We start from the raw sequence: 56,871 nt of genomic DNA, 5'->3' as shown, positions 1-56,871 counted from the left end.
CTGCACCGCGGCGGGCGAGAACAGCATGCCATCGATCTTGTAGAAATCGCCGTCGTAGCGGCTGAAGATCTCTTTGAACGGCTTGCCGTAGTCCTCGGACGTGCTGCTCGGCAGCCGCTCCGCCAGCGCTCTGGCGGCATCGGCCGGGCCGGTGACATGCAGCGTCACACGGCCGCCATAGATCACCGCGTCGTTGGTCCGGCCCATGGCGGTCAAGAAATCCGGATGCGGCGGGGCCAGGGGGGCGGTGCCCATTCCCTCGACGATCTGGCTCATATCGAAATGCAGCTCATGGGCCTTATGCAGCGCGACCTCGACCACCCGGCCGACGATCTGCACGCTGCCGGCGAGCGACTGGGTCGGGGTGAAGATGATCGTCAGCTTCTCCGGTGCGATGTCGCAGTCGTCGGCGATGCGGCGGACCAGCGCTTCGGGTGGCGGACTGCCGGCTTCGAGCACCAGCGTCGCCGTATCGCTCTGATCGGCGTAGGTGATGTCCTTGAACAGGGCCTCCTTACCGGCGAGCGCCCGGGCCGGGCCCGAGCCCATCGAGAAATAGTCCGGCTCGCCCGGCTCGTTGGTGAGCTGCCAGCCGGCATATTGGCTGCCCATACAGGCGATCACCGGGTTCGAGCTGCGCACGGTCAGCGCAAACGGCCAGCGCGGCAGGCGCTCCGACGAGCCGATCACGACCGAACCGTAGCCGCCGAGACAGATCTCGGTGATGATCCGTCCGGCTTCGAGACTGCCAGGCACCGCGGCGCCGGCGTCGATCACGGTTTCGCCGGCAGCACCGGTCGAGATCGCGACCTTCAGCTCCCGGGCGCGCTGCTTGAGGTCGGCGACCAGAGACTGAACGCCGGCATTGACCGATAGGACCCTCGTTTGAATCATGCCGCAATGCTCCCAAGCATGTCGTTGATCTGTTGCGTTCTATCATGAAAAAGCCGCTCTGCTGCTTCGGCGCTCGAGGCTTCGGCGACGATGGTGCAGATCGGTTGGCCAGCGGCGAATGCGCCTGGCGGCGCGGTCCGGTCGCGCGTCCAGGTTGGCCAGGCAAAACCCGCCGGTAGATCCAGAGGCTGGCGTGCCCAGGCCAAACCCGTGGCGCGGATCGGACCTGACGGCCGCGCAAGCGTCTCCGGCAGGCTGCCGCGAAGGGCGGCGAGATGCAGCGCAACGAGTGGCCTGGCCGGATCCTCGAAGACGTCGAGCGTCGCGCCGCAGCGGGCATTCAGCTCCAAAAGGACGATGCCGTCGTCGCCAATGACGAAGTCGGCACTGCAAAGCCCTTTCAGCGGCAGCCGATGGAGCACGGCCGTCACCGCTTCGCGCATCGTCGCATCGTTTTGTGGATCGACCGGGATCGGGCCAACGGCGCCGCCATAGCGGAACGGCTCGTCGGGGCTGGCGTCGGCCCATTGCCGTGAATAGCCGATAACGGCAGAGCGCGTGCCGGCGGCAACGAAGGCCATCGAGATTCGCTCGCCCCGGACGAAGCGTTGATAATAGCGATCATCCGACGGCGGCGTGTCGCCGAGCCTGACATGGCTGCCGCCACAGCCGCCGACCTGCTTTGACAGCCAGTTGCCCGGATCGTTCGGCGCCGCGCGCTGGATGGCGGGATGCGCGGCGCCTGCCGCGCGGCAGATCTCGGCGACGATCTCCGGATCCTTCAACCGCCGCGCGGTCTCCGGATCGGTGCCGAGGATCGGCCAGCGCGTGCCGATCGCGGCGAGCAACTCCGGCCGATCCTCGAAGCCGGCGCCGTAGACGAAGCCGAGCGGCGTTTCGCCCTCGGCCAGCCGTTCCAGCGACTCGATCAAGGCCTCGCCGGAAAACCCGTCGGGATAGTGGCCGCGCAGGACAGTGCTCGCCTTGGCGTGGTCCTCAAGGTCGAGATCGCCGAAGAAATCGACCGCGAGTGTGTCGATCCCGGCCAGCTTGGCGCTCGCCGCGATCTGCCGTGCCGAAAAGGCGGCGGCCAGGATGGTCGGCCGGCCGGTCGTCCCGTCGGCCGCTCCCGGTTCGTTCACTGTGGTCATGACACGAGCGTGCGGGCGAGTTGAAAGGCGTCGCGAAAATCGAGGCTTTGCACCTCGTCCGCTTCGATCATCCGCTTGAGCAACCCATGCTCGGTGTTCGATTTGACGGGCCCCACCGCCAGCGCGCCGATGCCGAAAGCGTCGGTGCCGTCGATCGGCGCGCCATTCGCCATCACGTCGATGCCTTCGAGGCCGAGGGGCGGCACGGCATTGACGTCGGCCGCGACAAGCAGCTTCTTGGCCGTCTGAAGTTGGCCGAGCGAGAGCACCTGGACCCCGGCCCGGGCGGCCGAGAAGATGACCTCGACATCGGCGATCGCGGCCGCGTTTTTCTCGTCGCTCGATCCGTCGACCGGCTGGATCTCGACACCGAAACGCTCCTGCATTTCATCGGCGCGTTTTTTCACCCGGTCGAGGCCGCTATAGCCGACGATTTTGACCGTCGCGCCTTCCAGCGCGGCGATCACCGCCGAGCAGTAGCCGACCACGCCAGTCGCCCCGAAAACCGCGATCGAAACGTCGGCAAGGCTCTTGCCCGCCTTGTCCTTCAAGTTTTTCTCGACGCAGGCGACCATGGCCGCGGCGGTGGTGAAGGAGCCGGCGGGATCGGCCATGATGTTGCAGCCAAAGGGCGGCACCAGCGCGCTTTTGGCCGCGTCGATCATGTCGAGGGCAAGGACAGCGTCGTCGCCGCCGAAGAACACCGCCGAGTTGACGCCGCGATCCGGTGGCCGCGAAAAGATGATGTCCTGGACGATATCGGTGACCTCGTCGAGCGATACGTTTTCGTACGGGGTAACGGAATCATAGCCGGCGTCGAGGGCCATATTCACGTCGAAAGGGCTGACATGTTTGTGCGGCGTCAGCATGTGAAGAATGTTCTTGGCGGCCATCGGGTTTCCTCCCTCGATTGGTTGTGGTGCAGATTTTTCGGCCAACTGGGCCGGTGAATGAAGCAGAGGCCGGGCGGGCAGCCGTCAGCGGCCAAGGCTCGTGCCGACCCGGCGGCCCAGGGCGGCGGTGCTGCTGATCTCGACGCCGCGATTGCGGCCGCGCGCGACGCGAATTTCGAGCGCTTCGGCCAGGCCCTGGCTGCTCAGCTGTGCCACCAGAGCCTCAGCGGCGTCGTTTGATGGGGCGAAGGCAAATCCGGTCGGCCCCCAGGAGCTTTGTCCGATACCGCGCGCACCATTGGCGGCGAGCCAGGTGCAGGCGGCGGCGACCGTGTCGCTGCTGAACACACCGCCTTGCGCCGTGGCGAAATGGGCGCCAACCTTTTCCTGGATCTCGGCGATGGCCGCGCCGAAGGCGTCGAGGTCGTGCTCGCCGAGCCCCGGCAGCGCGCGCAGCAGTACCAGCTGGCAGATTCGCGCGGCGTCGCTTTCGGCAAAGGGCGGCAGCGCTGCGAAGGCATCGAGTTCGTCCTGCCCGTGCACGCCGGTTTGGCGCGGGTCCATGACGAGGATCACGCGCCAGTCGTCGGGGAAGGGCAGGCGGGCGATCAGCGGCGGCGGCAAGTCGCGGTCGCCACGCCCGCCATCGACGGCGACGCCGCCGCCGGTGATGAAGGCGGTGCCGAGACCGGAGCGGTTGCCGCGGCCCAGCAGCGCTGCATCCTGGTCCGGGGCGAGGTCGCAACCTTCCAGCCGCCGCAGCGCGCAGGCGATTGCAAGGGCAAGCTGGGTACCGGAGCCGAGGCCGGCATGGGCCGGCATGGCGGTGTCGATGGTGAGCGCATAAGCGCCGCGCAGACCGAGCGCGCGGCGCATGGTGTCGAGATGGCGTGCGGCGCGTTCGGCATGCGGGCCGGCAACCGAATCGCGGCTGGCGCGCTGGACGGCGATGGTGGTGCTCGGGGCGTCGAGCGCGAGACCGATGCCGCCGAAGCGCCGGCCGAGCGAACCGCCGGGGTCGAGAAACCCCAGATGCAGCCTGGCGGGCGCCGAGACGATGACGACGTCTTCGATCAAAAAAATATCCTGCCTTCCGCGTGCCCGTTCCCTTATTATTGGTGGGCGAGACATCGGGGCAAGGGAGAAATTCAATGGGTGCGAAGACCTATTCCGAGGCTGAGGTCGAGGATCGGCTGAAGGCTGAACTGCCGACCTGGCGGCTTGAGGACGGCTGGATCCGGCGAACCTACAAGACTCAAGGGTGGAAAGGCACGCTGATGGTGATCAACGCCGTCGGCCATCTTGCCGAGGCGGCCTTTCACCATCCGGACATCACCGCATCCTATGCCTGGGTAGAGGTCCGGCTGGTCAATCACGCGGCCAAGGGCATCACCGATTCGGATTTTGCCTTGGCGAGGATGATCGAACAGGTGGTGATGTGGCAGCCTGGCAAAGAAGACGGCCCGCTGCAGGGCACGCCGGACGACCCGCGCTTTGCCTATATCAAATACGACAAGTCGTGAGCCGGCTGGCGGACGATTGACCTTGCCGATCCAGGCTGTACCTTGAGTGCTGGGCACAGAAAGCGAGAGTTCGTGGACAGAGCGTGGATCGACGGGCAGCCGGCGACCAGCGACGAGGCACTCGATGCGGCGGCAAAGCTTCTGGCCGATGCGGTGCAGCCCTTCGTCGGCGGCTTGCGGACCGATGTGGCAGGGCTGCGCGCGGCGTTTGCGTTGGCCAAAGACCTCGGTGCGATCGTCGATCATGCCGATTCGGCGACCATTGAACCGTTTCTTTCCGCCTTGCGCGATGGCGGCGCTTTCCTCGCGGCGCCGGCCGAGATGCGGCGCCGGGCCGACCGGGTTCTGGTGCTGGGCGACGAGCCGGCGACGATCGGGGCGGATCTCTTGACGAGCCTGAGCACGAGCGAGCCAGATCTCGGTGTGCGCACGCGTGGATCCGGCCGGCAGATCATGGTGCTGGGCACGGTCGCAGGGCCGGTCGAGGGCCACGATGGCGTCACGCGGATCGACTGTGCGAGCGACGACCTCGTCGATGTTGTCGGCATGGTCCGTGCGAGGCTGGCCGGCCGGCCGATCGGTGAAGGGCCCCTCGGCGGAACGACAATCGCGACGATTGCAGAATTCGTCGCGGCGGCGGGCTTTGGCTGCATCGTCTTTTCTCCGGCCGAGGTCGGGGCCCTCGGATCCGAGCAGGTCTTTGGCCTGGCCGCCGACCTCAATGCCGAGACCCGCTGCAGCACATTACCTCTGCTGGGCAGTGATAACGCGATGGGGGCGGCTCTGCTGTCGACCTGGACGGCGGGCTTTCCCTTGCGCCTGTCCTTTGGGCGTCGTGAGGCCGAGCATGATGCCGCGCTTTATGCCAGCGACCGTCAGCTTTCCGGCGCGGGCGAGGCCGATTGCGCGGTGATCGTCGATGCGTTGGCCGATGGAGCAGCCGCCGCAGCACCCGCTGTCGCCCTTCCGGCTATCGTGCTCGCCGCCGATCCGGCCGCGGCGAAAGCGGCCCAGATCGGCTTTGCGGTCGCCTCTGCCGGGCGGGACCATGACAGCATTCTCTACGATTCGCGGTTCGGCAGCTTTGTCGGCCAGACCGCGCAAGAAAGCAGCGAGCTGCCGACAGCGGCCGCCATCCTCACTGCACTCGCCGAGCGTCTCGGCGGGCGGGTGGCGGATGCGGCGTGATCGATCGCAGCCGGGAGGAACATCTCTGACATGCTGAAACGGTTATCGGGCGGTCATGTCGTCGATCCGGCGACCGAACGCGATGGGGTCATCGACCTCTATGTCGAAGACGGCGTCATCGTCGATCCGCCCTCGGATGGGCGCAGCGCCGATGAGACCATCGACTGTACAGGTCTCGTGGTCATGGCCGGCGCGATCGACATCCACTCCCATATCGCCGGCGGCCACGTGAACACCGCACGGCTTCTCCTGCCGGAATGGCATCGGGCGTTTTCGTCCCGGCCGGGCGAGACCGCGCTGTCGCGGGTGGGCTGGACCACGGAAGAGACCGGTCTGCGCTACGCGCAAATGGGTTTCACCACGGTGGTGGAACCGGCCATGGCGCCATCGTCGGCGCTGCATGCCCATCTCGAACTCGCCGACACGCCGATCATCGACAAGGCGACGCTGGTCGTGCTCGGCAATGACGATTTGCTCTTATCGATGATCCGTGACGGCGAGAGCGAGAATGCGATCGCCGACTACGTCGCCTGGACGGTCGCCTCCAGCCGCGCGCTCGGTGTCAAATGCATCAATGCCGGCGGTTCGGCGGCTTTCAAGGAGAACGTCCGCAAGTTCGAATTCGACGACGTCGTGCCGGACTATGGCGTTTCCTCGCGGCAGATCGTCAAGACGCTGCAACGGGCGGTCACCAGCCTCGGCATCGCCCATCCGCTGCATGTTCATTGCAACAATCTAGGCGTGCCGGGCGCATCGTCCGATGCGATCGCGGCAACCATGCGCGCCGCCGAGGGCGACCCGCTGCACCTCGCCCATATCCAGTTCTACGGCTACGGCACCGAGGGCAAGCGGCGCTTTTCGTCGCGCGGCCGCGATCTCGCCGCGCTCGTCAACACGACGCCGGAAGTCACCGTCGATATCGGCCAGGTGATGTTCGGCCAGACGGTGACGATCTCCTCCGACGAACTGCGGCAGTTTGCCGGCCGGGCGCAGGCCAGCCCGAGAAAGTCGGTGATCTTCGACCACGAGGCGAATGGCGGCGGCGTGGTGCCCTTCGATTACCGGCGAAAGAGCTTCCACAACGCGCTGCAATGGGCGATCGGGATGGAGTTGTTCCTCTTGATCGAGGATCCTGCGCGGGTGTTCTTCACCACCGATCATCCGAATGGCGCGCCTTTCACCACCTATCCGGACATCTTCGCGCTGCTGATGGATCGCTCCGTTCGCCAGGCATGGCTGGAGGCCCTGCCGAAGGCGGTTCGGGAAATGACCTCGCTCGCCGAGATCGAGCGCGAATACACGCTGAACGAAATCGCCACCATGACTCGTGCCGCGCCGGCGCGGCTGCTCGGGACCGCCGATCGCGGCCATCTCGGCGCCGGCGCCGTGGCGGATATCGCGGTCTATCGGCCGGGCGCCGACAAGGCGGCGATGTTCGGCACGGCCGCGTTTGTGCTGAAGGACGGCGAGGTGGTGGTGCGAAACGGAGCCGTGGTGAAGCGGACCTTCGGCCGCGCCCTGACGCTCCGACCCGAGCCCGACAAGGCGATGAAGGCCCGGCTCGACCGCTATTTCGACGACAAATACGGGCTGTCCGCCCGCTGGTTCGAGGTGCCGGACGGCGCGCTCGGCCACAACGATCCGTTCAAGGTGGTGCCATGTCGGGCGTAGGCGAGACGATGGTGGTGAACGGCGTTGAGATCGACGACAGCTTTGCCGAGGCCTTTCCGATGGCCGGCACGGCGATTGAGATCACCGCGATCAACGAGAAATGGGCGCTGGAGGCGGCGCGCTCGATGACCGGGTTTGCGACCTCGGTCATCGCCTGCGGCTGCGAAGGCGGCATCGACCGGCTGCTCTCGCCGGACGAGACTCGCGACGGGCGACCGGGCGTGCGGGTGCTGTTTTTCTCCTTCGATGCCGGCGGGCTCGAAAAACAAGTGACGACACGGCTTGGCCAATGCATCTTGACCAGCCCGACATCGGCCTGCTTTGCCGATTTCGACGGCGAGGAGACGATCGATCTCGGCAATGCGATCCGCTATTTCGCCGATGGCTGGCAGATCTCGAAGAAATTCGAGGGCAAGCATTTCTGGCGCATGCCGGTGATGGAGGGCGAGTTTCTCTGTGAGGCGAAAACCGGCATCACCACGAATGGCGTCGGCGGCGGCAATCTCCTTTTGATGGCGCGCAGCACGCCCCAGGCGCTCGCGGCCTGCGAAATCGCGATCGAGGCCATGCGCAAGGTTCCGGGCGTGATTATGCCGTTTCCGGGCGGCATCGTCCGGTCCGGTTCCAAGGTCGGCGGCAAATATAAGGGGATGATGGCGTCGACCAACGACGCCTATTGTCCGACGCTGAAAGCCGTCACCCGGTCCGAACTCACGCCTGAAATCGGCTCGGTGCTCGAAATCGTCATCGACGGCCTCTCGGCCGAGGCTGTGGCCGATGCCATGCGGGTCGGCATCAAGGCGGTCACCGACCTCGGCCCGGTGGAGGGCGCAATCCGGATCGGGGCCGGCAATTACGGCGGCAATCTCGGGCCCCACCACTTTCATCTCAAGGATCTTTTGCCATGAGCGGGCTGACCTTTCGCAAGAAGGCGGAGCCGGAAGAGCGGCTGGATCTTTCGCCGCTCGTGCCGGCGCGCCTTGCCGGCCTCGCGGCCAAAGATATCGCTGCCTTGCCGATCGGGCTGACGCGCCGGGGTCTCGTCGTCGACGACGTCTTCACGATCGCAGGCGACGATCCCGCGGCGATTCGCTTTGAGGGCGGTTCTCATCGCTTCGACCGGATCGGTGAAGCGATGGCGGCCGGTGACATCACCGTCGATGGCGATGTCGGCGTGCGGCTCGGCCGCGCGATGGCGGGCGGAACGATCACCGTGAACGGTACGGCCGGCGACGATGCGGGCTCTGCGATGGCCGGCGGGGTGATCGCGATTTCCGGCGATGCCGGGGACCGCCTCGGCGGACCGTTTGCCGGCGAGATGACCGGCATGAAGGGCGGTACGATTACGGTTGGTGGCCATGCAGGTGCGCGGGCTGGCGATCGCATGCGCCGCGGTGTGATTGCGATCGCCGGCGACGCGGCCGGAGATCTCGGCAGCCGGATGATCGCCGGAACGATCGTCGTCGGCGGCACGACCGCCGCAACGCCCGGTCGGCTGATGAAGCGCGGCACGCTGTTTCTGTGCGGCGGGGTGGATCATCTCGCGCCGACCTTTCTCGACAACGGCCCCGCCGACCTCTTGATCCTGAAGGTGATGGCCGACGCGTTCGCCGAAGGGGCTGTTGGCCCCGTCCCCTTTGCCGGCAAGATGATGCGTCGGCTCGGCGGTGATACGGCCGTGCTCGGCCTCGGCGAGATCTTTTTGCCCATCTGACGGGAACCGGATTGCGCGATGGGCCGCGTCGCTGGCGGATTGCTGCGGTCCGTCTTACGCGCTCGCAGCCGGCAGGCAGCCCATGCTATGCATCCGTTTGCTGACCCGATGCGAAGCTAGGAGGACGTGACGACGCTGGCTGGGCACCGGCTTAACGCAAAGGATCCTCATTCGATGATCGATCTCGTTCTGACCGTTTGCATGATCGCGACGCCGCAGCATTGCGAGCAGCAGCGCCTGACCTTTCAGGCCCGTTCGACGCGGGCCCAGTGCATGATGCTCGCCACGCCTTATGTCGCAAAATGGGTTGGCGATCATCCGCGATGGAAGGTCACCGAATGGCATTGCGAATGGCCTGAGCAGCGCGCGAATCCGATCTGAGGCCAGACAGACGGAATCCGATTGTCTTCGAATGCGCATCCCGCGCGCGTCGCCGCAACCACCGCTTTCCTTGCCGCTGATCGGCGCCACATAATAGGGCTTGGCACCGGACGAGACAGGAAGCTGACACATGGCCGCTCATCCCCCCGTCTGCGATTTTGGCCGGCCGGCGCTGGATGCCGCGCTGCCCGGCGTCGATGGCCGGAGCCATCGCATTTTCGAGCATCGCGGCGCGAACGGCCTGCTTATCGCCTTCATCTGCAATCACTGCCCCTATGTGAAGGCCGTGATCGACCGGCTGGTGCGAGACGCCAACGACTTGGCGCCGCTTGGTATCGGCACCGTCGCAATCTGCTCGAACGACGCGGATGCCTATCCCGAGGATTCCTTCGACAAGATGCGGCGCTTTGCTGACGAGCATGGCTTTCCCTTCGTTTATCTTCAGGACGAGGATCAGAGCGTGGCCAGGCAATACGGCGCTGTATGCACGCCGGACTTCTTCGGCTTCAACAAGGATTTGAAGCTGCAATATCGCGGCCGCATCGATGCCTCGCGCAAGGAGCAGGCACCGCCGGGAACGGCCCGCGACCTGTTTGATGCCATGCGACACGTCGCCGAAACGGGGGAAGGGCCGCGCGAGCAGATCCCGTCCATCGGCTGTTCGATCAAATGGAAGGACGCGGCATGATGGCCGATATGGGTTGGCCGAAAGCCGTGTTGTTCGATCTCGACGGGACGCTGATCGATTCCGCTCCCGATCTGCATGCCGCCTTGAATCAGACGTTGGAAAGCTACGGCGAGCCGCCCTTCACGCTGGAAGCCGTCACCCGAATGATCGGTGCCGGCGTGCCGAAACTGATCGAACGCGCCTATACCGCGCTCGACAAGCATCTGGATCCGGCAACGCGCGATCGCGTCGTTGATCGCTTTTTGAAGATTTACGAGCCGCGCAGCACGGAGCTGACGACGCTCTATGCCGGGGTGAGCGAGGTGACTCGCAATCTGAAGGCCGAGGGCCGGCTGATCGGCGTCGTGACCAACAAGCCGGGACAGGCGGCCGAGGCGATCCTTCGGCATTTCGGCCTGTTCGAGCTGATGGACGTCGTGGTGGGTGGTGATGCCGGCCCGCCGAAAAAGCCAGAGCCCGGCCTGTTGCTCCATGCCTGCGAGATCCTCGATCTTTCGCCGCAAGACGTGCTGTTCGTCGGCGATAGCGAAAACGACGTTGAGGCCGCGAAAGCCGCGCGGATCAAGGTCGTCGCCGTCGCCGGCGGCTACACCGTGCTGTCGCCCGACGAGCTCGCGCCGGATCACATGGTGGCAAGTCTCGCGGAGCTGCCGACGATGTTCGCGGCGCTGCAGGACGGTTAGCGGTGTCGACGTGTCGCTGCCTCGCATGAGGCGGGATCGGGTCTTTGCGACAATTCGAATTGTGGCGAAAACTTGCCTTTCAATGCAATAAGCTATCTATACCTCTGATGCGGCCCGACGTTGCCGCCGTGCGCGGCTGAGGCAGAAGGGCCATTGATGACGACATACCGAGATGCCGAAGACATCATTCTTCTGGCGACGATCCTGTTTTGGCTGCTCGTGCTGGCCGGCGCGATGATTGTTCTCCGCTGACGGCGTGCGAAGCTTGCCGCCTGGCTTGATGCTTCGTCGAGCGTCCGCTCCGCCCGTCGGCGAAGTTTCGAGGCTGCTAACGAAATTTCAACGATAAGTGCGTCGTTGCGATGCAACGAATGCTTTCACCTCGGAGTTGCCTGATTTAAAGTTGGATCCGCATGAAGAGCTCCTGCCGATGGGCGGGCGGGGAGGAGAGATCGATGCCGAGAATTGACGAGGCGGCCGAGATCAGGGCTCTAGCGTATCAGATCTGGGAACAGGAAGGCCGACCCCACGGGTTCGACCACGTGCACTGGGCAAAGGCCAATCGCGTCTATGCCGAGCTGCATCCAACTCCCGACGCAGAGGCCAAGGGTGACGCTGCGACGCTGACCGATGGGGCTGGAACCGATGCCGGACCGTCGGAAGTCGAGCGCCTACGCGCCGCACTCTGGACGCCGGAGCCGTTTTCACCGGCTCTTTTCCCCAATGAGGTTGTGGAAACGCGGTCGGTCTGGCGACGCCATCGCGATGGGGTCGGGACCGCGGCGTCGAGCGCTGCGCGGCTGGCAGATGGTCAGACGGCATCGTCCTGGACGCGCTGACGCAAACGTTCGCTGATCTGAGAAGTGGAAGAGCGCGGCGATCTCAGCCGCGACGCTTCGTGTCGCTCTGGCGCAGCTTCGACCAGGTGTTTTGCTGGCTCAGCATCTTGCGCAAATAGGCGACATTCGCCTCGGCGTCGTCTGGGGAGAGTTCCGCGCTGGCGATTTTTTGCGCCTCGGCGAACCGGCCCTGCAAACCGACGACGAGAGCGAGATTTTGCCGGATGCGGCTGTCGCCGCCTGGCTGCTTCAACGCTTCCCGCAGATATTTTTCCGCCGACGGCAGGTCGTTGGTCAGAACGTAGGACATACCGAGATTGGACAGGACGGTCGGATCATTCGGCTGAATCTCGAGCGCCTTGCGATAGAGCGTGCGGGCGTCGTCGGACTTGCCCATCTGATCGAGAATCGCGCCCTCGGCCGAAAACAACCGCCAGTCGGGATTGTCGGGGGTTTGGGCGCGTTGGATCGTGGACAGCGCCTTCGGCAGATCGCCGGCGGCGGCAAGCGCTTTGCCATAAGCGGCCAGCACATCGCGATCCTTCGGATGAGCGATCGCCACCTGCTGCATCACCGCAAGCGACTGGTCGTTGCGTCCGGCCATCTGCAGCACGGCGGCATAGGAGAGGCCGGTGCCCTTGTCTTTCGGATTGTTCTGATAGGCCTCACCATAGGATCGCACGACGCCCTGCAACTGCGAGGCGGGCATTGCCGCGACCGTTCGGGCTGACGGGGCGGGGCTCCGACTGATCGAGCCGGTGATCTCGCGCGAAACCGAGGCACAGCCCTGAACCGCCAGCAGCGCCAGCGCGGCGGCCACGAGGGCGCCGTGCCTGAAATGCCGCATCGGGTGAGCGTCGCTAACGGCCATCGGTCGATCTCCATCCTGTTTTTGCAGGCCACCCGCTTATGACGGGCCATGCGAAGACGACAATATTTCGTTAACCCTAACGAGCGGTTAACTTGCGGCGCGCATGCTGCGGCGGCGTGCGGCGCGCGGCCACGCACCTCTTGATTCCGCCGCATCAGGCGAAGACAACCCCTCTTCGACCCTTTCGATCGTTTTCGCAGAATCACGGAGACCGCCATGTCGATTATGCTCAGACCTCGCTCCGGCGATGGTACCTTGCCGATCCGCGCGGTCTTCAGCGATGGGCTGGAGACGCTATCGCAGCGCGAGCGCGATTGGGCCAAGACCATGCGCTTTGCGGCCGATGCCGGTGCTGTGCTCGTCGTTCCGGGTGAGGGCGCTCGGCCGTCGTCCGCGCTGCTCGGCTTGGGGGCGCGCAAGAGCGATGCGATCATAAAGGCTGCCAAGCCGCTGCTCTTCGGCGCGTTGGCGGGCAAGCTGCCGGCCGGGCAGTGGCATGTCGAGGCGGGCGACGAGGCCGGCGATCCGACGCTGCGGGCGCTTGCCATGCTGCTCGGGGCCTATCGCTTTACCCGTTACAAGCCCGCGGCAGCAGACGCTGAGCCGACCGAAATCTTCCCCGGTGAGGGCGCCGACCTGAGCGAAGCGCGCCATCTGGCCGATGCCGTCTTTTTGGCCCGGGATCTCATCAACACTCCGACCAATGATCTCGGCCCGGCGGAGCTCGAAGCGGCGGCACGCAACCTTGCCAGCGAATTTGGCGCCGAAATTTCGGTGACGACCGGCGACGACCTTTTGGCCGCGAATTTTCCGATGATCCATGCGGTCGGCCGGGCCAGCGCCAGCGCGCCGCGCTTGATCGATTTTTCCTGGGGCGCGGGCGATGCTCCGAAGGTCACTTTGGTCGGCAAGGGCGTCTGCTTCGATACCGGTGGTCTCGACATCAAGCCCTCCTCATCGATGCTTCTGATGAAGAAGGACATGGGCGGCTCGGCCAATGTCCTGGCCCTGGCGCGGCTGATCATGGCCTTTGGGCTAGCGGTGCGGCTGCGGGTGCTGGTGCCGGCGGTGGAAAATTCGATCTCGGCCTCGGCGTTTAGGCCGAGCGACGTTCTGAAGAGCCGCAAGGGCAAGACCGTCGAGATCGGCAACACCGACGCCGAGGGGCGGCTGGTGCTGGCCGATGCCTTGGCGTTGGCCGATGACGACGAGCCGGAGATCCTCATCGATATGGCGACCTTGACCGGCGCTGCGCGGGTTGCGCTCGGACCTGACGTGCCGCCGTTCTTCACCGCCGACGAGAGCTTTGCAGCAGCGCTTGCCGAGAGCGCGGTGAGCGTCGCCGATCCGATCTGGCGCCTGCCGTTGTGGCAGCCCTATGCGGACAACCTCGCCTCGAAGGTCGCCGACGTGAACAACGTTACCAGCGACGGTTTCGCCGGCTCGATCACCGCCGCGCTGTTCCTCGAAGGCTTTGTCGAGAAGGCCAAGACCTGGGCGCATTTCGACGTCTATGGCTGGCGGCCGAAAGCCGCGTCGATCGGCGGTGTCGGCGGCGAAGCCCAAGCGATCCGAGCGATCTTCGCCGTTTTGAAGCAGCGCTTTCCGGCAGCGCAATGAGCCAAGCCACCCCCGATCCGCGCCTCAACGCTATGCGGGACGACCTTGCCGACGCGCGGCTGAAAGGTCGCGTCGAGGCTGCGCGCTTCGTTGAGGGCCGTCCTTTCCGTGTCACCGCGCCGCTTCTGCCCTTGCGGCGGCGGCCTCAGCACGATGCCGCGCTCGACACCGAGCTTCTCGGCGGCGAGAGCGTGCTGGTGTTCGACGAGACGGCGGATGGCTGGTGCTGGGTGCAGGCCGAAGCCGATTCCTATGTCGGCTATGTGCCGGCCGACGGGCTCGGCGCGGAGGATGCCGCGCCGCCGACGGCCCGGGTGACGGCGCCGCGCACGCTGGTTTTTCCCGCGCCCGACATCAAACGCCGACCGCTTGCTGCTTTGCCGATGGGCGCTGAAGTCGCGGTCGCCGGCGCGGCGCGCGATCACAATGCCGACTATGCCGAACTTGCCTCAGGCGGCTTCGTCGTGCGCCAGCATCTGGCCGGCCTCGACGAACGGGCGCCGGATTTCGTGGCGGTGGCCGAGCGCTTCGTCGGCGTTCCCTATCTTTGGGGCGGCAAGAGCGCGCTCGGGATCGATTGCTCCGGTCTCGTCCAGATCGCGCTGCAGATGGGCGGAGCGACGGTGCCGCGCGACACCGACATGCAGGAGCGGGCGCTGGGGACACGGCTCGCCGGAATCGAGGGGCTTCAGCGCGGCGATCTGATCTTCTGGAAGGGCCATGTCGGCATCATGATCGACGGGCACAGCCTTTTGCATGCCAACGCCCATCACATGATGACGGCGATCGAGCCTCTGGCGGAGGCGATCGGGCGGCTTGACGCGCGGGGCGCCGGCGTCACCAGCGTGCGGCGGATGCGCGCTGCGTGAGAAGACGCCGGTTGCATTGGTTCGCCGGCGGCGATCGGTTACACCGGGAATCGACGCGGCGCGATCCGATTGCGCCGAAGGGAGGAGAAAGACATGTCGAAGAAAATCGCGGTGGTCACGGGTGGGGGAACCGGCGTCGGCAAGGCGATCACCAAGGCGCTCGTCGACGATGGGTTTGAGGTCGTGATCACCGGCCGCCGCAAGGCTGTCCTCGACGATGCGGTGGCAGAGATCGACGCCTCTGCCATCCACGCCGTCGCCTGCGACGTCTCCGACCGTGCAGCCGTGGCGGCGCTGTTCAAGACGGTGGAAGACCAATTCGGCCGGCTCGATCTTCTGGTCAACAATGCCGGCGTCTTCAGCCCGTCCGTGCCGCTCGAAGAGCTGCCGGCGGATGAATGGAACAAGGCGGTCGGCGCCAATTTGTCCGGCACCTTCTTCTGCACCCAGGAGGCGTTTCGGATGATGAAGGCACAGCAACCGCGTGGCGGCCGCATCATCAACAACGGTTCGATCTCGGCCACGACGCCCCGGCCGAATTCGGCGCCCTATACCGCCACCAAACATGCCATCACCGGCCTGACGAAATCGGCCTCGCTCGACGGGCGCAAGTTCGATATCGCCGTTGGCCAGATCGACATCGGCAATGCGGCCAGCGACATGACGGCGAAGATGTCCGGTGGGGTGATGCAGGCGGATGGCGAATTGCGGCCTGAGCCGACGATCGATGCTGTGCACATCGCCCGCGCCGTCGCCTATATGGCCAGCCTGCCGCTCGACGCGAACGTGCTCACCATGACCGTGATGGCCAACCTGATGCCATTTGTCGGCCGCGGCTGATTGGGGCGCCGATGCTGACGAGGCGTCGGCGTTTGATATGGCCGCAGTTTCGGCTTTCTGAATCACCGATCAAGTGATCGGGTCGCTCTTTTGCTGCCGATTGCGTGACATGACCTGCCGGCCATGGCTCTCGTGGCTTTGGTTCAAACGCTATTCGGGCTTGCTGGCGAACCCTTAAAAGCGATGCTCTGCGATGGTCGCCGGTCTTAACAGCATCGGCCCGAAAATCGGAGTCGATTTCCAGGCCGATGCATCAATTCAAAGAGTTGGAGCGTCCATTCTGCGTTCGATCGGACGCAGGGCGGTCTAATCAAAGAAGTCAGAGCGTGAAGGCTCCGGGAACATCCGCCCCAGATTGAGGAAACAGATCATATCGCCCTGATGGGCGATGATGCCCTCGACATAACTCTTGTCGAAGCCGGACGTCATCTCCGGCACCGGTTGTACCAGTGACTGGTCGATTGTGAGGATATCGGAGACTCGATCGACCATCAGGCCGAAGACCGCTCCGCCGAGCTCGGCGACGACGATGGCGCTGCGCTCGGTCGGCTCCGACCACCCGTGGCCGAGCTTGCGGCCGGTGTTGATCACCGGGATGACGGCCCCGCGCAGATTCATCATGCCCATCACCTCTGGCGAGGCGTGGGGCAGCGGCGTCGACTTCGCCCATCCACGGATTTCCCGAATCGAGGTCGTGCGGACGCAGAATTGTTGCTCGCCGAGATAAAATGCGATGATTTCAATCGGATCGTTCGCCGCCTGGGTCTGGTTGGCGGCGGTTTCTAAGGCTGTCATCAAAATTCTTCCCATTGATCGGGCAGCGCCGACTGTCGCGAGAGTTCGGCGCCATGTCGCCCGAAAGTTGCCGGAGCGTTGCGGATGAAAGCGGTCGCGTTCGGCAACTTATCCGGTCTTCCTGTTGCTTGGCTGGACGCTAGGGCAATACAGGCGCTTCCTTGCGCCGCCGAGGCCCTTTGAGCCGCAGCGTTGCGCCGCTTGGCGCGCGCGGCATTGCTGGCTTCGTGCGGCGAGGAAAGCTGGAACGCCGCGAGCAGGTCGTCAAGCTGCTGGGTGTCGGTGGCCAGTCCATGGCAAGCGGCCGAGGACTCTTCCACCATGGCGGCGTTCTGTTGCGTGTCCCTGTCGATCGATCCGATCGCGTGGTTGAGTTCGTCAAGTCCGGTCGCCTGAGCACGCGCCGCCGCGACGATCGCCTGAACTTTTTCATCGATGGTTTCGAATTCCGTCAGAATGGCCTCCAAGGCCTCGCCGGTTTCGCCAACCCGCGCCACGCCATCGGCGACCTGCTGCGAAGACGCATTGATCAACGTCTTGATTTCCCTAGCGGCCTTCGCCGAGCGCTGGGCAAGTTCGCGGACCTCTTGCGCGACAACGGCAAACCCCTTGCCGGCCTCGCCAGCCCGGGCCGCCTCGACCCCGGCATTCAGCGCCAGAAGGTTGGTCTGAAAGGCGATTTCGTCGATCACCGTGATGATGCTGGTGATCTTGTTCGATGACTCTTCGATCCCGCTCATCGATGCGATCGCGTCACCGACGATCTGTCCCGATCGTTTCGCATCGGCTGTTGTCGCAGCGACGAGAATCCCGGCTTCCTCCGCCGCGGTGGCCGAGACGCGAATATTGGCGGAAAGCTCCGTTATCGCAGCGGCGGTCTCCTCGACTGACGTCGCCTGGGTTTCGGTGCGCTTGGCAAGATCGCTCGAGGCAATGCGGATTTCCTCGGTCGCGCCAGCAATCGACGAGGCGGTCTCTTCGACCCGCGCGAGCGCGGCTTCCAGCGTGTCGAGCGAACGGTTGAAATCGACGCGGATCGGATCGAGTGCCGGCAGGAAGTCGTGTTCAAGACGCTGGCTGAGGTCGCCATGCGCCAACCGTTCGAGGCCAAGGCCGATCGCCGCGACGGCCTCGACACGGTCGGTGACGTCGGTGGCAAATTTGACGATCTTCAGCGGCTTGCCGCGGGCATCAAGCACCGGGTTGTAGGATGCTTGCATATGGATCAGCCGGCCGCCTTTGCCCAGGCGCTGAAATTCGCCTGCGACAAACTCGCCCCGCCCGAGCTTGTCCCAGAAATCACGATATTCCTGACTGTTGGCATAGTCGGGCTCGACCAGCTCGCGATGATGCCGGCCGACCACCTCGGCGCTGTCGTAGCCCAAAAGACCAAGAGCGTTGGCATTGGCGGCAAGCACCATGCCGTCCGGTGAAAACTCCAGCACCGCCTGGAAGCGGGAGATCGCCGCGAGCTTACCGGCCATCTCCGCCACGATTTGCTTATCTTTGGAGATATCCCAGGCCAGCGCGATGATTTTATAGGGCTTTTTAGAGCGGCCACGCACCGGTTGATAAAGGGCCTTGAACCAGGCGCCGGAACCGGCTTTTGTCTGGTAATGCCACTCACAGCTCTGCGCTTCGCCTTCGAGGAGGCGGCGCCAGAACGATTGATCCGCCGCTGCGTCTTGGGCGTTTTCGCCGAGCAAGGCGGTGTGGGTCAGGCCGCCGAACTCGTTTGCGCCACGCTCGAAACAGGCATGGGCCCATTGGTTGCCCTGTAAGACCTGGCCGCCAAGATCGAACTCGACCACGATCATGGCCTCTTCGAGCGCGGCTAGAATATTGGTCGCGTCCGATCCGATGCCGAAGCGCAGGTAGCTCATGGGATCACCTCGAGGTCAAAGGCGTTCATTGAAAATAAGGAGGAAATCATCAGATTGACTGATTTTTTTGTAGCCGGCATTGCTTTTCGGCGCGGCTATTGCCGTTTCACCTTGCTAAGATTACAACTTCAGGACGTTAAAAAGAAGTTTATTTCGTTAGTTGATGATTAAAACCAAATAATACGTTCATATCTTCTGTAATTGCTCGCGCGCCGACAATTGTCTTTTGCGCACATTGGTTGTCGTCGGCTCGTGCCGATCGCGCGAAGCCCGCCGAATCACACTCCCGCGAGCGGTCCTTCTGCTAAAAAATCGACATCGCTTTTCGCGAAAAGCGGGTGCATAAGGGCGTGATCAAACCCAGCCGACATCCAGTTGCGGAATCTTCGCCCCCATGTGCGCCTCAAGCGCTCTGTCCCAACCTCGCTTGTCCTCCCCAGAACAGCCTGAGACATCAGTTTCCGTGAGGCGCGCAGTGCCGGGAGATCTTGATGCGATGGTTGCGTTGGAAGAGGCGGCGTTCGACGCCGACCGCATCACCCGGCGCTCGTTCCGCAATCTGATCGGCTCGTCGAGTGCTCTGATCCTCGTCGCCGAAGCGGGCGAGACGGGCGGCGCGATACTCGGCTATGCGGCGCTGTTGTTTCGCCGCGGCACCGGCCTTGCCCGACTTTATTCCCTGGCGGTGGCAAAGGCGTCGGCTGGCCGTGGCGTCGGTCGCCGGCTGCTGAAAGCGTGCGAGGCGGCGGCATTCGATCGCGACCGTATCCTGCTGCGCCTTGAAGTGCGCGAAGACAACGTGCGGGCGATCCAGCTCTATCGCTCGGAAGGTTATCGGCCGATCGGCCGCTATCTCGACTATTACGCCGACCACATGCCGGCGCTGCGCTTCGAGAAGACGTTGCGCGGCGACAAACCTTTCGACACCGGCGTGCCCTACTACGAGCAGACCACCGATTTTACCTGCGGCTCGTGCTGCCTGATGATGGCGATGGCCCGCGACGTGCCGGGCTTTCGGCTCGACCCGGTGATGGAGATCCGGCTGTGGCGCGAGGCGACGACGGTGTTCATGATGTCGGGGCCTGGCGGCTGCGATCCGCACGGCCTTGCCGTCACCGCCCACGAATTCGGCCTTGATGCCGAGATTCACGTCTCGCAGCCTGGTGATCTCTTCCTTGAAGGCGTGCGCAGCGCCGAAAAGCAGAAGGTGATGGCGCTCGCCCAGGAGGATTTCCGCCGGCGCGCCGCCGATTACGGCATTCCGATCGTCATCGAGCCGTTTTCGCTGGATCTGTTGCGGGCCCATATCGCGACGGGCGGCACCGCGATCGTGCTCGTCTCCGGCTACCACATGTTTTCCAAGAAGGTACCCCATTGGGTGCTCGTCCATGGCGACGACGGGCGGCACGTGATCCTGCACGATCCGTGGGTGGCCGATGAGCGCGGCGAGACGATCGCCGATGCGGCCCATCTGCCGCTGCCCTATGGCACCTTCGACAAGATGGCGCGTTTCGGCAAATCGGGCCTGCGCGCCGCGGTGTTTCTTTCCCCCCGACGGAGCTGATCGTTCTACATGTCTCAATGGGTCGTTCTCGTCGGCCGACTGTCCGATCTCGACAACAGCGCGACACCGCACAAGGTGATGACCAGCCGGGATTATCTCGCCCGTCCCGCGCTGTTTCGCGGCCAGCGGCCGAAGGTCATCAATCTCTCGCGCTCCTACGCCTATCAAAGCCGCGGCTATTATGCCTCGCTGCTGGCGGAGGCCCGCGGCCATCGGATCATCCCGTCGGTCGAGACGATGATCGATCTTTCGGAAAAGAAGCTCTACGAAAACGCCCTCCCGGAACTCGACGCGGCGCTGCGCAAGGCCTGCGAGAAGGGAACGGCGCCGGCTTCGCCGATCCGGCTCTATTTCGGCTATAGCGACGATTCTCGGCTGGAGCGGTTTGCCAAGCTGGTTTTCGACTGGTTCCGCGCTCCGGCGCTCGACATTCACCTCGAGGCCAACGCCGCCATGCCGACGATCCGGCGGATCGCCTTTTCGACCCTCGGCAAGCTCGACACCGCCGAGATGGGCCGGCTTTATGCCGCGATGGAGCGCTACACGGCGCGCGAATGGCGGGCGGCCAAGACCAAGACGCCGTCGAAATACGCCTTTGCGACCCTGTGCGATCCGCGCGAGGAGCTGCCGCCGTCCTCCGTCGACACCTTGAAGCATTGGGCGCGGGTCGCCGCGCGCCTCGGCGTCGATGTTGAGCCGATCACCCGCAAGGACCTGCCGCGGCTCGCTAATTTCGACGCGCTGTTCATCCGCGAGACGACATCGATTTCCAACCACACCTATCGCTTCGCAAGGCGTGCGGCGCAGGAGGGCATGCCGGTCATCGACGATCCGATCTCGATGATCCGCTGCACCAACAAGGTCTATCTCAACGAGCTGATGGCGGCGAATGGCGTTGCCTGTCCGCCGAGCGTGATGATCGCGGGGCGGGAGGATTTTTCCCGCGCCGCCGACGAACTCGGCTTTCCGATGGTGCTGAAAATTCCCGACGGCTCGTTTTCGCGCGGGGTTAAGAAGGTCGAAGACCTTCCCGGCCTGGAAAAGCTGGCGACCACTTGGCTTGAAGACAGCGATCTGTTGATTGCGCAAAAATTCATGCCGACCAAATTCGACTGGCGGATCGGCGTTTTGGGCGGCGAGCCGCTGTTTGCCGTGCAATATCTGATGGCCAAGCAGCACTGGCAGATCATCAATCACGACACCGGCGGCCGGCCGATGGAGGGTGGCTTCCGCAGCTTCGCCCTCGGCGACGCTCCGCCACACGTCCTCGATGCCGGCCTGCGCGCCGCCCGCTGCATCGGCGACGGCCTTTACGGCGTCGACCTCAAAGAAACCGACGACGGCGTCTTCCTGATCGAGGTCAACGACAACCCCAATCTCGAACATGGCGTCGAGGACGCTGCCGAAAAGGACGAGGTCTGGACCCGCCTGACCCGCTGGTTCGTGGACCGGATCGAGCGGTGAGGGGACGGGTGTTTCGATGCCCCAACCCTAGCGCTGATCGTGTCTTCGAACAGCGTTTTGGTGTTTCACTCTCAGCATGATTGCGCATCCGGAGCGCGGTGGCCTTCGGTAACGCGCCGACGACCAAGAAAGTCACCACTGCTCGCAGACGGCACGTTGACTGGCCAATCGGGTTGTCGCTTTTATTCGTGATCGAAAGCAGCATCCTATGGCTCGCGATGGCCCGGGGCAGATGCTGTCACGCGGTGCTCGACCTGCAAAACAGAATGCAATGAAAGTGCTTCAAAAATCATCAATTCAGGTGCTGTCCGACGAACCCGCTGTGATATGATCGGAAGCATGCAAACCTCTCGATCTCATCTCTGGCCCGGCGTCCCTTTGGCTCTGGGCGCAGCGATCCTCTTTGGTGCGTCCGCCCCTTTTTCAAAGCTTTTGCTGGGCCGGATTGATCCGTGGTTGCTCGCCGGAATTCTCTATATCGGCGCGGGCATCGGACTTGCCGCAGTGCATTTTGGGCGGCACATCATCAAGCTTCCGCAGGTCGAAGCTCCGTTGCAAAAAACCGACCTGCCCTGGCTGGCTGCGGTCGTCGCCATTGGCGGCGGCCTAGGGCCGCTTCTCCTCATGTTCGGCCTGTCTCTGACTTCAGCCGCGTCGGGCTCTCTGCTGCTCAACCTTGAAGGTCTGGCGACGATGGGAATCGCCTGGCTCGTGTTCAAAGAGAACGTCGATCGACGCCTCTTGCTCGGTGCCGGGGCCATATTGGCTGGAGCCGTCATGCTGACATGGAACGGGCAGAAATTTCAATTCGATTGGGGCGGCGTGCTCATCGCCGGAGCCTGTCTAGCATGGGGCATCGACAACAATCTGACCCGCAAACTCTCGGCGGCCGATCCAGTCCAGATCGCGATGATCAAAGGCCTCGTTGCAGGCACGGTCAATCTGGCCTTCGCGTTCTCCTTTGGCGCGGGGTTGCCATTGGCCAGCTATATCGCAGCCGGTGCGGTTGTCGGATTTTTGGGGGTCGGCGTCAGCCTCGTGATGTTCATGCTGGGCCTTCGGCATCTCGGCACAGCACGAACAGGGGCCTACTTCTCACTTGCACCGTTCATTGGGGCGGCATTGGCGATCGGCCTGCTCGGCGAAACCATGTCGGCGCAATTTGCCGTAGCGGGCCTGCTCATGGCGCTTGGCCTATGGCTTCATCTGGCCGAACGGCATGACCATGAACATCGGCATGAAGCTCTCGAACACGACCACGCGCATGTTCATGACGAGCATCATAAACATGCTCATTCGGGGCCTGTGATCGAGCCGCACACGCATTTTCACAGGCACGAGCCAATGTGCCACAAGCACCCCCATTACCCCGATCTCCACCACCGGCACAGCCACGGGTGAATGTCAGCATCTGAAACAGAATTGCCAATTCTGTTTCAGATGCAATCCGGCCTCCATCGGTTTCTCACTGATGTCGAGCCGCGCGACGTCGAGAGGCGGTCCGAATGGCACTCCAGCATCGGCCCGACAATCGGAATCGATTTTCGGCAAAGCACGATGCGTTGATTCAAAGGGTGAGAGCGACCTTTCTGCGTCCAATCGGACGCGGGGCGCTCTAGAGCGGGATGCGATGAACTGGAATCGCCATTTCGCTCCAAGCCATTGTTTTGCCGCATGATGTGACCCGAAAAGTCGTGCAACTTCTCGGCATCATGCTCTAATCGACAAGAAGACGGCGATCGAAATTGCGCGCACACCTGCCGCGGAGAATGAATGGGGTTTGGGCGGCCCCGTTCATATTGTCGAGCATCACGGATGGTTCAGCCGCGAGCCGACCGTCTTCGAAATCACGACGAATGATCCGAATTTGGGGACCATCGCGCGGTTCAAGAGCGATGGCCAAAACCAGTCGAATCATCGAAGAGGGGTATGTGCCATGGTCAGCGGGCGTCGGATCACCGACAACCTCACACTCCGAGATAGCTGAAGCAGCCCAGGAACGAGAAGGTGCCCGACGGCAGGTCGCTCCACAGCATGTCGGCCCCGGCCGTCGAATAAAGCACCAGGCTTGTCCCCGAGGAGCGCATCATAGGTGCGCCGGGCGCGGGGAAGGCCACGCCGGCGTGGCGCAGATCCGAGCTGTAAAAATGGCCGTCCGACGAGAATGGCAGGTTGGTGATCGTCGCATTGCCGCTGCCACCCGTCCCCTTCGAGGTCACGTTGAGGCCGAAATTGACGAAGACATATTTGCCGATCCGCGCGAAGTTGCCGCTGGCGGTAAAGGTGGCGCTGCTGGGGTCGGTGTCGCTCGCGCCGAAGCCCGGCGTCCAGCTGCCGAGCTGATAGGCATCGAGCCGGTCCGTGCCGCCGGCGAGCGACAGGCCGGCGGCGAGCGAGACGCCGCCGTCGCTGGCGTCGATCGTCAGCGCGTCGTGATCGGTGCTGCCGTCGGGCGAGACCTTGATGTGGAAATCATCGTCGCCATAAAGTCCGATCAGCGCCCGGGTCGACGAGCCGGTCTGGAATTTTAGGCCGGCGTCGTTCCCGGTGGCCGCCTTGTTGAAGGTGCCCAGCACGCTGCCATTGCCGCTGCCCGAAACGTCGTCATGGCTGAGAAGCACCGCCGAGGTTTTGGCGGCGAGGCGGTTATCGTCGTCCGCGGCGGTGTTGACGCCGAGGCGGGTGAGGGTGCCGGTGCTGAGCATATCGGGGGTCAGAAGCGCCGGAGTCCAGTCGTTGCCATCGAAGACGAGGAGATTGGCCTCTTTGGCAAGCCACGCCCGCCAGCCGATTTGCGGCGTCAGAAACAGCCAGGCGCCATCCTGCCACGCGGCGATCTCGCTGGCATGGCCGCTCCAGTCGCCCGACGGGTTCGCCGCAACGATGTGGCGGTCGCCCTCGGTGGGCGAGGCCGGCGGCGCGCTTTGGTCCCGATCGAGGACGGCCAGATGCACGAGCGCGTCGAGCCGGACGAGAGCCTCGTTGTGGGTTACATGTTTCTGGGCCTGATCGGCAAGAATGTAGGGAAGAGCAAGGCGGTCTGTCGTGTCGGCCATGGTCAAATCCTCGGTGCGCGGAGGGCGACAGGATCGCAGACTGCCACAGAGCCGAAGACAACTTTCGGATCGTATTTTGTTGTCGGGCGTGGCGGGAGCAAGGCCGCCGGGCGGCACGCCTTTGCAAGTCGTCAGGACGAGAAACAGCAGCACCATGCCGATCACTGGCACCGGCACCGGAACCGGCCACCTGGCCGCAGCGGAAATCGTCGTCCCGGCGCGTTGGCAAAGGCAGATGGCGGTCAGAGCTCGCAGTACGGTCGCGAATCGTTGGTTTGAGGCGATACGATATTCACATTCTCGAATGGCCGGCGCGATGGCACAATGAAGCGGATCCGAGCCGGCCGGCTGTGCCCCGGCGGGGACTGACAAGTCCTCGGCAGACACGCTATGGGAGATCCATGCGCTTTCCGCCCTCCTTTCTTGATGAGATTCGCGATCGGATCCCGATTTCCGATGTGATCGGGCGCCGAGTCACCTGGGATCGGCGCAAGTCGCAGCCGGGACGGGGCGACTATTGGGCCTGCTGCCCGTTTCACGGCGAAAAGACGCCGTCCTTTCACTGCGAGGATCAGAAGGGGCGCTACCACTGCTTCGGCTGCGGCGTTTCGGGCGATCATTTCCGCTTTTTGACCGAGCTGGAGGGGCTGTCTTTCCCCGAGGCTGTCGAGCGGCTTGCCGACGAAGCGGGCGTGCCGATGCCCGAGCGCGATCCGGCCGCCGAACAGCGCGAGGCCAAGCGTGGCACCTTGCTCGACGCTCTCGCCGAGGCCGCGGCCTTTTTCCGCCAGACGCTGCATGAGGCGGACGGCGCCAAGGCGCGAGCCTATCTGCGCGATCGCGGCCTCGATCCGCGCACGCAAGGAGCCTTTGGGCTCGGCTATGCGCCGAATTCGCGCAACCGGCTGAAGGAACATCTGATCGCCAAGGGGATCGGCAAGGCGGAGATCGAGGGCGCCGGCCTCGTCGTTTATGGCGAGGAGATTGCCGTCTCCTACGACCGGTTTCGCGACCGGGTGATGTTTCCGATCGCCAATGCCGGCGAGAAGGTCGTAGCCTTTGGTGGCCGGGCGATGGCGGCCGATGCCCAGGCGAAATATCTGAACTCGCCGGAAACCGACGTCTTTCATAAAGGCGAGATGCTGTTCAACCTCGCCAAGGCGAGGCGGGCGGCGCGTGAGGCCGGCACGCTGATCCTCGTCGAAGGCTATATGGACGTCATCATGCTCGCCCAGGCGGGCTTCGGCCATGCGGTGGCGCCGCTCGGCACGGCGATGACCGATCGCCAGCTCGAACTCTTGTGGCGCACGACCGGCGAGCCGATTTTGTGTTTCGACGGCGATGCGGCCGGCTTGAAGGCGGCGAACCGGGCGGCGGAGCTGGCACTGCCGGCGCTGAAGCCTGGCCGCTCGCTGCGCTTTGCGCTGTTGCCGGAGGGCAAGGATCCCGACGATCTGATCCGCGACGGAGGATCGGAGGCCTTTGCCGAAATTCTTGGCGCGGCCCGACCGCTTGCCGACCTCGTGTGGATGCGCGAGACCCATGGCGGCAATTTCGATACGCCCGAACGACGGGCCGATCTCGAACACCGCCTGAAGGGGCTGTTCCGCGCGATCGGCGACGAATCAGTGCGCCGCCACTATCTCGATGATCTCTCCGCCCGGCTTGCGAGCTTCTTCGGCGCAGGTGTCTCGGCGGGGCGCGGGCGCGGCGAGGGCTGGCAAGGCGAGGGACGGGGCAAAGGGCGTGGCGGCGGCTATGGCCGGCGTGACGGCCCAAAGGGCCGGGGTCAGCCCGGCCGCGCGGCGATCTCCGATCGGCTGGCGCGCTCTCATATCGCCGCCGGGGCGAGTCTGCCGGCTCCCTCCTTGCGGGAGATCGCCATCGTCATCGGCTTCGTCAATCATCCGCTGCTGATGGACGAGGAGTTCGAGGTGTTCGCCTCGCTCGATCTGCCGAATGGCGAGTTGGCGCGCTTGCGCTCTTCGGTCCTCGATGCCTATGCGAGCGATCCGCCGGAGGGGCGCGACGGACTTTTGGCGCAACTTTCCCGGCACGGCACAATCGGGCTGTTCGAGATCTTCGAGGCGAAGCTCAAGGCGGTTCGCCTGTGGCCGGTTCTCGCCGATGCGGCCTTCGAGGATGCCCGCGAAGCCCTGCGCCAAATGCTTCACTTGCATCACAAATCGTTGGCCTTGAAACGAGAATTGAAGTTGGCCGAGGATGCCTTCGGTCGTGACCCATCAGACGCGAGCTATGCTCACATGATTGAGATCAAAGCCAATATGGAGCGCGTCGAAGGCACCGAAGCGTTGATCGAAGGCTTTGGCCTCTTGTCGGGACGACCGATGAAGGCCATTTGAAGGCGTGCAGTCGAAAATCTGGTCGACATGTTGCAGTCTGGGCTTATCTCGCTAAAAAAACGGGATGAATTGTCGCCTCTTATTGTGCGGTGGCGCTTGACAGAACATATCTGATCGGTCGAGAGGGCGTTCGACCCGAGCCCAAAGCTTGAAAGATTGCGAGACTGCGCCTTCTTTATCGCGCCGTCAGGTAACAAGATCGATGTGTTCCGCTTCGGCGCGGTCGATTTATGGTTAAGCCGCCGTTAACGGCATTTGCCGCATAGCGTGGCTTTACGGGTCGCAGCATGGCCCAGTCCTTGAAATTCAAGGGCGCGCTCCGAGGGGCATGCGAATTGGAGAATGAAGCGTATGGCGACAAAGGCCAAGGAAAGCGAAGCGCCCACCGAGGAGCGTAATGACAACGCCTCCGATGGGCCGTTGCTCGATCTGTCGGATGACGCCGTCAAAAAGATGATCAAGGCCGCCAAAAAGCGCGGCTTCGTCACCATGGACAAACTGAACTCGATGCTGTCCTCCGACGACGTGACGTCGGAGCAAGTCGAAGACATGATGGCCATGCTCAACGACATGGGGATCAACGTCGTCGAGGACGACGAAGAGGGCGAGCAGGACGACTCGAACGAATCCGAATCGACCGAAGTCGCCGAGACCGGCGCGACCCAGGTCGCGACGACGCAGAAACGCGAATCGGGCGATCGCACGGACGACCCCGTTCGCATGTATCTTCGCGAGATGGGCTCGGTGGAGCTGTTGTCGCGCGAGGGCGAGATTGCCATCGCCAAGCGCATCGAGGCTGGCCGCGAGACGATGATCGCCGGGCTCTGCGAGAGCCCCCTGACGTTCCAGGCAATCATCATCTGGCGCGATGAGCTGAACGAAGGCAACATCATGTTGCGCGAGATCGTCGATCTCGAGGCGACCTATGCGGGACCTGAGGCCAAGACTCCGTCGGCGCCGCCGCCGGCAGAAGGCGCGAATGGCGCGAATGGCCTTGGCAACGACGGCACGGCTGCGTCCGGCGATCGGATGGTCGGCGAAGCCCCTTCCGGCGAAGACGACGATGATGACGACGATCTCGAGAACAATCTGTCGCTCGCGGCGATGGAAGCCGAGATCAAGCCGCAGGTGATGGAGATCTTCGATCAGATCGCCGATGGCTATCGGCGGCTGCGCAAGCTGCAGGACCAGCAGGTGGAAAACCGTTTGGCCGCGCAGGGCACCCTCTCGCCGAGCCAGGAACGGTCCTACAAGAAGCTGAAGGAAGATCTCGTCGCTGCGGTGAAGAGCCTGTCCCTCAACCAGAACCGGATCGACGCCCTGGTCGCCCAGCTCTACGACATCAACAAGCGGCTGGTCGGCAATGAGGGCCGGCTCTTGCGCCTCGCCGAATCGCATGGGGTAAAGCGCGAGGAGTTTCTGCGCGAATATCAGGGCTCGGAACTCGATCCGAACTGGACGCGGCATGTCGCCAATCTGTCGGGCAAAGGCTGGCTGAAGTTCGTTCAGAACGAGAAAGACGGCATCAAGTCGCTGCGCCAGGAAATCCAGAATCTTGCGACCGAGACCGGCCTCGAGATCACCGAATTCCGGCGCATCGTCCAGATGGTGAAAAAGGGCGAGGCCGAGGCCCGCCAGGCGAAGAAAGAGATGGTCGAGGCCAATCTGCGCCTCGTCATCTCGATCGCCAAGAAATACACCAACCGCGGTCTGCAGTTCCTGGATCTCATCCAGGAGGGCAATATCGGCCTGATGAAGGCGGTGGACAAGTTCGAGTATCGCCGCGGCTACAAGTTCTCGACCTATGCCACGTGGTGGATCCGGCAGGCGATCACCCGCTCGATCGCCGATCAGGCGCGCACCATCCGCATCCCGGTCCATATGATCGAGACGATCAACAAGATCGTGCGGACCTCGCGCCAGATGCTGCACGAGATCGGACGCGAGCCGACGCCGGAAGAGCTGGCCGAAAAGCTGGCGATGCCGCTCGAAAAGGTCCGCAAGGTTCTGAAGATCGCCAAGGAGCCGATTTCCCTCGAAACCCCGGTGGGCGACGAGGAGGATTCGCATCTTGGCGACTTCATCGAGGACAAGAATGCGGTCCTGCCGATCGATGCAGCCATCCAGGGCAATCTGCGCGAGACGACGACCCGCGTTCTGGCTTCGCTCACGCCGCGCGAAGAGCGCGTGCTGCGCATGCGTTTCGGCATCGGCATGAACACCGATCACACCCTTGAGGAGGTCGGCCAGCAGTTCTCGGTCACCCGCGAGCGCATCCGCCAGATCGAAGCCAAGGCGCTGCGCAAGCTGAAGCACCCCTCGCGCTCCCGCAAGCTGCGCAGCTTCCTCGACAGCTGATCCTCGGGCGCGGCTCTGCTGTCATGGCACGATGAACGCGCTCGACGATCATTTCGACCTCCCTATCCGCCGCCCTCGTACCACGCAGGCGGCGGAAGGGATGGTGCGCCGCGCTTTCACCGTCGCCGAGATCGACGCGATGGTGCGGACCAGAAACATGGACGAGCACGAGCACGTCGAGCTGATCGGCGGGGAGTTGGTGCCGATGTCCTCGAAAGGCATCCGCCACGAGCGCTTGAAGACGTTCGTCAACATGGAACTGGCGCGTCAGCTTCCATCGGGCATCGCGTTTACCCCGGAGACGACTTTCCGCCTGTCGGTCGATACGTTTTTGGAGCCAGACTTCGTTCTCTCTGAAAAATTCGTCGGCCTCGAAGGGTTGAACGGCGAGACTTGCCTGCTGGCGGTGGAACTTGGCGATTCGAGCCTTGCCTATGACCAGGGGCGCAAAGCGTCTATCTATGCCGGCTTTGGCATTCGCGAATTGTGGGTGATTGACGCCGTGGCGCTCGAAACTCGGATGTTGCGTGAGCCGACGCCGGCCGGATATCGGCAAATCACCGACTTCAAGACCGAGGTCGCGGTCACGCCGGCGCTCGTTCCCGATCTCGCTCTCAAGCTTTCCGACGATCTCTGAGCGCATATCCCTGGCGAAGCGTGATCTGCCGGGCTACCTACAGCACGATTCGCAGAATCAGAAAGTTATCGCGTCCTTTCTGCGTCCGATCGGATGCAATGCGCCGGGCTGGCGAGATGAGGTGGAATGCATGTCCTTTTTAAAGAAGCTGTTTGGCGGTGCAGGCGGCGCGACTCCTGGCGAGCCGGCGGTGGTCGACAGCCGCGATTATGCCGGTTTCGCCATCAAGGCGACGCCGATGCCCGAAGGCGGTCAGTTTCGTCTGGCTGCGCTGATCGAAAAGGAGATCGGCGGCGAGACCAAGGTTCATCGCATGATCCGCGCCGATCTGTTTGCTTCCAAGGACGACGCTGCCGCCTTTGCGCTGCGCAAGGCCGAGCAGGTGATCGACGAGCAGGGAGAGGCGCTGTTCAATAACTGAATCGCGCTACGACTGAGCCTATTCCTTATTGCGATCAGGTTTAAATCGCGCCGGAGCGCAACCTGTGGTATTTCTCGGCGGTGCGGCGATGCCAAGATCGGGCGTTTAATGTTACGCGACGTCGGCCTGCCGGCAGGGAGCGATCGGCGCGGCGCGGCACTTTTGCATTTGCACCACACCTTTTAATTGCTCTAAAGAAGCTTATTTGGAAAGGGACGAGAGACGGCGACGCCGTTTCAACGAAAAGGTCATTTGCGACATGCGCCTGACGCGCCAGACGAATTACGCCATCCGGATCCTCATGTATCTCGCGACGAATGAGGGTCGGCTTAGCAAGCTCGGCGATGTGGCACGGTCCTACGCGGCGCCCGAACCCTTTATGTTCAAAATTCTGCAGCCGCTTGTCGCCTCGGGACTGGTTGAAACGGTGCGTGGGCGCAATGGTGGCATTCGGCTCGGCCGCGAGGCCGGCAGCATCAGCCTGCGCGAGGTGGTCGAGTTGATGGAAGAGAGCTTCGCCATGGCGGAGTGTTTCGACGGTGGAACAACCGATTGTCCGTTGGTGGTCCATTGCGAGCTGAATGCAGCGCTCCGGCAGGCTCTCGAAGCGTTCCTGACGACCCTCGGCCAGTTTTCGATCGCCGACCTGGTTGAAAATCGCCCCTTCATTTCGCAGACTCTCGGGATTGCTCCGGTCGCGGAGCGCGCCGCGCTGTCATGAGCAGCTTTGCCGACGCGGCGCCTGTTTCACTCGACGATTCGGTTTGGGAAACCGCGCCATCGCCATGCATTGATGTGTGCAAATACAAGCGTCAGGGGCGCTGTATCGGCTGCTCGATGACCAAGGCGGAAAAGGATGCCTTTCCTCATCACGGCGGTGCGGCTGCCAAGCGCGACTTTATCGGGGCGTTGATCGCGCGGCTCGAAGATAGCGGCCGCAATCCGGCGTTCTGGGCCTATACCTATCAGCACAAATGCAAACGCGAAGGCGTGCCGTGCCCGGTGGAGATCGCCGAGGAATAGGCAGCCGGTGTGATCGGATTGGTGATGGGGATGGCCGATCGCCGGCTGCGCCGCGTCCGGCGTTGAGGCGATGCGACCATGCAAAAGGCCCGCCGAGATATCGACGGGCCATTATTCGGGCTCGATTGAGCAGCGCTCGGTTTAGGCGGCCGTGTTGCGCAGGTGGGCGCGCAGCATCCAGGCGAACTTGTCGTGGGTTTCGATGCGAGCTGTCGCCATGTCGTTGGTCGCCCAGTCGCCATGCTGGTCTGCGACCTGAGCCAAAGCGGACAGCGTCGAAGAGAGGGTCTCCTGATCCTTCAGAAGCACTTCGATCATGGTCTTGGCGTCGGTCTTGCCGTCATGCTCGGTGATCTTGCTCAGCTTGAGGAAGACGCTGAGCCGGCCCTCGGCATGGGCGTCCATCGCCTTGATGCGCTCGGCGAGGAAGTCCTGACCCTCGAAGTGATCCTCGTAGATCTTCTGGAACAACTCGTGCAGCGGGCCGAAGGCCATGCCCGTGACGTTCCAGTGGAAGTTCTGGGCTTTCATCGTCTCGACCGCCGTCTCGGCCAGAGCCTGGGTCAGACCCTCGACGATTTCTTCCTTGGCGGTGGGTTCCATCTTGGCGGCCACGAGAGCCATGGCTGTCTCCTTTGCAGAAAATTCCGTTACATGAACGCCAAAGAGCGTCTTGGGCTCTGTCTTTAGACCTATTCTAAACAAGATGGAAGTCGGGTCCGCGATTTTTGTCGCTGGTCTGATTTTTCGCTCGAGAACCTGCGGCTCCGCGGTCTGTTTCCCTCCGCACAGAGACGCGATGACGTCGACAAGCGGGCCGTGGAGTATTGGACATCAGCGGCAGGGGAGGGACGCGCGAAGCGGATATTGCCAGGACATCGCGATCGCGCGAAGCGAGCGCGAATCGCCGGTAAGGTGTCGTGTTGTCAGGCCAAGGTCGGTAAAGCAGGGAGCGGCCAAGCGGATCTTGTACTTGGCGCCCCCGGTTTCACTCAAAGCCGATGGGCGAGCGTTTCGGCAAGAAAGCGCAGCCAGCGACGGCCTTCGAGACGGACACGCCAGGCAATCAACGCGGATCCCGCGGTCCGCTCATCGCTCTGCCAGGACGCCATCAGCCGCAGAAGCCAGATTTCGTCCTCGGACGGATGCCGCGCGCCAGGCCGATAAATGGCGAGTTCGCGCGTCGCATATTCGTCGAGTGCCCGAAAGAAAAAGGTCGCCAGATATTCGATGCTCGTTTCGGCTTGGGCCGACAGGACGAGGCAGGCCCGCTCCACGTCCCGCCGGGGGGCGAGATGGCTCTTCAGCGCAAACCACCGCAGCCGGTTCAGCCGATTGCGATCGTCTTCCGACAGATTCGGGACACGCTTCGTCACAGTGGGACAAGCGATCTCCCGATCGCCGCGTCTGAAAGGCAGAATCACGGCGCCGGGGGTCTCTGGTTCCGCAAAGGCAAATGCTGCGCTCATCATGTCGTCCGTCGGCAGCCCGCTCCAAACGCCGAAACTCAAGCGTTGACGGGCATCAGATTAGAGCTCTTCTAAAACTTGACAAAATCGATCAGTCTTCATAGCAGCCGAACTCGTATCGGCAAAGGGGGCGTGAAGCGGCACGGCGCCGCGGCCTCAAAGTTGGAGGCTAATCTCCGGCCTCTGCCTTCGACCGGCTGATCTTCTGCGAGGATTTTGCGTGGCAAAACGATGGACCAAAGCGCCGTCGCCCTGCATTGGCGTGTGCAAGTTTCGGGCTGAAGGCGAAACTTGTATCGGCTGTTCGATGACCAAACCCGAGAAAAAGCGCTTCAAGCGTCTCGATAAGAAGCCGAAGAAGAAGGCGTTCTTCCGTGATCTCGTCGCACGGTTGACGGACCGGGGGCGATTGTCGCGCTGGGAGCGGGTCTACCGGCGCAAATGCGATCGCAAGGCCGTTCCCTGTCCGCTGGATCGGATCTGACCGCGATGAGGGCGCTTTTGTGACTTGCGCCGGTGACTTACTTAACCACGTGTCTGAGTTGTGCTTGCGCTGACCCTGAGAGAGCGCACAATTGGCTGCGAGGTCAACTGCGCGAATATCGTGGCGCGCTGTCCTTCTGCCGATGATGGAGACCGGCCGTGTATTTCAGAATTTTCGATTGCTGGCGCTTCGTCGCGGCGATTCTCATCATGGCTTATCACTTCGTCTTTTGGGCACCCTACGGCGTCGAGACCGGGGCCGGCATTCTGCATCGCCTGCTGCCGTTGCTCGATATGTTTTTTATGATCTCGGGCTTCTTCATCACCACGCGCTATCGCGAGCGGGTGACGGATCTTCGCAGTTATGGGGCCTTTATGCGCGGGCGCGCTGCACGCCTTCTGCCGCTGCATTACATGACGACCGGTTTCTTCGTGCTGGTGGCATTGGCCGCCTGGAGTGTCGGCGCGAAAAACTATCCCTGGCTGCATGACTTTCAGGCGCTGCCCTATCACCTCCTGCTGCTGCACGGGTTGGGGCTGACCGACGGTCTGGCGCTGAACTATCCGTCTTGGTCGATCAGTGCCGAATTCTTCTCTTATGCCTTGTTCCCATTGATTCTTTTAACGCTGCGCTTGGGCGGCCTGCGGGGCTTGCTGGTGGGGATCGCGATCTGGATCACGCTGTTGGAAGTCGCCTCAGCCTATGGCTGGTTTCCGTCAGGCCACTGGATGACCGCCGATGCGATGGGCGCCTATCGCGCGCTTGCCGATTTCATGATCGGGGCGGCGGCGTCGATCGTCGTCGAGCGCCGCTTCGTCGATCTGCGCCGTCACTGGCCCGGCCTTGTGCTGACGGCGCTTGCCGTCGGCGCGATGCTGGTCGGGTTTCAGTACTATGTCGTGATGCCGCTGATGATCCTGTCGCTTGTGCTGACCGCTTTGGCGGAAACGGCCAATCCGCAATCCACGGCGCGTCTTGCGCCGCTGATGCCGGTGACGCGGGTGGCGTTCGGCATCTATCTGATCCACCCGGTGATGGAAGTGCTGTTTCTGGAAGGGCTGTGGTACCACTGGCTGAAGAACACCGGTGTCGTCCCTTTCTATCTCTTCTGGCTGTTGCCGATGATGGCGACCGTGGCTGTCGCGCTGCTCTCCGCCCGCTATGTCGAGCCCCTTTGCGCCAAGTGGATCCAGCCGCGCAAGCCCGCCCGCGCTTCCGTGCATCCCGGCTTGATTTCCGTCTGATCCGCCGCTGATCCACGCTTTTCCACCGTGATCTGGGCAAATGTTTCGATTTGCTTGCGATGCGATGCGTCGATGCACTTTGCCCAACCTGTGGCCTATGGTATCGCCGGATCAACGTTCCTAGATGAACGGTCAGTAAGCGGACGAGGGACCGGGCGCCTTGGCGTCCGCAACGCTGTCTGCGGCGACAAGAACATGGAGCGCTTCTGTCGACTTGGAAACGCGCGGCGTTTCCGCCTTGCAGCCTGTGTGCAAATGCCCTTTGCGCCAGGAGGACGGGTGGGACTTCGCTCTTGTGACGGGTCTTGATCGAGGCGCAGGAACGACGGCATCCACCGAGGGTACGGCGGCCGCGCCAAAACGTGGCGCCGGTCCCCGCGAGCGGCAAGAACACAGAACCGATGGAAGTGTGAATGAAGGCCGATTACTACGAAATGCTCGGCGTGTCCCGCGATGTTGACGAAAAGGGACTGAAAAGCGCGTTTCGCAAGCTCGCCATGAAATACCACCCGGACCGCAATCCGGGTGACGCCGACGCTGAAGTGAAGTTCAAGGAACTCGGTGAGGCCTACGAGATCCTGAAGGATCCGCAGAAGCGCGCGACTTACGATCGATACGGCCATGCCGCGTTCCAAAACGGCGGTGGCGCCGGGGCCGGCGGATTCCGCGGCGATTTCGCATCCTCCATGGCCGACATCTTCGACGATATTTTCGGCGAGATGATGGGCGGACGGGCAGCCCGCGGCCGCCAGGGTTCCGGCGGGCGCGAGCGTGGTTCGGACCTGCGCTACAATATGGAAATCACGCTGGAAGAGGCGTTTGCCGGCAAGACCGCCGAAATCGGCGTGCCGACCACCATTCAGTGTGACGAATGCTCGGGCTCTGGCGCCCGTCCGGGATCGAGCCCGAAGGCTTGCCCGACCTGTGGCGGTGTCGGGCGGGTGCGGGCGGCACAGGGCTTCTTCTCGATCGAGCGCACCTGTCCGAACTGCGAGGGCCGCGGTCAGGTGATCACCGATCCCTGCGGCAAGTGCGGCGGCGACGGTCGTCTGCCCGAGGAGCGCACGCTGTCGGTCAACATCCCGGCGGGTATCGAGGATGGCACACGGATTCGGCTGGCTGGCGAGGGCGAGGCTGGTCTGCGCGGTGGCCCGGCGGGCGACCTCTACATCTTCCTGTCGATTCGCCCGCACGAGTTCTTCCAGCGCGACGGATCAGATCTTTTCTGCAAGGTGCCGGTGTCGATGACCACCGCGGCGCTCGGCGGACACATCGACGTCCAGACCCTCGACGCCAACACCAGCCGAGTCAAAATTCCCGAAGGGACGCAGACCGGCAAGCAATTCCGGTTGCGCGGCAAGGGCATGCCGGTACTGCGCTCACAGCAGACCGGCGATCTATTCATCCAAGTGGCAATTGAAACGCCGCAAAATCTCTCGCGTCGACAGCGTGAATTGCTGGAAGAATTCGAGCAGATCTCGTCGACGGAGAATTCTCCCCAGTCGAGTGGGTTCTTTTCCAGGATGAAGGAGTTCTTCGAAGGGTTGAGCGAGACCTGATCTGCTCCATCTTCGGATTGTCGTAATCGTGACGGATGCCGCGGTTATGGCGACACGGTTTTCTGCAAAGCGCCGGCGTGACCGCGCCGGTAGATCATGCATCTGAAGGATGGAGGAAAACGCGTGGTGGAAGTCTTGCAGCGGCGACAGCAGTCGTCCGCGCGTCCGCGCATCAAGGTGAGTGACGAAGCGCGGTTTTTTCGCGGATGGCTGCAACGGCCGCTGATCACGGGGGCGGTGTCGCCGTCTTCGCGTGCCCTCGGGCGGGCGATGGCGTCCTATGTTCCCGATCCGGCGTTGTTTTCTGAAAACTCCAGGGTTTTGGAGCTGGGGCCGGGCACCGGCGTCGTCACCCAGATGCTGCTGCAGCGCGGCGTGCCCGAACGTTCGCTCGTCCTGATCGAATACTCTCACGACTTCTGCAAGCTTTTGCGCCAGCGCTTTCCGGACGCCGAGGTCATCGAAGGCGATGCCTATGCCATCGGCCGGGCGTTGCCCGAGTGGATCGGCGCCGATCCCTTGGAAGCCGTCGTCTCGAGCTTGCCGCTGTTTACCCGGCCGGACGAGATGCGCGAGGAGGTGGTTGGCCGGTCGCTTGAAATGATGCGGCCGGGAGCCCCCTTCATTCAGTTTTCCTATGCCCTGACCCAGCCGGTGAAGGCCAAGAAGATCGGCGCGACCTTGGAACTCAGCCCCTGGGTCAAGCGAAACCTGCCGCCGGCGCGGGTGCTGGTCTACCGTTCGGCCGATAAGGCCTCGGCCCCGCCGATTTCATCCGCTGACCGAGTGAAGCGCGAGAGTAAGACGTCATGAGCCGAACCACCTCACAGACCCCCGAGAGCGACTGGCTTCCCTTTCTGGCGAACTGGGTTCGCAGCCCGATCAAGATGGGCGCCATCGCCCCGTCGAGCCGCGCCTATTGTTCGATGATGGTGAGCCATGCGACCACCGATCTCGACGGTCCGATCCTGGAGCTCGGGCCGGGCCTCGGCGTCGTGACGCGGGCGCTGCTCACCCATGGCGTTGCGCCGGAGCGCATCACCTCGATCGAATATGAGGGCGATTTTGCCCGTAAGCTCCAGCAGCGGTTTCCGAAGGTCAACGTCATTCACGGCGATGGGCTCGACCTCGACAAGACCCTCGGGCCGGTGGACAGCGCGCCGAAATATGCCGCGATCCTGTTCGCGATCCCGATCGTCAACATGCCGCACGCGCGGCGCCAGGATCTGTTTGCCCGCTATTTCGAGCGACTTTTGCCGGGCGGCAATCTCACCCAGCTGTCCTACATGGTGACGCCGCCGGTTCGCTCGCTGCCAGGCGTCTTCAAGACCTCCTCCTCGAAGCGGGTTTGGAGCAACATCCCGCCGGCGCGGGTGTGGATCTACCACGCTGACGGCGACGAACGGTGCGAGGACATGGCGGCTTGAGTGCCAATATTCTGATCATGCCGGGCTCGGTGCGGCTTGGCTCGCACAATCGCCGTCTGGCTTCGGAGGCCATGCGGCTGTTGTCGGTCACCGAGGCGGTGGTCACTCGCGTTGACCTCGCCGATTATCCGCTGCCGATCTACGACGGCGACTTCGAGATCGAGAGCGGCGTTCCGCAGAACGCCCAGCTGCTGGCGCAGCGGATCGCGGCGCAGGATGCGCTGTTGATCGTTTCGCCCGAATACAATGCTTCCATTCCGCCCTTGCTGAAAAACGCCATCGATTGGGCGAGCCGGGTTCGCAAGGTCAACGAGCGGCCGGTGCAGCCGTTCAAAGGCCTCGTCGTCGGGCTGGCGTCCGCCTCGCCCGGACGCTTCGGCGGGCAACGGGGCCTCGAAGCGGTGCGGGTGGTGCTGCGGGCCCTCGGCGCGGATGTGATGACCCAGCAATGCCTGCTGCCGCTTGCGGGGGAGGGCTTTGACGAAAATGGTCGACTGACCGACGATGTCGCCCGCAGCAGTCTCGAATCGCTCTGCGACAAGCTCCTCGACACCGCCCGCAGCCTCAGCCGCCATGGCTAATCGGCCGGTTAGCTGCTCGTCTCGATAAGCCAGCCCATCACACCCAGCCACCGCCCCTCGTCCTGAGCTTGTCGAAGGATGGGTTCGTCGAAGGGCGTCTCGCGCTGTCACCGTCGTGGTTTGACAGGTTCACCATGGGGAGGGCGGGGCGCAGCCGTCGCATGTCGCGGCAAAGCGAGAGGCGGCCTTTCGCCGACGATGCCGCTGCCTGTCGGTCGGAACTGACTTCCGCGCTGAAAATCAGTCCCTTATCGCTGTCTGATCAGACGTGTTGACCGCCATTGATGTGCAGCTCGGAGCCGGAGACGTAGGTCGATTGGTTGGAGCAGAGGAAATAGATCACGTCTGCGACCTCGGCGGTTTGGCCGAGACGGCGCAGTGGAATGTCATCGATCAGTTTTTCCGTTCCCGGGGACAGGATCGCGGTCTCGATCTCGCCGGGCGCGATCGCGTTGACTCGGATTCCTGCCGGACCGAAATCGTGGGCCATTTCGCGCGTGAGAGAGTTCAGCGCGGCCTTGGAGGTGGCATAGGCGGTCCCGGCGAAGGGATGCACACGGCCGCCGGCGATCGAGGTGACGTTGACGATCGAGCCCTTGGCGTTGGACAGCTCTCGGAACAGGCCGCGCGCTAGCATGATCGGGGCGAAGAAATTGACCTGGAAGACATCGCGCCACATGTGCATCGGCGTCTGGATCGAATCGAGACGTTTGCCGCCATCGACCTTCGGAGAAATCGCGGCGTTGTTGACCAGGGCATGCAGCTGCGAGCCGTTGGCTTCCACCCGGCGGCGAATTTCAGACACGGCGTAGCCGACGTCCTCGGGATCGGACAGATCGACCCGGATATGATCCTCCGAACCGGCCGGCCAGGGGCAGTTTTCCGAAAAGTCTTGACGCGAACAGGTGATGACGCGCCAATTTTCCCGCGAAAACCGTTTGACGGTGGCGTGGCCAATGCCTCGCGATGCGCCGGTCAGCACGAGGGTTCTGCGTTCGTCGCGCTCTGTCATCTGTCGCGTCTCCTAAGACGATCGGCGAATCTGCCGGTTGAATCGTCTGCTTGCCTCTTCTCAATAGCGGAACTGAGGGGCGTTGGCATCAGCCTGCCTCATGTGATGATCGGGCTCACGACGATCGGAAACATATGCCGCGATCGAACGAACCTGATGAGGAGTCGGACATTTCGAGCCGGCGAAGAAAATGCCGAGGAGGCGATATGGTTCAGTTACGAATTGTCGCAATGGTCATGGCAGCCAGCCTGCTGCTCGGTGCGCGCGCCAATGCCGACGCTATCAAAGCGAACGATTGGCAGTCCACACTCGCCGCGGCCAAGGGCAAGACCGTTTATTTCGATGCTTGGGGCGGCTCTGAGACCATCAACGACTATATCGACTGGGTCAGCAGCGAGGTGAAGAAGCGCTTTCAGATCACGCTGAAGCACGTCAAGCTGAACGACACCGCCGATGCGGTCTCGACCGTCGTCGCCGAAAAGGCGGCGGGCAAGAACGACCACGGTTCGATTGATCTGATCTGGATCAACGGCGAAAACTTTGCCGCGATGCAGAAGCAGGGACTGCTGTCCAAGGGCTTTGCGACAACGCTGCCGAACTGGAAATATGTCGATACCGCCAATCCGACGATCTCCGTCGACTTCACCTTGCCGACCAAGGGGCAGGAATCGCCCTGGGGCGCGGCCAAGCTGGTGTTCTTCGCCGATACCGCCCGCACGGGGCCCGTGGCCGACATGCCGAAATCCGCCGATGCGCTCTTGGCCTGGACGAAGCAGCATCCCGGCCAGTTTTCCTATCCGGCTCCGCCGGACTTCATCGGTTCGAGCTTCCTGAAGCAGGTTTTGCTGGAAACGGTCGCCGATCCATCGGTACTGCAAAAGCCCGTCGACGTGGCGAATTTCGAGACCGTGACGAAGCCACTGTGGGACTGGCTCGATGCTGTCCAGCCGGTGCTCTGGCGCCAGGGGCGCGACCATCCGAAGTCCTATCCGGCGATGAAGCAGCTTCTCGCCGACGGCGAGCTCGGCATCATCTTCGCCTTCAACCCGGCCGAAGCCTCGTCAGCGATCGAGGCCGGCGAGCTGCCGGACACCGTGCGCTCCTTCGTTTTTCCGAATGGCACGCTCGGCAACACCCATTTCGTCGCGATTCCGTATAATTCGAGCGCCAAGGCAGCGGCAAAGGTCGTCGCCAATTTCCTGATCTCGCCCGAGGCGCAGCTGCGCAAGGAAGATCCGCGCTATTGGGGCGATCCGACGATCCTGGCGATGGACAAGCTGCCGGCCAAGGACCGCGAGGCCTTCGCCAAGATCGACCGGGGCGTCGCCACCTTGCCGCCCTCGAAGCTCGGCCCGGTGCTGCCGGAGCCGCATCCGTCCTGGATGACGCGCATCGAGACCGAATGGAAGCATCGCTACGGCAGTTGAGGGGACGGCTAGTCAGGACGATCTTGCTTGCGCGGGCGTCCCGCTCGATTGGTCTTCTGAAAGTGATGATTCTTGCCGCATTCCGTCAGTCCCAAGGCACTGAAGCTTTTTGGCGTGCGGTCGTCGACTGCGCTTAGGGAGCATCAGAATAAGAGCGCAGGTTTTCCTGGGCTCCCGCGTCATGGCGCGGCGTTGGTCGTCTACGGCATCGCCGCGCTGTTTGCCGTGCCGGTGGGGATCGGTTTGATCGGCGTCTTGCTGCCGGCCTTCGGCTATATGCCGGCGCTCGGCGGGCGGGCGCTGTCGCTCGAGCCGGTGCGCGCCCTTCTCGCCGAGCCGGGCCTCGTCACATCCGTGCTGCTTTCGCTGGCGAGCGGCCTGATCACCACCGCCGTCGCGGTGGTCGGCGTCGCCCTGTTTCTGGCGGCGTTTTACGACACCGCCGGTCACCGCCTGGCGCAACGGGCGCTGGCGCCGCTGCTGGCGGTGCCGCATGCGGCCGCGGCCTTCGGCCTCGCCTTTTTGATCGCACCGTCCGGGCTGATCTTTCGCGTCCTCGCCAGGATCTTCGGTTTCGATCGCCCGCCCGATCTTCTCATCATCGGTGATCCGTGGGGTCTCGCGATGATGGCCGGGCTGGTCGCCAAGGAGATGCCGTTTCTCATCCTCGTCGCTTTTGCCGCGCTGCCGCAGGCGGACCCAACGCGCCGCATGCGGCTGTCTGCCTCGCTCGGCCATGGCCGTATTCTCGGCTTTCTGCTGGCGGTCTGGCCGGGTGTTTACCGGCAGATCCGTCTGCCGGTGCTGGCGGTCGCGGCCTATGCGTCGGGTGTCGTCGATGTCGCATTGATCCTTGGCCCGTCGACGCCGGCCCCGCTGGCGGTGCGGCTGGTCACCTGGATGAACGATCCGGACCTTTCCTTGCACTTCATGGCATCGGCCGGCGCCGTCCTGCAGCTTCTCGTCACTGGCCTCGTGCTGGTCCTGTGGCTCTGCGGTGAGCGGCTCGCGGCCCGTCTGCGCCATCGTATCGGGATCGGCGGCCGGCGTTTGGCAGAGGATCATTGGCTCCGGCTGCTATCGGCGGTGCCGGTGGCGCTTGCCGGCGGGGCGGTGGCCTTTGGCCTCGTATGGCTAAGTTTATGGTCGATCGCGGGCTTCTGGTCGTTTCCCGATATTTTTCCGCCGAGCTTCAATTTTTCGACTTGGAGCCGCGTTATCACCTCGCTGGGTGGGCCGATGGCGACGAGCTTTATCGTGGCGATTGCATCGGCAACGGCAGCGCTTGGACTGGTGGTGGTCCTGCTGGAGGCGCGGCGGCGCCAGTTCGGGGCCGCGGCCGGACAAAAGCTGCGTCTGCCGCCGCTGGTGGCCGCACTGATCTATCTGCCGCTGATCGTCCCGCAAATCGCCTTCGTCTCTGGTCTGCAGGTGACGATCCTGGCGTTGCGGCTCGAACCCTCGATCCTGATGCTGTCCGGGGTGCATCTCATTTTCGTCGCGCCATACGTCGCCTTGGCGCTCGCCGACCCATGGTTCGCCCTCGATCCGCGCTATGAGCAGATCGCCGCGAGCCTCGGTCACGGTCCGATCCGAACGCTGTTCCGTGTCCGCCTGCCGATGCTCACCCGGCCGGTTCTGACAGCGCTTGCCATCGGCATTGCGACCTCGGTCGGCCAATATCTGCCGACCATTCTGATCGGTGCGGGTCGTCTGCCGACGATCACCACCGAGGCCGTGGCGCTCGCCTCGGGCGGCAATCGCCGGGTGATCGGGGCTTATGCACTGTTGCAGATGCTCCTGCCTTTCCTCGCCTTCAGCCTGTCGGGGAGCCTTCCGCGCTTGCTCTTGCGGCGGCGAGGCGCCATGAAGCCGCGATGATCGACCAACAGGCTTCTTCTTCGCCGCGCGGCGATGCCGTGCCGCCATCAACCGATGGACTGGTCCTCGATCGCGTCGCGATCCGGTTGGCCGGGCGCCAGCTGCTCGCCCTCGACCATCGCGTCGCACCGGGTGACACCCTGACCGTGATGGGACCGTCCGGTTCCGGCAAGTCGACGCTCTTCGCCTTTGTCGCGGGCTTCCTCGACCCGGCTTTCGAGGCTGTCGGCCGCGTGTGCCTGAACGGCCGCGATCTCACGCTGCTGCCACCGCGGTGCCGGCGCGTTGGGCTACTGTTCCAGGATGCGCTGCTCTTGCCGCACATGTCGGTTGGCGACAATCTGCTGTTTGCCTTACCGGCAAATGTCAAAGGCAGCCGCCAGCGGCGCGCGGCAGCCGAGGCGATGCTGAGCGACGTCGGGCTCGCCGGCCATTTTTCCCGCGATCCCGCAACACTGTCCGGCGGCCAGGCGGCGCGGGTTGCGCTGGCGCGGACGTTGCTCGCCAAGCCGGAGGCCTTGCTGCTCGACGAGCCGTTCGCGCGCCTTGATCAGGATCTGCGCGCGACAATCCGGGATCTCGTCTTCCAGACGATCCGCGCGCGGAAAATTCCGGCGGTGCTCGTGACGCACGATCCGGCCGATGCACAAGCCGCCGGCAGCGCCCTTGTCGAGATCGGTTCCGGGGAGGGGACGACGGTATGACGGCGGGGGCCAAGCCGAAGCTTCCGGCCGGCGTCGATTCGCTTCCTGTCATCCAGGTGTTGTGCGATCTCTCTGCCGCGCTTCTTTCCCATGGCCGCGTGGTGCTGGTTGCACCGCCCGGCGCCGGCAAGACGACGCTGGTGCCGCTGCATCTCGTAAGCGACGGGATCGCCGGCCGGGTGATTCTGATCGAGCCGCGTCGGCTGGCCGCGCGGGCGGCCGCCCGGCGCATGGCCGAGCTTCTGGGCGAAGCGGTCGGCGAGACCGTCGGTTGGCGCATGCGGCTCGATACCAAGGTTTCGGCGAAAACCCGCATCGAGGTCGTCACCGAGGGCGTTTTCACCCGCATGATTCTCGACGATCCGGAGCTTGCCGGCGTCGATGCGGTGATTTTCGACGAGTTTCACGAGCGCTCGCTCGACGGCGATTTCGGCTTGGCGCTCGCCATTGAGGTCGCCACGGCCTTGCGCGACGATCTGAAGCTTGTCGTGATGTCGGCAACGCTTGACGGCGCCAAGGTCGCCGCGCTGCTGGACGACGCGCCGGTGGTCGAAAGCAAGGGCCGCGCCTTTCCGGTCACCATCCGGCATCGCGACCGGCCCGGCACGGTTGCCGTCGAGGATGCGGTGGTCGCGGCCGTGCGCGCAGCGCTCGCCGAGGAGACCGGCAGCATTCTCGTCTTTTTGCCAGGGCAAAAAGAGATCCGCCGGGTCGCCGAGCGTCTGCAGCCGGTGCTTGCGGCCAACGTCCTGCTGGCGCCGCTCTATGGCGCGCTCGATGCAAGCGATCAGGACAAGGCGGTCCGCCCGGCGCCGGCCGGCATCCGCAAGGTGGTGCTGGCAACCGATATCGCCGAGACCTCGCTGACCATCGAAGGCGTGCGGATCGTCATCGATTCGGGCCTCAAGCGGCGTCCCGCCTTCGAACCTGAGACCGGCCTGACGCGGCTGGAAACCGTCCGCGTGTCGCGCGCCTCGGCCGATCAGCGCGCCGGCCGTGCCGGCCGGACCGAACCTGGCACCGCCATCCGCCTCTGGCGGGCCGAGCAGACGGCGGCGCTCGACGCCTTCGATCGGCCGGAAATCCTGGCGACGGATCTGTCGGGCCTGCTGCTCGATTGCGCGGCCTGGGGCGTCAACGATCCGGCGCAGCTGCGGCTGCTTGATCCACCACCGCAGGCTGCGGTGAAGGAAGCGGCAAAGCTGCTGGCCGATCTCGGCGCGCTCGACGACATGCAGCGGCTGACCCCGGCTGGGCAGGCGATGCGTCGATTGCCGCTGCCGCCGCGGCTCGCCCACATGGTCGCTGCGGCCGACGCGGAGGATCGCCGCACGGCGGCCGAACTCGCCGTTCTCGTGACCGAACGCGGTCTCGGCGGGACCGATGTCGATCTCGACAGCCGGCTGCGTCGCCTGCGCCAAGGCCGCGATCCGCGCTCGAAACAGGCGATGGCGCTCGCCGGCCGGATCGCGGCAACGAGCCGGAGCGATGCACAGAAGAGCTCCGGCGCCGGCTGGCCGAGCGATGGCGATATCGGCGCGATCCTGGCGCTCGGCTATCCCGATCGGATCGCGCTTCGCCAGCCGACGCCCGGCCAGTTCGCGCTGAGCAATGGCCGGGGCGGGGCGCTCGATCCGGCGACGTCGCTGGCGCGGGAAAAAGTGCTGGTCGCCGTCGAGGTCCAGGGCGCGGCTGCGGCCGGAAGGATCGTTTCGGGGGCGGCGCTCGGCCAGCTGGCGCTCGATCGCATTCTCGCTGCCAAGGCGACGACAGATGACACCGTCGCCTTCGTGCCGCAGAGCCGCTCGGTGCGGGCATCTCGCACGACGTGGCTGGGGCGGGCGGCGGTCGAAACGGTGCCGATGGCGCTGCCCGCTGACGCGCGGGTCGCCGCTGCCTTGGCCGAAGGGATCCGGCGGCTGGGATTGCAGCGGCTCGATTTCGGCAAGGAGGCGAGCCGGCTGCTCGCTCGCCTCCGCTTTCTGGCCGATGTCTCGGGGCCACCCTGGCCACATATGAACGACGCGGCACTGGCGCTGACGGTCGAGGCGTGGCTGCTCCCCTATGCGCCAGGGGCGTCGAGCTTTGGCGATCTGACCGAGGGCGTTTTGATCGCGGCGCTGACGGGTCTCGTTCCACCGGCCTTTGCTGGCCGGCTCGACGATCTGGCGCCGAGCCACTATGAAGCGCCGACCGGCTCGCGCGTTCCGATCCGATACGAGGGCGAGCGTCCGGTGCTGGCGATCCGCGTTCAGGAATTGTTCGGTCTCGCAGTGCATCCGGCGATCGCCGATGGCCGCTTGCCGCTGACCTTGGAACTCCTGTCGCCCGCCCATCGTCCGATCCAGGTCACCCGCGATCTCCCGGGGTTTTGGGCCGGCTCCTGGCGGGACGTCAGATCCGATCTGCGCGGTCGCTATCCCAAACACGAATGGCCGGAAGATCCGGCGAATGCCAAGCCAACGGCACGGGCCAAGCCGCGCCGTTGACACTTGCATCGAAACCGAGCCGTCAGGCGGCGGCCTGGTTGATGCTACCCTCAGCGAGCTCGCTCATCGTCTTGTCGCCGTGGGCGGTCGCGCGCAGGCACTCTTCCAGCGTTTTCGCGTCGTCGTCTAGACCGAGGCGTTTGGCGAAAGCAAGCAGGCAGCCATAGCCGGCGATACCGTAATGGGCCATGCGCTGATATTGGGTGATGATCATCGCGTCGCGGGCATCCTTGTCGGAGATCTCTTCCTCGAGCGCATGCGATCTTGCCTCCTTCACCAGGCCTTCCATCCCCTTGCAGAACTCCCCGCTCGGGGAGGCGCCATGGGCGGTGATGATCCTCTGCAGCGCGTTGCGGCCATCCTCGATCCCCTCGACACCTGCCTTGAGGGCGTGGCGGAGGCCGGCGGCATGGGCCGCATCGGCCAGTTCTCGGGTGACTTTGGCCGACTGGGTGTTTGCGCTGTAAATGTCCTGCAGCTGGTCGATGTAGATGTCCTTGAGATTGGCGATCGCCATCATCGTCTCCTTCTCGGCTTTGGGGGTATCGGCGGCGGCGTGCCGCTGGCACCGCGACGGCCGCGGCTGCTCTAAAACTGCCGATACGTCATGTCCGTAGAAGCGGCCGAAACCCTCTCGCGTTCCGAGCCCGCGGGCGGTGCTTTGCATTGCTGGCTATGAAAATCCGCCCAGCCGCGGCGCCACCCGGTCGCCGCAAGTGGGCCTTGGTTCTCCACTCGTAAACGTGTTCTGTGATCTCATTCGCGCGATCGTCGAACAGGTGGAGAACGTGCCATGGACCGTATGACAGACGAGCGCCGCCGCGCCGCGGCTCCTGGCGTGATCCCAGGCATGCGCGAGAGCCAGTGCTTGCGATTGGCGACCTTGATCCGGCTGCGCTGGCTATCAGTGGTCGGGCAGACGGCGGCCTGCGTCTTCGTCGCGTGGATTTTGGTCTGGCCGTTTCCCGTCTTTCTCTGCCTCGCGCTGATCGGGCTGTCGGCCGGGCTCAACCTTTATCTTGCCGGCCGCTTTCCGGGCAGCTTCCGTTTGTCCGCAACGGCGTCGTTTGCCGTGTTGAGCTTCGATGTGTTGCAGCCGACCGGCTTGCTGATGCTGACCGGCGGCATCCACAATCCATTCATCGTCTTCTTGGTGGTGCCGGCGGTGATCGCCTCGGCGACGCAGCCGCCGCTGACCGTCGTCGCAATCAGCGGGCTCGCCGTCGCGGCGACGAGCGTGCTGGTCGCCGTGCACTATCCGCTGCCGTGGCCGATTCCCAATGGCTTTACCCTGCCGGCCGAATATGTCGGCGGCCTGTGGTTTGCCCTGGCGACGACCCTGGTGTTTGCCGTGGTCTATATCTATCGGCTCGCGGCGGAATCGCGGGCGCTGGCCGATGCGCTGTCGGCGACGGAACTGGTCTTGCAGCGCGAGCAGCATCTCTCGGCCCTTGATGGACTGGCCGCCGCCGCGGCCCATGAACTCGGCACGCCCTTATCGACGATCGCCTTGATCGCCAAGGAGATGAAGCGCTCGGTCCTGGAAGACGATCCGCTCTTTGAGGATGTGATCCTCCTCGTCGAGCAGTCGGAACGCTGCCGTTCCATTCTCGGCCGGCTTGCGTCCCTGTCGGCCTGCAGCGAAAGCCAGCTTGCCAATCTCTCGTTTTTGGCGCTGCTCGACGAGGTGGCTGAGCCGCATCGCCATTTCAGCGTCGATGTGACGGTGGAGATCATCGAGCGCGAGGGCCCGGAACCGGTGGCTCGGCGCAATGCGGCCGTGCTCTACGGCATCGGCAACATCGTCGAAAATGCGGTCGATTTCGCCCGCTCGGCCGTTGTGATCCGCGCCGGCTGGAATACCGGATCGGTGTGGATCGAGGTTCTCGACGATGGTCCCGGCTTTCCGCCGGCTGTTCTCGATCGGATCGGTGATCCGTATATCTCCCGCAGGGACACGCGGGATCAGCGAACCGCTGGCGGCCTTGGCCTCGGCTTGTTCATCGCGATGACGCTGTTGCAACGCTCCGGCGCCGACGTGCGCATCGAAAATCGCGCGACCAGCGGAGCCGTTGCGCAGATTGCCTGGAAGCGATCCAGCTATGTCGCCGGTGGTCCGGAGGAGTGATAAAGGCGTGATCACAGATCAGTTCAATTCGATGAATTGAAAGGACGGAATCTACATCTTTTAAGTGCATATTCAAATTGAAATCAACCAATGAGGTTAGATTCGACTCACCGTCCACCGCCGATGCGGGCGTCGCCGACCAGCCGAACACTCGGGAAAGGCGAGCCGGTGAAAACTAATGTCCTAGAAGTTCCAGTGGTTTAGAAAATTCTCATGGCTATCAACTAGAATTTAGTTCGCGCCTGCTGCATCTGGGCGTTTAGTCGCAGCGTAGATTCAGCACACTCGTCGGAACCGCCAATGAAGCGGCACGGGCTTGAATGCCGCCAAATGATCGGCGGCGAGAGTACGCAAATGAATTCCGACGCAATGAAAACACGTATGGGTGGAAGGACTGCGCTGAGGAATGCTTGATCATTCGATGAATTTCAATGAAATCCCGCTGCCGGTGTCCGACCCGAGCCTTCTTCTGGTGGACGACGACAGGCCGTTTTTGCAGCGGATGAGCCGGGCGCTCGACCAGCGCGGCTTTCGTGTCCGTATTGCCGACAGCATCGCTGCCGGTCTTATCGACGTCGAAGGCAGCGCTCCGGCCCATGCCGTCGTCGACATGCGGCTGGGTGATGGCAATGGTCTCGACGTCGTGGCGGCACTGCAGAAGCGGCGGCCCGAGGCCCGCGCCATCGTGTTGACCGGTTACGGGAATATCGCCACCGCTGTGACCGCAGTGAAGCTGGGGGCGATCGACTATCTGGCCAAGCCGGCCGACGCGGACGACGTGGTCGCGGCGCTGCTGCGTTCGGCGGGCTTTAAGGTCGAAGTGCCGGCCAATCCGATGTCGGCTGACCGGGTGCGTTGGGAACACATCCAGCGCGTCTATGAGATGTGCGATCGCAATGTCTCCGAGACGGCGCGGCGGCTGTCGATGCACCGGCGCACGCTGCAGCGCATTTTGGCCAAGCGCGCGCCCCGCTGAGCATCGGCGATTTCCTGATCGATGCGGCGCCATGCGATGCGCCGTCCGTGTTGGAACTACTGGCGCGGCACATTCGCGATCTTTCGACGGCGTGGCCTGATCGGGCGGCGCCGTCGTCCTTTCAGCGATCGAGAGCCTTGGATTTTTCGGCCTTGTTGTGTCAGGCCAAAGCCTTGAGGCATAGCCGCCTTATTCTCTCAGTCAGCGGTATGCGCCGCAACAATGCGAGCTTTTTCCCGAATTATTCATTGCTTTTTAGTATGACTTTGAGAGATCTCAGCATTTTTGGAGAATTAATTAATTGATACAAATATATTTTTGTTTCTATATATTATATAGTCTCATTAACATACGATTGCGGACAGGATGATCATTATATCTTATGACTTTATTTTGATTTTGCTTTAGCAATTGCAGCGCCTCCTGATGAGTTCGAGCGCAGAGGAAATGTCAAAGATGAAGAGGGTTCAATGTCGGTTGCGCAGGTGAGCAACAGCTGGGTCAAGCCAGATCCGATGAGTGACCCGCAAAGCCTCGAGCGCCGCTTTCGAGCCCGGCGCTTTTTTCACGTGCGCCGATTGATCGAGGGGGCGTTGCAGACAAAAAAGCGGATCGAGATCCTCGATCTCGGCGGCACCGAGGCCTATTGGACGATAGCCGATGATTTCCTCTCCGTACACCGCGGCCGGATTTCGATCATTCTCGTCAACAACGAGACCGCGGCACCGGTCAGTGAAGAGATGTTCGTGTCGGTAGCAGGCGATGCCTGCGATCCAGAGCTTTATGCCGGACGAAGATATGACCTTGTCCATTCCAACTCGGTGATTGAGCATGTCGGCGACGTCGCGCGGATGCGAGCCTTCGCCGACAACGTCCGGCGGTTGGGGGAACGGTATTTCGTTCAGACGCCGAATTTCTGGTTTCCGCTGGAGCCGCACTTCCGGGTGCCGGGCTTCCAGTGGCTGCCGCTGGCGGTTCGCGTCGCGATGATGCAGCGCTTCAATCTGGGCTTCTTTCCGAAGGCGCGGAGCTACGACGAAGCCTATCGTAATGTCGCCGATATCCGGCTTCTCGACCGCAAGCTGATGCGTCAGCTGTTTCCGGGCGCCACGCTGGTCGACGAGAAGGTGGCGGGTCTGACGAAATCGCTGATGGCGATCGGCGGCGACGTCGCCGACTGACCGCTCAAGAATTTTGGCGCTGGCGTTACAGCATTCGCCCGAAAATCGGAATCGATTTTCGGCAAAGCACGATGCGGCGATTCAAAAGCTTAGAGCGACCTTTCTGCGTCCGATCGGACGCAGGACGCTCTAGCCGGCGTCGCTCGGGTTGGGCGTGCGGCGATAGATCTCGACCGGTCCCTTGAGCTTAATCGTCAGCGGCTTGCCCTTGCGGTCGAGCGCCTTGCCCGCTTGAACGCGGATCCACCCTTCGCTGACGCAATATTCTTCGACATTGGTTTTTTCCTCGCCTTTGAAGCGGACGCCGACGCCGTCGCCGATCGCGGCTTCGTCGTAAAACGGGCTATCCGGGTCGATGCTCAGGCGGTCGGGAAGGTCTTGGGTCAAACGGTCTCTCCTTCAACAAAGCGGCCGATCCTCTACCGCATCGTCTCAAAGATCGGAATCGTTTTTCGCAGCTTTGTCGCCGAAGGCCGACGGAAGGATCAAAGGATCCCGTCCACGTCTGCAGCGCCTGCCGCTGCGTTGTGCAAGAAGCCCCGTGCGGCCGCGTCGTGCGGGGAACCAGTTGCGCGCTCGCTGGTTCCTCTCGTGCGGCAAAGGGGTTTGTCGCTATCCCGCGGGCGGGGTGAGGGGGAAATCACGGCTTGCCTATGGTCATGTTCATGTCCGTTTCATGTGGCAAGCTCGAGACTTCCAAAGGATGTGACTCGTCTGGCTGTCGCTGAGCGGATGCGTGATCGTTTAGGAACACGATAGCCGCACAGCGGAAGCTTGAGACGTGGCGATGACGACGAACGATCGAGATGTGCGATGAAGAATTTGGTTCTCGGAAGCCTTGCAGGCGCGCTTGTCGCCGTGCTGGCGGCGCAGCCGTCCATGGCAGCAGGGGGCGCCGATGGCGAACCGGCAGTGCGCGTGGCGCAATCCTATGAGCCGGCGCCACCGGCCCGGGCCGTCGAGAGCTATGTCGACCAATACGGCCGGCGGATCTATCTTGATCGTCGCGGCCGTATCGTCGGCGTTGATAATCCTCGCCGCGACCGCTTTGAGGTCCGCAGGGAGCGGTTTCAGCAAAGGCGTGGCGAAATCATCGACGGCCCGCCGCCTCCCGGCGTGACGCTCGAAGGGCCGGCGAATGTCGCTCCGCCGGCCGATTACAATTCCGGCCCGGACTATGCTGGACGCCCGCGCAGCGCCAATCCCTATGAAGGTCCATATCAGGACCAGAATGGCGATATCTACGGCAGAGATCCCTATAGCGACGATCAGGGCTACGACAATAACGGCGGAAACGACGATACCGGTCCGATCGAGGCCTCGCCGCTGCCGTCCCCAGGGGCAGGGGAGAATGCGCCAGGAACCCGGGAAGCGGGTCTGCCGCAGCAAGACGCCAATCCAGCACTCGGCCCAGCACCCAGCCCTGCACTCGGCGCGCCGGCAGGGCCGGCAGGGCCGCAGCCGGACACACTTGGCTCGCAGCCGCTGCCAACCGGCGAGGGGCAGACCATTCAGGAGACCAACCCGGCACCCGCGGTTCAGGCTCCGGGCGGCAAGGCCGACAAGGTGCAGGTTGCCGCTCTGCAGATTCTGCTTGACCGGGCCGGCATGTCGCCCGGCGTGATCGACGGACGTATGGGCAGCAACGTCAACAAGGCGGCTGCGGCCTATCAGGAGAAATTCGGCCATGCCCTGAAGACCGGCGATCCCAAGGCGCTCGCCGAGGAACTCGATAAGACCGGCGGTCCGGCCATCGTCAATTACACCATCACCAACGAGGACGTCGCCGGCCCCTATGTCGCGTCGATTCCGGGCGATTATGCCGAAAAGGCCAAGCTGCCGGCGATGAGCTTCGAGCGGGTCTCGGAGCGGCTCGCCGAACGGTTCCACATGGATGAGGATTATCTGAAGCAGATCAATCCGGGCGCCGACTTCAACCGCGCGGGCACAATCATCAAGGTCGCCGATGTCGGTAAGAACGTCACCGGCGAGGTGGCGAAGATCATTGCCGACAAAGGCCGCGAGCAGGTCCGCGCCTATGATGCCAACGGGACGCTTCTCGCCGCCTATCCGGCGACGATCGGCTCGACCGACACGCCGTCGCCCTCCGGCACGGTTCAGGTGACCCGCATCGCCTTCAATCCCAACTACACCTACAATCCGAAGATCAATTTCAAGCAGGGCACTAACGACAAGGTCCTGACCATTCCGCCGGGCCCGAACGGCCCGGTCGGCTCGATCTGGATCGCGCTGTCGAAGCCGACCTATGGTATCCACGGCACGCCCGAACCGTCCAAGATCGGCAAGACCAACAGCCATGGCTGCGTGCGGTTGACCAATTGGGACGCCACCGAACTGGCCAAGATGGTCAAGCCTGGCGTGACCGTTCAGTTCGTCGATTGATCGGCGATCGAACCGCCGCGCCGGTCTCCAGCATCGACCGGAAACCGGAATCGATGTTCGGCCAAGGCCGATGCTGAGACTTAATCAGAGTGCGCGTCCTTTGTCCGTCCTAGCGGAGGCACGGCGCGCTCGATCGGCGCGGCTCGTTCGCTTTGTGATGCGGGAACCGTCGGCGTTGGCGACGTCGGTTTCGGCCAAGCGCGATCGTGGCGGTTTCCAGGCTCCTGCGGGGCGCTATGTAAAACGAACGGTTTCAAATTGGACGACCAAAGCGTGACGGTATCGCTCCCATTTCGTCGCCCCGGCATGATCGGCACGGCGCGTCGATCAAACGGTTTTGCCGCCCCTGGTGGTTTGGATCGCCCCTTGACCAGCAGTCGATTGGTCTCGAGGTGGAGCGTTTTCGGATGAGGAGCGCGGCCGTTGTTGCGCTGGCCGGCTTGTTGATGGTTGCGATCCCGAAGGGCTTCGGCACGACCGGCAAGGCCCATGCGGAGTCGCTTCTGGAGCGAATCTTTCCGGGATTGAGGCCGCATCATCGTCCGATCCGGCACCGCACCACGCGCCATACCAGCCGCGCCAAGACAGCGGCCGCTCCGGCCAATCCGCCGGTCCCGACGCCGCGCGCGACGGTGATGACGCAGCCGCCGCAGACCGAGCAAAAGCCGGCGGCTGCCGATCAATCGGCCAAGCTGCCGGACGGCGGCGAGACCGCTAAGCCGCAAGCCGACGTCAAGACCGATCGCGATCTGGACGCCGCGCAACCGGCGCCGGCCATAATCGCACCGCCGCCCAAGCCCGACGCCGAGACGTCGAAGCCTGAAAAGCTCGCTCTCGACCGCAAGGCTGATCCGGTGGCCGGTCTCGACGAACCGGTGGCGCCCGTTTCCGGCGCGCGCGTTGAGGCCGGAGGGCCGCCGGCGCAAGGCCCGCTGCCGCAGCCGCGCCCTGACCATCGAAATTCCGATCGCCAAGCGACGTTGGAGGAAAAGGCCGGCGAGGGCCCGTCTTCGAACGCTGGCGGCGGATCGGCGACAAGCGCTGCACCATCCACGCTCGGCAGTAGACACCGTCAGCTCAAGCATTCGCCATCGGCGCTGCGCTCCGACGTTGCGGCGATCACCCCGGCCATCACCGTCGAGGCAGCAGCCGCGCTTGCCGATGCCAAGGCTTGCGAAGCTGAACTGAGCCAGCGTGGCGTCAAATTCACCGTCGAGCCCAGTATCAGCGAGGGCGCCTGCGGTGTGTTGCGGCCGGTCGCCGTGGATAAGCTCAGTTCCGGCATCGCCGTCGTGCCGCCTACCAAAGTCCTCTGCCGCACCGCGCTGGCGCTCGACCAGTGGGCGAGCGACGTGATCGTGCCGGCGGCGAAGGCGAACTTCCCCAAGGCTCACATCGATACGATCCGGCAGGAGGGCACCTATGTTTGCCGCCCGCGTTCGTCCGAAGACCGGATTTCAGAACATGCCCGTGGCAGTGCCATTGACATTGCGGGCGTCCATCTGTCGGACGGGCGGGAAATCGACGTGAAGGCCCGTAGCGACGATACGCCGGAGGGCCGTTTTCAGCATGGCATTCGGGCCGGCGCTTGCGGTCCCTTCAAGACCGTCTTGGGGCCCGGCACCGACGCCGACCATGCCACCCATTTCCATCTCGACATGGCCGCTCGCCGCAACGCAGCGACCTACTGCCGCTGAGCGTGGCCGGGCTGTCGGCCATGTTCGTCGGGCGCCGCTGAGGGGCACTCGCCATCGTGGCAGGTTCAAAGGGGGGAGGCGATTTATTTTGCGGCGAGCAGCGGCTCGTCGACACGATCCTTCAGCAACGTATCGATCCGATCGCGCTCGCGCTTGAAGGTGAGGAGATCGTCGCCGGTGAGGATCTTTTCCGCCGGCAATTTGATCCGCATCGGGTCCATGCGCTTGTCGTTCACGTGGATTTCGAAATGCAGGTGATTGCCGGTCGAAATGCCGGTCGAGCCGACATAGCCAATCACCTGGCCCTGACGGACATGGGTGCCCGGCTTGATGTTGTTGGCAAAGCCACTCTGATGGGCATAGACTGTTTCGTAGCCATTGGCATGGCGCAGCACCGTCTCGCGGCCATAGCCGGTCGCCCAACCGGCCTTTTCCACGACGCCATCGCCGGCCGCCAGGATCGGCGTGCCACGGGGCGCCGCCCAGTCGACGCCCCAATGCGGGCGGATATAGCCGAGAACGGGATGTCTGCGCCCTGTGGAAAAGCCAGACGTGAACCGCCCGTTCGGCACCGGTTTGCGCAACAGGAACTGCCGCGCGCTGCGGCCGCTCGGGTCGAAATAATCGGCGATTTTGCTGTCATTCGGCCGGAAGCGATAGTAGCGTTTGACGAGATCGCCGACGTGGATCTCGACATAAAGCATCTCGCTGGCTTCGGCCGAGCTGAGGTCTTTCCCCTTTTCGCCGGTCATCGAATAGAAGACGACCAGTCGGTCGGAGGGGGACAGCCGGGCCTGCAGATCGATGTCGCTCGCCAGCATGCGCACCAGCTGGCGGCACATCCGCTGATCGAGGCCATAGGAAAGAGCCGCCTGATAGATGCCGTCATAGACCGTCGGCATGTCGGCGCGGATCGGCGCCTCGTCTTCGTTCTCGTCGATGCCTTCGGCGACCGAATCCGACATTTCCGGCGCGTCGGCCGGCTCGAACGGGCCGTCCTTGGTGGCCGCCACGGTGCCGAGATGCTCGCCGCCGCGATAGGCGGAAAGCCGTACGACCTCGCCATGGGAAGCGGCCGTGTCGCCTTTGCCGGTGGTGGTGGTCTCGACGCCGATGCGCAAGGCGTCGCCGGGCTCGAGCGTGTCGGCGCCGATCAGTTTGGTGAGCGCGTCGACGGCGTCCTTCGTCTGCTCGCCATCATGGCCGGCGCGGCTGAGAATGTCCGCGATCGCCGCCTGTTGGCGAAAGGGCACGATTTCCTCGTGGAAGCGCGGCAGGTCGTCATGGGTGGTATCGGCGACGGCGAAGGAGACGTTCTCCGGAACGACGCGGAAGGCCGAACCCGGCTCGTATTCCGACATGTCGACATTCAACCCGAAGCGGAACGGATCGACGCTGCTGAGCGAGGCGACCTGGACCGGCTTGTTGCCGACCCGTGAGGCGACCGATCGCACCAGATTTTCCGCCGAAGCCGCATCGAGATCGACATTGCGTTCGTAGGTCGATGGCTCGAAGTCGAATTGCGAGACCTTGAGGCTGACCTCCGATTCGACGCGATTGCCGTAGATTTTGGCCGGCTCGTCGGCGCCGTCCTTCTCGTCGTCGGCCCCGAAGATTTTCAAGGGATCGAACCGCGGGTAGTCGGCCGGCGCTTGGTAGCGCGCGGCCAAAAGCATGTTGACGTAGCCGAAGGGCAAGGTGCGCAACACTTCGCGGTCGCCGTCGCGGGTCAGCGTCGACAATTCCATGATCTGCCGGCTGCGGGCGACGGGCATTGCGGTGGCGACCACGCGCTGGCCCTTGGCCAGCTGATCGTCGGACAGGCCGTCGACGGTCATCGCCACCGCCGGGCTTGCCGCGCCATGGTGACCGTCGAGCGCGGCCGAAAGCGCGATGCCCATCAACGCTGTGGATGTGAGCCCCGTGAGAAGGGTTCCCGTCAGCCAGCGCGCTGAGACCTGCCGCTTGTCCGGACGACGGCGCCGATCGGCGATCAGCGCCGGTTCGTCACCGAGGGAAGGGCAAAAGCCGGGACTGTCCTGCGCCGTACGGTTCATTCCTCTCCCCGAAACATGGCCCGAAACATGGCCCGAAACATGGTTTGTGCCGTGTCAGGCGGACCGCTTCGGCAATGTCCCAACAAGGTGGCGAAATCCCGGCCGCATGCAATCATCACCACCAGAATCTCGTCCATTCGTCGTTTGTTAACCGCATAGCCGACGGCGGCAGGGTGCTCAAGCCGGCGCAAGCGTAATCGTTGCGGCCGATATGAATCCGCGCGAAGGCAAACCTGTCCGCCGCCGAACGAAAGGTCGGCGTGGACCCATATGCCCTCGGCTGAGCCTGCGCGAGGCGGGGAGGGACAATGGTTTGAAAATGGTGCGGAACGGCGGGCTCTCGGCAAGCTGTGCCCCACAGGAGCGCAAAACGATCGTGCGACGAGTTTTTTGAAGTTTTTGCGAAACGGGCGTTGACAGGCCGCGAAACCATCCCCTATATGGCGCTCATCAACGACGGCGGCGGCGCCGAGACGCTCCAGACGGAGCGGGCATCATTCTGGTTCGAGCGAGAAATCGTCGACCGGGACGGTTTTTGCGCCTCCTACGTCGGTATCATTTGAGTTTTGTCGACGGGTTCGGCCTTCTCCTGAGGGCTTGGATTTCGTTGCTTTTCTCGACGACGCAGACATTGCGTCGTGTTCTTTGACATAGTTGGTATTAAGAGACAAGAAAGAGAAATGTGGGCGGCGTGGTTTTTGCGGCTCATGAAGATCGGTATCCTTTCCGTTTTTTCATGAGTTTGTGAGATGACTTGGTCGTT

Annotated in this window: 51 protein-coding genes (1 of these 51 only partly in view); 37 read left to right on the top strand and 14 right to left on the bottom strand. The window is 63.5% G+C overall.

Going from position 1 to position 56,871, the window contains the following annotated elements; genetic code table 11:
- The 4 genes from mch to J1C48_RS12385 all read right to left on the bottom strand — a co-directional run.
- On the bottom strand, positions 1-894 hold the 5' portion of the coding sequence (mch, locus tag J1C48_RS12400) for a methenyltetrahydromethanopterin cyclohydrolase (protein ID WP_207258169.1). 78 nt of this gene lie to the left of the window's left edge; only the first 894 of its 972 coding nucleotides appear in the window; it begins with the start codon at positions 892-894; its stop codon lies beyond the left edge, outside the window.
- The gene (locus tag J1C48_RS12395; protein WP_207258168.1) at positions 891-2,045 is read right to left on the bottom strand and encodes an ATP-grasp domain-containing protein; all 1,155 of its coding nucleotides are present in this window, start codon (positions 2,043-2,045) and stop codon (positions 891-893) included. The genes mch and J1C48_RS12395 overlap by 4 nt, the downstream gene beginning before the upstream one ends.
- Positions 2,042-2,938: an NAD(P)-dependent methylenetetrahydromethanopterin dehydrogenase gene (locus J1C48_RS12390; RefSeq protein WP_207258167.1), complete on the bottom strand. Its 897-nt coding sequence runs from the start codon at positions 2,936-2,938 to the stop codon at positions 2,042-2,044. The genes J1C48_RS12395 and J1C48_RS12390 overlap by 4 nt, the downstream gene beginning before the upstream one ends.
- Before the next feature lie 84 nt (positions 2,939-3,022).
- Positions 3,023-4,015: a beta-ribofuranosylaminobenzene 5'-phosphate synthase family protein gene (locus J1C48_RS12385; protein WP_231081766.1), complete on the bottom strand. Its 993-nt coding sequence runs from the start codon at positions 4,013-4,015 to the stop codon at positions 3,023-3,025.
- Between the two features lie 74 nt (positions 4,016-4,089).
- Between J1C48_RS12385 and J1C48_RS12380 the strand changes: the two genes are divergently transcribed.
- The 9 genes from J1C48_RS12380 to J1C48_RS12340 all read left to right on the top strand — a co-directional run bounded on the left by J1C48_RS12380 (position 4,090) and on the right by J1C48_RS12340 (position 11,625).
- The gene (locus J1C48_RS12380) at positions 4,090-4,461 is read left to right on the top strand and encodes a 4a-hydroxytetrahydrobiopterin dehydratase (RefSeq protein ID WP_207258165.1); all 372 of its coding nucleotides are present in this window, start codon (positions 4,090-4,092) and stop codon (positions 4,459-4,461) included.
- A gap of 72 nt (positions 4,462-4,533) precedes the next feature.
- Positions 4,534-5,649 carry a molybdopterin-binding domain-containing protein gene (locus J1C48_RS12375; protein WP_207258164.1) on the top strand — a complete coding sequence of 372 codons (1,116 nt, stop codon included), beginning with the start codon at positions 4,534-4,536 and terminating at the stop codon, positions 5,647-5,649.
- A gap of 30 nt (positions 5,650-5,679) precedes the next feature.
- Complete coding sequence (locus J1C48_RS12370) at positions 5,680-7,320, top strand: formylmethanofuran dehydrogenase subunit A (RefSeq protein WP_207258163.1); 1,641 nt, start codon at positions 5,680-5,682, stop codon at positions 7,318-7,320.
- Positions 7,321-7,328: 8 nt separating this feature from the next.
- Positions 7,329-8,228, top strand: coding sequence for a formylmethanofuran--tetrahydromethanopterin N-formyltransferase (gene fhcD, locus J1C48_RS12365; protein ID WP_207258243.1), 900 nt, complete (start codon positions 7,329-7,331; stop codon positions 8,226-8,228).
- Positions 8,225-9,034 (top strand): formylmethanofuran dehydrogenase subunit C, encoded by an 810-nt coding sequence (locus J1C48_RS12360; protein WP_207258162.1) that lies wholly within the window; start codon positions 8,225-8,227, stop codon positions 9,032-9,034. Before fhcD ends, J1C48_RS12360 begins: the two co-directional genes overlap by 4 nt.
- 174 nt (positions 9,035-9,208) lie before the next feature.
- Positions 9,209-9,415, top strand: a complete 207-nt coding sequence (locus J1C48_RS12355; protein WP_207258161.1) for a hypothetical protein — start codon at positions 9,209-9,211, stop codon at positions 9,413-9,415.
- Positions 9,416-9,545: 130 nt separating this feature from the next.
- Complete coding sequence (locus tag J1C48_RS12350) at positions 9,546-10,103, top strand: thioredoxin family protein (RefSeq protein ID WP_207258160.1); 558 nt, start codon at positions 9,546-9,548, stop codon at positions 10,101-10,103.
- Complete coding sequence (gene gph / locus J1C48_RS12345; RefSeq protein WP_231081765.1) at positions 10,100-10,786, top strand: phosphoglycolate phosphatase; 687 nt, start codon at positions 10,100-10,102, stop codon at positions 10,784-10,786. The genes J1C48_RS12350 and gph overlap by 4 nt, the downstream gene beginning before the upstream one ends.
- Positions 10,787-11,241: 455 nt before the next feature.
- On the top strand, positions 11,242-11,625 hold the full coding sequence (locus J1C48_RS12340; protein WP_231081764.1) for a DUF2934 domain-containing protein: 384 nt from the start codon (positions 11,242-11,244) through the stop codon (positions 11,623-11,625).
- A gap of 43 nt (positions 11,626-11,668) precedes the next feature.
- Here J1C48_RS12340 and J1C48_RS12335 read toward each other — a convergent pair whose 3' ends face one another.
- Positions 11,669-12,496, bottom strand: a complete 828-nt coding sequence (locus J1C48_RS12335; RefSeq protein WP_231081763.1) for a tetratricopeptide repeat protein — start codon at positions 12,494-12,496, stop codon at positions 11,669-11,671.
- A gap of 216 nt (positions 12,497-12,712) precedes the next feature.
- On the opposite strand from J1C48_RS12335, the gene J1C48_RS12330 reads away from it, so the two are divergent.
- From J1C48_RS12330 to J1C48_RS12320, 3 genes are all read left to right on the top strand, one after another.
- A complete protein-coding gene (locus J1C48_RS12330) occupies positions 12,713-14,116 on the top strand; it encodes a leucyl aminopeptidase family protein (protein ID WP_425523502.1) in 1,404 nt (467 codons plus the stop codon).
- Positions 14,113-14,985 (top strand): C40 family peptidase, encoded by an 873-nt coding sequence (locus J1C48_RS12325; RefSeq protein WP_207258158.1) that lies wholly within the window; start codon positions 14,113-14,115, stop codon positions 14,983-14,985. The genes J1C48_RS12330 and J1C48_RS12325 overlap by 4 nt, the downstream gene beginning before the upstream one ends.
- Positions 14,986-15,078: 93 nt before the next feature.
- On the top strand, positions 15,079-15,825 hold the full coding sequence (locus J1C48_RS12320; protein WP_207258157.1) for an SDR family oxidoreductase: 747 nt from the start codon (positions 15,079-15,081) through the stop codon (positions 15,823-15,825).
- Positions 15,826-16,131: 306 nt separating this feature from the next.
- On the opposite strand, the gene J1C48_RS12315 is transcribed toward J1C48_RS12320, so the two are convergent.
- Together J1C48_RS12315 and J1C48_RS12310 are read right to left on the bottom strand one after the other, a co-directional pair.
- A complete protein-coding gene (locus J1C48_RS12315; RefSeq protein ID WP_207258156.1) occupies positions 16,132-16,620 on the bottom strand; it encodes a chemotaxis protein CheW in 489 nt (162 codons plus the stop codon).
- Positions 16,620-18,503 (bottom strand): methyl-accepting chemotaxis protein, encoded by a 1,884-nt coding sequence (locus J1C48_RS12310; protein WP_207258155.1) that lies wholly within the window; start codon positions 18,501-18,503, stop codon positions 16,620-16,622. Before J1C48_RS12310 ends, J1C48_RS12315 begins: the two co-directional genes overlap by 1 nt.
- Positions 18,504-18,999: 496 nt before the next feature.
- Here J1C48_RS12310 and J1C48_RS12305 point away from each other — a divergent pair, with 496 nt between their 5' ends.
- The 3 genes from J1C48_RS12305 (at position 19,000) to J1C48_RS12295 (ending at position 22,932) form a co-directional block, all read left to right on the top strand.
- Positions 19,000-20,067 carry a GNAT family N-acetyltransferase/peptidase C39 family protein gene (locus J1C48_RS12305; RefSeq protein ID WP_231081762.1) on the top strand — a complete coding sequence of 356 codons (1,068 nt, stop codon included), beginning with the start codon at positions 19,000-19,002 and terminating at the stop codon, positions 20,065-20,067.
- A gap of 9 nt (positions 20,068-20,076) precedes the next feature.
- On the top strand, positions 20,077-21,531 hold the full coding sequence (locus J1C48_RS12300) for a RimK family protein (protein WP_207258153.1): 1,455 nt from the start codon (positions 20,077-20,079) through the stop codon (positions 21,529-21,531).
- A 339-nt stretch (positions 21,532-21,870) separates the two neighbouring features.
- Positions 21,871-22,932 carry a DMT family transporter gene (locus J1C48_RS12295; protein ID WP_207258152.1) on the top strand — a complete coding sequence of 354 codons (1,062 nt, stop codon included), beginning with the start codon at positions 21,871-21,873 and terminating at the stop codon, positions 22,930-22,932.
- A 566-nt stretch (positions 22,933-23,498) separates the two neighbouring features.
- On the opposite strand, the gene J1C48_RS12290 is transcribed toward J1C48_RS12295, so the two are convergent.
- On the bottom strand, positions 23,499-24,587 hold the full coding sequence (locus J1C48_RS12290; RefSeq protein WP_207258151.1) for a DUF2793 domain-containing protein: 1,089 nt from the start codon (positions 24,585-24,587) through the stop codon (positions 23,499-23,501).
- 401 nt (positions 24,588-24,988) lie between these two features.
- Between J1C48_RS12290 and dnaG the strand changes: the two genes are divergently transcribed.
- The 6 genes from dnaG to J1C48_RS19130 all read left to right on the top strand — a co-directional run bounded on the left by dnaG (position 24,989) and on the right by J1C48_RS19130 (position 31,389).
- On the top strand, positions 24,989-26,950 hold the full coding sequence (gene dnaG, locus J1C48_RS12285) for a DNA primase (protein ID WP_207258150.1): 1,962 nt from the start codon (positions 24,989-24,991) through the stop codon (positions 26,948-26,950).
- Between the two features lie 351 nt (positions 26,951-27,301).
- The gene (gene rpoD / locus J1C48_RS12280) at positions 27,302-29,308 is read left to right on the top strand and encodes an RNA polymerase sigma factor RpoD (RefSeq protein ID WP_207258239.1); all 2,007 of its coding nucleotides are present in this window, start codon (positions 27,302-27,304) and stop codon (positions 29,306-29,308) included.
- Positions 29,309-29,339: 31 nt separating this feature from the next.
- Positions 29,340-29,945, top strand: coding sequence for a Uma2 family endonuclease (locus J1C48_RS12275; RefSeq protein WP_207258149.1), 606 nt, complete (start codon positions 29,340-29,342; stop codon positions 29,943-29,945).
- A gap of 130 nt (positions 29,946-30,075) precedes the next feature.
- Complete coding sequence (locus J1C48_RS12270) at positions 30,076-30,366, top strand: HlyU family transcriptional regulator (RefSeq protein ID WP_207258148.1); 291 nt, start codon at positions 30,076-30,078, stop codon at positions 30,364-30,366.
- Between the two features lie 259 nt (positions 30,367-30,625).
- Entirely contained in the window at positions 30,626-31,087 is a 462-nt protein-coding gene (gene rirA, locus J1C48_RS12265; RefSeq protein WP_207258147.1) for an iron-responsive transcriptional regulator RirA, read from the top strand.
- Entirely contained in the window at positions 31,084-31,389 is a 306-nt protein-coding gene (locus tag J1C48_RS19130; RefSeq protein WP_207258146.1) for a DUF1289 domain-containing protein, read from the top strand. The genes rirA and J1C48_RS19130 overlap by 4 nt, the downstream gene beginning before the upstream one ends.
- A gap of 141 nt (positions 31,390-31,530) precedes the next feature.
- Here J1C48_RS19130 and J1C48_RS12255 read toward each other — a convergent pair whose 3' ends face one another.
- Both J1C48_RS12255 and J1C48_RS12250 read right to left on the bottom strand, forming a co-directional pair.
- Positions 31,531-32,013, bottom strand: a complete 483-nt coding sequence (locus tag J1C48_RS12255; protein WP_207258145.1) for a Dps family protein — start codon at positions 32,011-32,013, stop codon at positions 31,531-31,533.
- A gap of 368 nt (positions 32,014-32,381) precedes the next feature.
- On the bottom strand, positions 32,382-32,765 hold the full coding sequence (locus tag J1C48_RS12250; protein WP_207258144.1) for a hypothetical protein: 384 nt from the start codon (positions 32,763-32,765) through the stop codon (positions 32,382-32,384).
- A gap of 313 nt (positions 32,766-33,078) precedes the next feature.
- Here J1C48_RS12250 and J1C48_RS19125 point away from each other — a divergent pair, with 313 nt between their 5' ends.
- The 6 genes from J1C48_RS19125 to J1C48_RS12220 all read left to right on the top strand — a co-directional run bounded on the left by J1C48_RS19125 (position 33,079) and on the right by J1C48_RS12220 (position 38,153).
- Entirely contained in the window at positions 33,079-33,342 is a 264-nt protein-coding gene (locus tag J1C48_RS19125; RefSeq protein ID WP_207258143.1) for a DUF1289 domain-containing protein, read from the top strand.
- 158 nt (positions 33,343-33,500) lie between these two features.
- Entirely contained in the window at positions 33,501-34,586 is a 1,086-nt protein-coding gene (locus tag J1C48_RS12240) for an acyltransferase family protein (RefSeq protein ID WP_231081759.1), read from the top strand.
- A 413-nt stretch (positions 34,587-34,999) separates the two neighbouring features.
- Positions 35,000-36,145: a molecular chaperone DnaJ gene (dnaJ, locus tag J1C48_RS12235; protein ID WP_207258142.1), complete on the top strand. Its 1,146-nt coding sequence runs from the start codon at positions 35,000-35,002 to the stop codon at positions 36,143-36,145.
- Between the two features lie 123 nt (positions 36,146-36,268).
- Positions 36,269-36,958, top strand: coding sequence for a class I SAM-dependent methyltransferase (locus J1C48_RS12230; protein WP_231081758.1), 690 nt, complete (start codon positions 36,269-36,271; stop codon positions 36,956-36,958).
- On the top strand, positions 36,955-37,572 hold the full coding sequence (locus tag J1C48_RS12225) for a class I SAM-dependent methyltransferase (protein WP_207258140.1): 618 nt from the start codon (positions 36,955-36,957) through the stop codon (positions 37,570-37,572). Before J1C48_RS12230 ends, J1C48_RS12225 begins: the two co-directional genes overlap by 4 nt.
- Positions 37,569-38,153 (top strand): NADPH-dependent FMN reductase, encoded by a 585-nt coding sequence (locus J1C48_RS12220; protein WP_231081757.1) that lies wholly within the window; start codon positions 37,569-37,571, stop codon positions 38,151-38,153. The genes J1C48_RS12225 and J1C48_RS12220 overlap by 4 nt, the downstream gene beginning before the upstream one ends.
- 262 nt (positions 38,154-38,415) lie before the next feature.
- Here the strand turns inward: J1C48_RS12220 and J1C48_RS12215 are convergent, their stop codons facing one another.
- The gene (locus tag J1C48_RS12215) at positions 38,416-39,165 is read right to left on the bottom strand and encodes an SDR family NAD(P)-dependent oxidoreductase (RefSeq protein WP_207258139.1); all 750 of its coding nucleotides are present in this window, start codon (positions 39,163-39,165) and stop codon (positions 38,416-38,418) included.
- Positions 39,166-39,371: 206 nt separating this feature from the next.
- Between J1C48_RS12215 and J1C48_RS12210 the strand changes: the two genes are divergently transcribed.
- From J1C48_RS12210 to hrpB, 4 genes are all read left to right on the top strand, one after another.
- Positions 39,372-40,592 (top strand): ABC transporter substrate-binding protein, encoded by a 1,221-nt coding sequence (locus J1C48_RS12210; protein WP_207258138.1) that lies wholly within the window; start codon positions 39,372-39,374, stop codon positions 40,590-40,592.
- A 192-nt stretch (positions 40,593-40,784) separates the two neighbouring features.
- Positions 40,785-42,473 (top strand): ABC transporter permease, encoded by a 1,689-nt coding sequence (locus tag J1C48_RS12205; RefSeq protein WP_207258137.1) that lies wholly within the window; start codon positions 40,785-40,787, stop codon positions 42,471-42,473.
- Positions 42,470-43,177 carry an ATP-binding cassette domain-containing protein gene (locus tag J1C48_RS12200; protein ID WP_207258136.1) on the top strand — a complete coding sequence of 236 codons (708 nt, stop codon included), beginning with the start codon at positions 42,470-42,472 and terminating at the stop codon, positions 43,175-43,177. Before J1C48_RS12205 ends, J1C48_RS12200 begins: the two co-directional genes overlap by 4 nt.
- Positions 43,174-45,666 carry an ATP-dependent helicase HrpB gene (gene hrpB / locus J1C48_RS12195; protein WP_207258135.1) on the top strand — a complete coding sequence of 831 codons (2,493 nt, stop codon included), beginning with the start codon at positions 43,174-43,176 and terminating at the stop codon, positions 45,664-45,666. Before J1C48_RS12200 ends, hrpB begins: the two co-directional genes overlap by 4 nt.
- 22 nt (positions 45,667-45,688) lie before the next feature.
- On the opposite strand, the gene J1C48_RS12190 is transcribed toward hrpB, so the two are convergent.
- Positions 45,689-46,186 (bottom strand): YciE/YciF ferroxidase family protein, encoded by a 498-nt coding sequence (locus tag J1C48_RS12190; protein WP_246753875.1) that lies wholly within the window; start codon positions 46,184-46,186, stop codon positions 45,689-45,691.
- A 273-nt stretch (positions 46,187-46,459) separates the two neighbouring features.
- Between J1C48_RS12190 and J1C48_RS12185 the strand changes: the two genes are divergently transcribed.
- From J1C48_RS12185 to J1C48_RS12175, 3 genes are all read left to right on the top strand, one after another.
- Complete coding sequence (locus J1C48_RS12185) at positions 46,460-47,794, top strand: ActS/PrrB/RegB family redox-sensitive histidine kinase (protein ID WP_425523501.1); 1,335 nt, start codon at positions 46,460-46,462, stop codon at positions 47,792-47,794.
- A 421-nt stretch (positions 47,795-48,215) separates the two neighbouring features.
- Positions 48,216-48,770 (top strand): ActR/PrrA/RegA family redox response regulator transcription factor, encoded by a 555-nt coding sequence (locus tag J1C48_RS12180; RefSeq protein ID WP_207258234.1) that lies wholly within the window; start codon positions 48,216-48,218, stop codon positions 48,768-48,770.
- 470 nt (positions 48,771-49,240) lie between these two features.
- A complete protein-coding gene (locus J1C48_RS12175) occupies positions 49,241-49,951 on the top strand; it encodes a class I SAM-dependent methyltransferase (protein WP_207258134.1) in 711 nt (236 codons plus the stop codon).
- A gap of 129 nt (positions 49,952-50,080) precedes the next feature.
- On the opposite strand, the gene J1C48_RS12170 is transcribed toward J1C48_RS12175, so the two are convergent.
- Entirely contained in the window at positions 50,081-50,338 is a 258-nt protein-coding gene (locus J1C48_RS12170; protein WP_207258133.1) for a DUF3297 family protein, read from the bottom strand.
- Positions 50,339-50,764: 426 nt separating this feature from the next.
- On the opposite strand from J1C48_RS12170, the gene J1C48_RS12165 reads away from it, so the two are divergent.
- Together J1C48_RS12165 and J1C48_RS12160 are read left to right on the top strand one after the other, a co-directional pair.
- Complete coding sequence (locus J1C48_RS12165) at positions 50,765-52,354, top strand: L,D-transpeptidase (protein ID WP_231081756.1); 1,590 nt, start codon at positions 50,765-50,767, stop codon at positions 52,352-52,354.
- Between the two features lie 407 nt (positions 52,355-52,761).
- Positions 52,762-54,051 carry an extensin-like domain-containing protein gene (locus J1C48_RS12160; protein WP_207258132.1) on the top strand — a complete coding sequence of 430 codons (1,290 nt, stop codon included), beginning with the start codon at positions 52,762-52,764 and terminating at the stop codon, positions 54,049-54,051.
- Between the two features lie 83 nt (positions 54,052-54,134).
- Here the strand turns inward: J1C48_RS12160 and J1C48_RS12155 are convergent, their stop codons facing one another.
- Positions 54,135-56,108, bottom strand: a complete 1,974-nt coding sequence (locus J1C48_RS12155; protein WP_207258131.1) for a M23 family metallopeptidase — start codon at positions 56,106-56,108, stop codon at positions 54,135-54,137.
- A gap of 413 nt (positions 56,109-56,521) precedes the next feature.
- On the opposite strand from J1C48_RS12155, the gene J1C48_RS12150 reads away from it, so the two are divergent.
- A complete protein-coding gene (locus J1C48_RS12150; RefSeq protein WP_207258130.1) occupies positions 56,522-56,671 on the top strand; it encodes a hypothetical protein in 150 nt (49 codons plus the stop codon).
- The last annotated feature ends 200 nt before the right edge of the window (positions 56,672-56,871 follow it).

Origin of the sequence: Jiella flava, from assembly GCF_017349315.1 — a bacterium.
GTDB lineage: Bacteria > Pseudomonadota > Alphaproteobacteria > Rhizobiales > Rhizobiaceae > Jiella > Jiella flava.
This window is presented reverse-complemented; position numbering and strand designations above follow the sequence as displayed.

What these genes read in the sequence shown, in the direction of transcription:
- J1C48_RS12395 (WP_207258168.1), bottom strand. Translation starts at nt 2,045, where the DNA reads ATGACCACAGTGAACGAACCGGGAGCGGCCGACGGGACGACCGGCCGG.
- J1C48_RS12390 (WP_207258167.1), bottom strand. Translation starts at nt 2,938, where the DNA reads ATGGCCGCCAAGAACATTCTTCACATGCTGACGCCGCACAAACATGTC.
- J1C48_RS12380 (WP_207258165.1), top strand. Translation starts at nt 4,090, where the DNA reads ATGGGTGCGAAGACCTATTCCGAGGCTGAGGTCGAGGATCGGCTGAAG.
- J1C48_RS12370 (WP_207258163.1), top strand. Translation starts at nt 5,680, where the DNA reads ATGCTGAAACGGTTATCGGGCGGTCATGTCGTCGATCCGGCGACCGAA.
- fhcD (WP_207258243.1), top strand. Translation starts at nt 7,329, where the DNA reads ATGGTGGTGAACGGCGTTGAGATCGACGACAGCTTTGCCGAGGCCTTT.
- J1C48_RS12360 (WP_207258162.1), top strand. Translation starts at nt 8,225, where the DNA reads ATGAGCGGGCTGACCTTTCGCAAGAAGGCGGAGCCGGAAGAGCGGCTG.
- J1C48_RS12355 (WP_207258161.1), top strand. Translation starts at nt 9,209, where the DNA reads ATGATCGATCTCGTTCTGACCGTTTGCATGATCGCGACGCCGCAGCAT.
- J1C48_RS12350 (WP_207258160.1), top strand. Translation starts at nt 9,546, where the DNA reads ATGGCCGCTCATCCCCCCGTCTGCGATTTTGGCCGGCCGGCGCTGGAT.
- gph (WP_231081765.1), top strand. Translation starts at nt 10,100, where the DNA reads ATGATGGCCGATATGGGTTGGCCGAAAGCCGTGTTGTTCGATCTCGAC.
- J1C48_RS12340 (WP_231081764.1), top strand. Translation starts at nt 11,242, where the DNA reads ATGCCGAGAATTGACGAGGCGGCCGAGATCAGGGCTCTAGCGTATCAG.
- J1C48_RS12335 (WP_231081763.1), bottom strand. Translation starts at nt 12,496, where the DNA reads ATGGCCGTTAGCGACGCTCACCCGATGCGGCATTTCAGGCACGGCGCC.
- J1C48_RS12330 (WP_425523502.1), top strand. Translation starts at nt 12,713, where the DNA reads ATGTCGATTATGCTCAGACCTCGCTCCGGCGATGGTACCTTGCCGATC.
- J1C48_RS12325 (WP_207258158.1), top strand. Translation starts at nt 14,113, where the DNA reads ATGAGCCAAGCCACCCCCGATCCGCGCCTCAACGCTATGCGGGACGAC.
- J1C48_RS12320 (WP_207258157.1), top strand. Translation starts at nt 15,079, where the DNA reads ATGTCGAAGAAAATCGCGGTGGTCACGGGTGGGGGAACCGGCGTCGGC.
- J1C48_RS12315 (WP_207258156.1), bottom strand. Translation starts at nt 16,620, where the DNA reads ATGACAGCCTTAGAAACCGCCGCCAACCAGACCCAGGCGGCGAACGAT.
- J1C48_RS12310 (WP_207258155.1), bottom strand. Translation starts at nt 18,503, where the DNA reads ATGAGCTACCTGCGCTTCGGCATCGGATCGGACGCGACCAATATTCTA.
- J1C48_RS12305 (WP_231081762.1), top strand. Translation starts at nt 19,000, where the DNA reads ATGGTTGCGTTGGAAGAGGCGGCGTTCGACGCCGACCGCATCACCCGG.
- J1C48_RS12300 (WP_207258153.1), top strand. Translation starts at nt 20,077, where the DNA reads ATGTCTCAATGGGTCGTTCTCGTCGGCCGACTGTCCGATCTCGACAAC.
- J1C48_RS12295 (WP_207258152.1), top strand. Translation starts at nt 21,871, where the DNA reads ATGCAAACCTCTCGATCTCATCTCTGGCCCGGCGTCCCTTTGGCTCTG.
- J1C48_RS12290 (WP_207258151.1), bottom strand. Translation starts at nt 24,587, where the DNA reads ATGGCCGACACGACAGACCGCCTTGCTCTTCCCTACATTCTTGCCGAT.
- dnaG (WP_207258150.1), top strand. Translation starts at nt 24,989, where the DNA reads ATGCGCTTTCCGCCCTCCTTTCTTGATGAGATTCGCGATCGGATCCCG.
- rpoD (WP_207258239.1), top strand. Translation starts at nt 27,302, where the DNA reads ATGGCGACAAAGGCCAAGGAAAGCGAAGCGCCCACCGAGGAGCGTAAT.
- J1C48_RS12275 (WP_207258149.1), top strand. Translation starts at nt 29,340, where the DNA reads ATGAACGCGCTCGACGATCATTTCGACCTCCCTATCCGCCGCCCTCGT.
- J1C48_RS12270 (WP_207258148.1), top strand. Translation starts at nt 30,076, where the DNA reads ATGTCCTTTTTAAAGAAGCTGTTTGGCGGTGCAGGCGGCGCGACTCCT.
- rirA (WP_207258147.1), top strand. Translation starts at nt 30,626, where the DNA reads ATGCGCCTGACGCGCCAGACGAATTACGCCATCCGGATCCTCATGTAT.
- J1C48_RS19130 (WP_207258146.1), top strand. Translation starts at nt 31,084, where the DNA reads ATGAGCAGCTTTGCCGACGCGGCGCCTGTTTCACTCGACGATTCGGTT.
- J1C48_RS12255 (WP_207258145.1), bottom strand. Translation starts at nt 32,013, where the DNA reads ATGGCTCTCGTGGCCGCCAAGATGGAACCCACCGCCAAGGAAGAAATC.
- dnaJ (WP_207258142.1), top strand. Translation starts at nt 35,000, where the DNA reads ATGAAGGCCGATTACTACGAAATGCTCGGCGTGTCCCGCGATGTTGAC.
- J1C48_RS12225 (WP_207258140.1), top strand. Translation starts at nt 36,955, where the DNA reads ATGAGCCGAACCACCTCACAGACCCCCGAGAGCGACTGGCTTCCCTTT.
- J1C48_RS12215 (WP_207258139.1), bottom strand. Translation starts at nt 39,165, where the DNA reads ATGACAGAGCGCGACGAACGCAGAACCCTCGTGCTGACCGGCGCATCG.
- J1C48_RS12210 (WP_207258138.1), top strand. Translation starts at nt 39,372, where the DNA reads ATGGTTCAGTTACGAATTGTCGCAATGGTCATGGCAGCCAGCCTGCTG.
- J1C48_RS12200 (WP_207258136.1), top strand. Translation starts at nt 42,470, where the DNA reads ATGATCGACCAACAGGCTTCTTCTTCGCCGCGCGGCGATGCCGTGCCG.
- hrpB (WP_207258135.1), top strand. Translation starts at nt 43,174, where the DNA reads ATGACGGCGGGGGCCAAGCCGAAGCTTCCGGCCGGCGTCGATTCGCTT.
- J1C48_RS12190 (WP_246753875.1), bottom strand. Translation starts at nt 46,186, where the DNA reads ATGATGGCGATCGCCAATCTCAAGGACATCTACATCGACCAGCTGCAG.
- J1C48_RS12185 (WP_425523501.1), top strand. Translation starts at nt 46,460, where the DNA reads ATGGACCGTATGACAGACGAGCGCCGCCGCGCCGCGGCTCCTGGCGTG.
- J1C48_RS12180 (WP_207258234.1), top strand. Translation starts at nt 48,216, where the DNA reads ATGAATTTCAATGAAATCCCGCTGCCGGTGTCCGACCCGAGCCTTCTT.
- J1C48_RS12175 (WP_207258134.1), top strand. Translation starts at nt 49,241, where the DNA reads ATGTCGGTTGCGCAGGTGAGCAACAGCTGGGTCAAGCCAGATCCGATG.
- J1C48_RS12165 (WP_231081756.1), top strand. Translation starts at nt 50,765, where the DNA reads ATGAAGAATTTGGTTCTCGGAAGCCTTGCAGGCGCGCTTGTCGCCGTG.
- J1C48_RS12160 (WP_207258132.1), top strand. Translation starts at nt 52,762, where the DNA reads ATGAGGAGCGCGGCCGTTGTTGCGCTGGCCGGCTTGTTGATGGTTGCG.
- J1C48_RS12155 (WP_207258131.1), bottom strand. Translation starts at nt 56,108, where the DNA reads ATGAACCGTACGGCGCAGGACAGTCCCGGCTTTTGCCCTTCCCTCGGT.